Source organism: Aminobacter ciceronei (assembly GCF_014138625.1).
Taxonomy (GTDB): Bacteria; Pseudomonadota; Alphaproteobacteria; order Rhizobiales; family Rhizobiaceae; genus Aminobacter; species Aminobacter ciceronei.
Genome location: NZ_JACJHY010000038.1, coordinates 1 through 50,835, shown reverse-complemented (window position 1 = coordinate 50,835; position 50,835 = coordinate 1). Strand labels below are relative to the sequence as shown.

General features: G+C 55.8%; 45 protein-coding genes, 1 tRNA gene and 2 pseudogenes. 23 read left to right on the top strand and 25 right to left on the bottom strand.

Going from position 1 to position 50,835, the window contains the following annotated elements; genetic code table 11:
* Window positions 1-31: 31 nt before the first annotated feature.
* The 12 genes from HNQ95_RS28470 to HNQ95_RS28415 form a co-directional block, all read right to left on the bottom strand.
* On the bottom strand, window positions 32-979 hold the full coding sequence (locus HNQ95_RS28470; RefSeq protein ID WP_281381322.1) for an amidohydrolase family protein: 948 nt from the start codon (window positions 977-979) through the stop codon (window positions 32-34).
* 170 nt (window positions 980-1,149) lie between these two features.
* Window positions 1,150-2,007 carry an ABC transporter ATP-binding protein gene (locus HNQ95_RS28465; protein ID WP_182575790.1) on the bottom strand — a complete coding sequence of 286 codons (858 nt, stop codon included), beginning with the start codon at window positions 2,005-2,007 and terminating at the stop codon, window positions 1,150-1,152.
* Window positions 2,007-3,014, bottom strand: coding sequence for an ABC transporter ATP-binding protein (locus tag HNQ95_RS28460; protein WP_182575789.1), 1,008 nt, complete (start codon window positions 3,012-3,014; stop codon window positions 2,007-2,009). The genes HNQ95_RS28465 and HNQ95_RS28460 overlap by 1 nt, the downstream gene beginning before the upstream one ends.
* Complete coding sequence (locus HNQ95_RS28455) at window positions 3,011-3,847, bottom strand: ABC transporter permease (protein ID WP_182575788.1); 837 nt, start codon at window positions 3,845-3,847, stop codon at window positions 3,011-3,013. The genes HNQ95_RS28460 and HNQ95_RS28455 overlap by 4 nt, the downstream gene beginning before the upstream one ends.
* Window positions 3,848-3,855: 8 nt before the next feature.
* Window positions 3,856-4,857, bottom strand: coding sequence for an ABC transporter permease (locus HNQ95_RS28450; RefSeq protein WP_182575787.1), 1,002 nt, complete (start codon window positions 4,855-4,857; stop codon window positions 3,856-3,858).
* Between the two features lie 35 nt (window positions 4,858-4,892).
* Window positions 4,893-6,479, bottom strand: a complete 1,587-nt coding sequence (locus tag HNQ95_RS28445) for an ABC transporter substrate-binding protein (RefSeq protein ID WP_182575786.1) — start codon at window positions 6,477-6,479, stop codon at window positions 4,893-4,895.
* 31 nt (window positions 6,480-6,510) lie between these two features.
* Window positions 6,511-7,482, bottom strand: coding sequence for a flavin reductase (locus HNQ95_RS28440; RefSeq protein ID WP_182575785.1), 972 nt, complete (start codon window positions 7,480-7,482; stop codon window positions 6,511-6,513).
* A gap of 32 nt (window positions 7,483-7,514) precedes the next feature.
* Complete coding sequence (locus HNQ95_RS28435) at window positions 7,515-8,837, bottom strand: LLM class flavin-dependent oxidoreductase (RefSeq protein ID WP_182575784.1); 1,323 nt, start codon at window positions 8,835-8,837, stop codon at window positions 7,515-7,517.
* Window positions 8,838-9,443: 606 nt separating this feature from the next.
* Window positions 9,444-10,610, bottom strand: a complete 1,167-nt coding sequence (locus HNQ95_RS28430) for a CaiB/BaiF CoA transferase family protein (RefSeq protein ID WP_182575783.1) — start codon at window positions 10,608-10,610, stop codon at window positions 9,444-9,446.
* Between the two features lie 264 nt (window positions 10,611-10,874).
* On the bottom strand, window positions 10,875-11,897 hold the full coding sequence (locus tag HNQ95_RS28425) for an adenosine deaminase (protein WP_182575782.1): 1,023 nt from the start codon (window positions 11,895-11,897) through the stop codon (window positions 10,875-10,877).
* Window positions 11,898-12,050: 153 nt separating this feature from the next.
* On the bottom strand, window positions 12,051-12,449 hold the full coding sequence (locus tag HNQ95_RS28420) for a GFA family protein (protein WP_182575781.1): 399 nt from the start codon (window positions 12,447-12,449) through the stop codon (window positions 12,051-12,053).
* Between the two features lie 167 nt (window positions 12,450-12,616).
* Window positions 12,617-13,465: a transporter substrate-binding domain-containing protein gene (locus HNQ95_RS28415; RefSeq protein WP_182575780.1), complete on the bottom strand. Its 849-nt coding sequence runs from the start codon at window positions 13,463-13,465 to the stop codon at window positions 12,617-12,619.
* Window positions 13,466-14,068: 603 nt separating this feature from the next.
* On the opposite strand from HNQ95_RS28415, the gene HNQ95_RS28410 reads away from it, so the two are divergent.
* The 10 genes and pseudogenes from HNQ95_RS28410 to HNQ95_RS28365 form a co-directional block, all read left to right on the top strand.
* Window positions 14,069-14,962, top strand: coding sequence for an amino acid ABC transporter permease (locus HNQ95_RS28410; protein ID WP_210283873.1), 894 nt, complete (start codon window positions 14,069-14,071; stop codon window positions 14,960-14,962).
* Window positions 14,946-15,710, top strand: a complete 765-nt coding sequence (locus tag HNQ95_RS28405) for an amino acid ABC transporter ATP-binding protein (RefSeq protein WP_281381320.1) — start codon at window positions 14,946-14,948, stop codon at window positions 15,708-15,710. The genes HNQ95_RS28410 and HNQ95_RS28405 overlap by 17 nt, the downstream gene beginning before the upstream one ends.
* Before the next feature lie 240 nt (window positions 15,711-15,950).
* Entirely contained in the window at window positions 15,951-16,685 is a 735-nt protein-coding gene (locus HNQ95_RS28400) for an antitoxin Xre/MbcA/ParS-like domain-containing protein (protein WP_182575778.1), read from the top strand.
* 324 nt (window positions 16,686-17,009) lie between these two features.
* On the top strand, window positions 17,010-18,212 hold the full coding sequence (locus tag HNQ95_RS28395) for a cytochrome P450 (protein ID WP_182575777.1): 1,203 nt from the start codon (window positions 17,010-17,012) through the stop codon (window positions 18,210-18,212).
* A 23-nt stretch (window positions 18,213-18,235) separates the two neighbouring features.
* Window positions 18,236-18,556, top strand: coding sequence for a 2Fe-2S iron-sulfur cluster-binding protein (locus HNQ95_RS28390; protein ID WP_182575776.1), 321 nt, complete (start codon window positions 18,236-18,238; stop codon window positions 18,554-18,556).
* Window positions 18,557-18,937: 381 nt separating this feature from the next.
* A complete protein-coding gene (locus HNQ95_RS28385; protein ID WP_312871039.1) occupies window positions 18,938-20,158 on the top strand; it encodes an NAD(P)/FAD-dependent oxidoreductase in 1,221 nt (406 codons plus the stop codon).
* A gap of 5 nt (window positions 20,159-20,163) precedes the next feature.
* The gene (locus HNQ95_RS28380; protein WP_182575774.1) at window positions 20,164-21,555 is read left to right on the top strand and encodes an aldehyde dehydrogenase family protein; all 1,392 of its coding nucleotides are present in this window, start codon (window positions 20,164-20,166) and stop codon (window positions 21,553-21,555) included.
* Window positions 21,556-21,658: 103 nt separating this feature from the next.
* Window positions 21,659-23,179: a fumarate hydratase gene (locus HNQ95_RS28375; protein WP_182575773.1), complete on the top strand. Its 1,521-nt coding sequence runs from the start codon at window positions 21,659-21,661 to the stop codon at window positions 23,177-23,179.
* Between the two features lie 138 nt (window positions 23,180-23,317).
* On the top strand, window positions 23,318-24,118 hold the full coding sequence (locus HNQ95_RS28370) for an HpcH/HpaI aldolase/citrate lyase family protein (protein ID WP_182575772.1): 801 nt from the start codon (window positions 23,318-23,320) through the stop codon (window positions 24,116-24,118).
* A 13-nt stretch (window positions 24,119-24,131) separates the two neighbouring features.
* Window positions 24,132-24,455, top strand: a pseudogene (locus HNQ95_RS28365) (IS630 family transposase); the annotation flags it as partial.
* 73 nt (window positions 24,456-24,528) lie between these two features.
* Here HNQ95_RS28365 and HNQ95_RS28360 read toward each other — a convergent pair.
* From HNQ95_RS28360 to HNQ95_RS28345, 4 genes are all read right to left on the bottom strand, one after another.
* Window positions 24,529-25,470 carry a LysR family transcriptional regulator gene (locus tag HNQ95_RS28360; protein ID WP_182575770.1) on the bottom strand — a complete coding sequence of 314 codons (942 nt, stop codon included), beginning with the start codon at window positions 25,468-25,470 and terminating at the stop codon, window positions 24,529-24,531.
* Between the two features lie 438 nt (window positions 25,471-25,908).
* Complete coding sequence (locus HNQ95_RS34310) at window positions 25,909-26,598, bottom strand: HTD2 family dehydratase (RefSeq protein ID WP_512747409.1); 690 nt, start codon at window positions 26,596-26,598, stop codon at window positions 25,909-25,911.
* A gap of 73 nt (window positions 26,599-26,671) precedes the next feature.
* The gene (locus tag HNQ95_RS28350; protein ID WP_182575769.1) at window positions 26,672-27,844 is read right to left on the bottom strand and encodes an acyl-CoA dehydrogenase family protein; all 1,173 of its coding nucleotides are present in this window, start codon (window positions 27,842-27,844) and stop codon (window positions 26,672-26,674) included.
* A 38-nt stretch (window positions 27,845-27,882) separates the two neighbouring features.
* Complete coding sequence (locus HNQ95_RS28345; protein WP_312871038.1) at window positions 27,883-29,304, bottom strand: MmgE/PrpD family protein; 1,422 nt, start codon at window positions 29,302-29,304, stop codon at window positions 27,883-27,885.
* Window positions 29,305-29,424: 120 nt separating this feature from the next.
* On the opposite strand from HNQ95_RS28345, the gene HNQ95_RS28340 reads away from it, so the two are divergent.
* The 6 genes from HNQ95_RS28340 (at window position 29,425) to HNQ95_RS28325 (ending at window position 33,135) form a co-directional block, all read left to right on the top strand.
* Window positions 29,425-30,360 (top strand): LysR family transcriptional regulator, encoded by a 936-nt coding sequence (locus HNQ95_RS28340; protein ID WP_182575767.1) that lies wholly within the window; start codon window positions 29,425-29,427, stop codon window positions 30,358-30,360.
* Between the two features lie 343 nt (window positions 30,361-30,703).
* Window positions 30,704-30,886 carry an IS66 family insertion sequence element accessory protein TnpA gene (gene tnpA, locus HNQ95_RS34295; protein WP_417281678.1) on the top strand — a complete coding sequence of 61 codons (183 nt, stop codon included), beginning with the start codon at window positions 30,704-30,706 and terminating at the stop codon, window positions 30,884-30,886.
* On the top strand, window positions 30,886-31,230 hold the full coding sequence (locus HNQ95_RS33830) for a hypothetical protein (RefSeq protein WP_246341020.1): 345 nt from the start codon (window positions 30,886-30,888) through the stop codon (window positions 31,228-31,230). The genes tnpA and HNQ95_RS33830 overlap by 1 nt, the downstream gene beginning before the upstream one ends.
* A gap of 82 nt (window positions 31,231-31,312) precedes the next feature.
* A complete protein-coding gene (locus tag HNQ95_RS33825) occupies window positions 31,313-31,423 on the top strand; it encodes a transposase (RefSeq protein ID WP_312874169.1) in 111 nt (36 codons plus the stop codon).
* A complete protein-coding gene (tnpB, locus tag HNQ95_RS33820) occupies window positions 31,420-31,806 on the top strand; it encodes an IS66 family insertion sequence element accessory protein TnpB (protein WP_312874170.1) in 387 nt (128 codons plus the stop codon). Before HNQ95_RS33825 ends, tnpB begins: the two co-directional genes overlap by 4 nt.
* Window positions 31,807-32,574: 768 nt before the next feature.
* A complete protein-coding gene (locus HNQ95_RS28325) occupies window positions 32,575-33,135 on the top strand; it encodes a hypothetical protein (RefSeq protein WP_182575766.1) in 561 nt (186 codons plus the stop codon).
* Window positions 33,136-33,343: 208 nt separating this feature from the next.
* Here HNQ95_RS28325 and HNQ95_RS34255 read toward each other — a convergent pair.
* Window positions 33,344-33,664: pseudogene (locus tag HNQ95_RS34255) on the bottom strand (GNAT family N-acetyltransferase); the annotation flags it as partial.
* 112 nt (window positions 33,665-33,776) lie between these two features.
* A complete protein-coding gene (locus HNQ95_RS28315; RefSeq protein ID WP_246341022.1) occupies window positions 33,777-36,434 on the bottom strand; it encodes a TrlF family AAA-like ATPase in 2,658 nt (885 codons plus the stop codon).
* 226 nt (window positions 36,435-36,660) lie between these two features.
* On the opposite strand from HNQ95_RS28315, the gene HNQ95_RS34305 reads away from it, so the two are divergent.
* Window positions 36,661-36,906 carry a hypothetical protein gene (locus HNQ95_RS34305; RefSeq protein WP_512747408.1) on the top strand — a complete coding sequence of 82 codons (246 nt, stop codon included), beginning with the start codon at window positions 36,661-36,663 and terminating at the stop codon, window positions 36,904-36,906.
* Between the two features lie 527 nt (window positions 36,907-37,433).
* On the opposite strand, the gene HNQ95_RS28310 is transcribed toward HNQ95_RS34305, so the two are convergent.
* The 3 genes from HNQ95_RS28310 to HNQ95_RS28300 are packed head-to-tail and all read right to left on the bottom strand — an operon-like array spanning window position 37,434 to window position 39,699.
* The gene (locus HNQ95_RS28310) at window positions 37,434-38,615 is read right to left on the bottom strand and encodes a hypothetical protein (protein ID WP_182585844.1); all 1,182 of its coding nucleotides are present in this window, start codon (window positions 38,613-38,615) and stop codon (window positions 37,434-37,436) included.
* A 17-nt stretch (window positions 38,616-38,632) separates the two neighbouring features.
* Window positions 38,633-39,244: a mobile mystery protein B gene (locus HNQ95_RS28305; protein ID WP_182575763.1), complete on the bottom strand. Its 612-nt coding sequence runs from the start codon at window positions 39,242-39,244 to the stop codon at window positions 38,633-38,635.
* Window positions 39,241-39,699 carry a mobile mystery protein A gene (locus HNQ95_RS28300; protein WP_182575762.1) on the bottom strand — a complete coding sequence of 153 codons (459 nt, stop codon included), beginning with the start codon at window positions 39,697-39,699 and terminating at the stop codon, window positions 39,241-39,243. Before HNQ95_RS28300 ends, HNQ95_RS28305 begins: the two co-directional genes overlap by 4 nt.
* Window positions 39,700-39,887: 188 nt before the next feature.
* Between HNQ95_RS28300 and HNQ95_RS28295 the strand changes: the two genes are divergently transcribed.
* On the top strand, window positions 39,888-41,381 hold the full coding sequence (locus HNQ95_RS28295; protein ID WP_210289175.1) for a DUF6035 family protein: 1,494 nt from the start codon (window positions 39,888-39,890) through the stop codon (window positions 41,379-41,381).
* The gene (locus HNQ95_RS28290; RefSeq protein WP_182575760.1) at window positions 41,378-41,734 is read left to right on the top strand and encodes a hypothetical protein; all 357 of its coding nucleotides are present in this window, start codon (window positions 41,378-41,380) and stop codon (window positions 41,732-41,734) included. Before HNQ95_RS28295 ends, HNQ95_RS28290 begins: the two co-directional genes overlap by 4 nt.
* A 35-nt stretch (window positions 41,735-41,769) precedes the next feature.
* On the opposite strand, the gene HNQ95_RS28285 is transcribed toward HNQ95_RS28290, so the two are convergent.
* Window positions 41,770-42,630: a hypothetical protein gene (locus HNQ95_RS28285; RefSeq protein ID WP_182575759.1), complete on the bottom strand. Its 861-nt coding sequence runs from the start codon at window positions 42,628-42,630 to the stop codon at window positions 41,770-41,772.
* 19 nt (window positions 42,631-42,649) lie between these two features.
* The gene (locus HNQ95_RS28280; RefSeq protein ID WP_182575758.1) at window positions 42,650-46,090 is read right to left on the bottom strand and encodes a nuclease-related domain-containing protein; all 3,441 of its coding nucleotides are present in this window, start codon (window positions 46,088-46,090) and stop codon (window positions 42,650-42,652) included.
* Window positions 46,091-46,381: 291 nt separating this feature from the next.
* On the opposite strand from HNQ95_RS28280, the gene HNQ95_RS28275 reads away from it, so the two are divergent.
* Window positions 46,382-46,735, top strand: a complete 354-nt coding sequence (locus HNQ95_RS28275; protein WP_182575757.1) for a hypothetical protein — start codon at window positions 46,382-46,384, stop codon at window positions 46,733-46,735.
* 759 nt (window positions 46,736-47,494) lie between these two features.
* Here HNQ95_RS28275 and HNQ95_RS33815 read toward each other — a convergent pair.
* The gene (locus tag HNQ95_RS33815; protein WP_246341021.1) at window positions 47,495-47,737 is read right to left on the bottom strand and encodes a helix-turn-helix domain-containing protein; all 243 of its coding nucleotides are present in this window, start codon (window positions 47,735-47,737) and stop codon (window positions 47,495-47,497) included.
* Window positions 47,738-47,948: 211 nt separating this feature from the next.
* Here HNQ95_RS33815 and HNQ95_RS28270 point away from each other — a divergent pair, with 211 nt between their 5' ends.
* The 3 genes from HNQ95_RS28270 (at window position 47,949) to HNQ95_RS28260 (ending at window position 50,784) form a co-directional block, all read left to right on the top strand.
* Window positions 47,949-48,557, top strand: coding sequence for a hypothetical protein (locus HNQ95_RS28270; RefSeq protein WP_182575756.1), 609 nt, complete (start codon window positions 47,949-47,951; stop codon window positions 48,555-48,557).
* A 280-nt stretch (window positions 48,558-48,837) separates the two neighbouring features.
* On the top strand, window positions 48,838-49,068 hold the full coding sequence (locus tag HNQ95_RS28265; protein ID WP_182575755.1) for a hypothetical protein: 231 nt from the start codon (window positions 48,838-48,840) through the stop codon (window positions 49,066-49,068).
* Between the two features lie 18 nt (window positions 49,069-49,086).
* Entirely contained in the window at window positions 49,087-50,784 is a 1,698-nt protein-coding gene (locus HNQ95_RS28260) for a recombinase family protein (RefSeq protein ID WP_182575792.1), read from the top strand.
* On the opposite strand, the gene HNQ95_RS28255 is transcribed toward HNQ95_RS28260, so the two are convergent.
* Window positions 50,741-50,817, bottom strand: a tRNA-Met gene (locus HNQ95_RS28255). The two genes, HNQ95_RS28260 and HNQ95_RS28255, sit on opposite strands and share 44 nt — an antisense overlap.
* Window positions 50,818-50,835: the final 18 nt, after the last annotated feature.

Sequence of the window (50,835 nt, the reverse complement as noted above, 5' to 3'; positions counted from 1 at the left end):
CCGCGCCTCCGCCGGTTGCTTTCACCGCGCCTCAGGGCGTAACAAAAACGGCCGAGGCTCTAATCGCCAATGGATGACAGTTCAGTGGCAGGTCACCACCTCTCGCTGCACTACCTGTGCCGAGCCCCACTGGCACCCGCTGGCGAATACAGCCTCCAGCAACAGCAGCTTGCTCGCCCATCTGGGCATTTGATGGGATATGCGCCACTCCGAGGCCAGTTGCTCGAAGGCGGTTTAGGTCTTCAACGTCAAGACTGGCAGGATTTGCCAGAACGTCTCCATGTGGTGCAAACCCTCCGCCGACCAACTGCGCGAAGGGGTCGCCATATGCCTGCCGTTGAGAATGATCAAAATCGGTGAAGTGTATTGGCACCCCGGCAGCCCGCGCGAAAGCAACTACGCCCTCCAACGATCCACACAGATCGCGACCTCTGATTGAAACTCCGATCGCTGACGAGATTCCACACTTGGCGTATTGCCCGATAGCGCTCAGGTCGTTTTGGATCTGAGCCAAATCGTCACCGACAAGGGGCGCGACGGTAGCCCGTATCCCAACCCGAGCGACAGCCTCGGCCGTAGCATCGGCGTAGTGAAATACGTCCGCAAAGGTGGTAATTCCTCCGCGGACAAACTCAATGCAAGTGAGTTGCGCAGCAACAAAAGTCGACCAGCTGTCGATCACCTCGACATACCGCTTGGCAATAGAGCTGACCCGATGAAATGGCTTGTCTACCGCATACGCTCTAATCAGGTTCATGCCTGCTTGAGCATGGACATTGACCAACCCTGGTAGAATGACCTGTCCGCCGCAATCCAAGACTCGTTGAGCGCTGAACCTGCGGTCTATCTCACTGCTAGCCCCAACTCCGACAATACTTCCACCTCGCACTGCAACCGAGCCTGGAAAAATCAATGTCCTAGGTGGCGCGATAGGCAGTACTGCGCCCTGGCTCAGAATGAGATCGCATGGCTCCTTCATTGCGTTACCTTCCGCAGACCAAGCGTCCGTTCTGGAGATAATTCGCCTCAGCCTCTGCATCGGCGGATACGCTGCCACTTTTCCAGGAACGGGGCTAACTTTGCCCCCCACCAGGCGGGCCATCCCCGCTGGCAACGCCGCCCAAATGAGCGCCGGCGCGTCACCGCGCGCTAGCTCACAGCGCTCATGACAGTAGTTTTGTTTGGCAACCGTTCGGTTCTAAGACCCAGATATTCTAGAGAGGGGCTCAGCGGCGGGGCTGCCGCAAGCAACGATCGCGTATATTCGTGCTGCGGATTACTAAAGATTTGCCTCGTTTCGCCAGCCTCGACAATCTTCCCACGATACATAATTGCTATTCGATCCGAAATGCGCCTAACTAGTGACAAGTCATGGGTAATAAATATATAAGACAACCCGTATTCCTGTTTTATTTCCTCGAAAAGGCGCACAACGGTTGCCTGAACAGACAAGTCTAGACCTGACGTTGGTTCATCCAGTATCAAAATACGGGGATTCAATATCAAACTTCTTGCAAGTCCAATTCGCCTTTGCTGTCCGCCCGAAAGTTCGTGCGGGTACCGGATCTTAAAAGCCTTATCCAAACCAACTGCCGACAGCATCCGATCGATGATTGCTTCGCGATCTTCGCTTGAAAGCGCTGGCTGGTGAATTATCAATGACTCGTGCAGCGAACGCCCCACACTCCACCAAGGATCCAGAGCCGCTCCAGGATCTTGGTGCACATACTGGATGTCCGCACGGATTCTTCTGGCTTGCCGTTTGTCCACCCCGGAAACCGTCGTGCCATCCAGACGAATTTGTCCCGCCGATTCACGTATGATCCCCAAAACGGTTTTAGCGAGCGTACTTTTTCCGCTCCCGGACTCTCCGACGATGCCAAGCACTTCCCCTTGCGCGAGACTAAAGCTGACATCGTCTACGGCACGCGTTCCAGGAGTTGTCTTGAACAGGCTCTTTCCCCCAGCAAACTCTGTTACAAGATGCTCTACCTCAAGAATTGCCATTACACCCTCACTCCTTGATCGAGCAAAACACAAGCCACATCACGCTGCCCGCCAACTGGCTTCATCAGCGGCGGCCTCTGTTCACTGCACGCTGGACGACATGAGGTACATCTCGGCCCGAAGCGGCATCCCGGGGGAGCGAAGATCGGTGAGGGGACAGTTCCAGGAATCCCAACTATCTCATCGCTGAGTTCAGGATGGCAGGCCAGAAGACGTTTCGTGTAGGGGTGGATGGGGGTGTGGATAATGTCTTTGGCAGTGCCATTTTCCATGGTTTGCCCGGCGTACATTACGGACACGCTGTCACACATTTGAGCTACTACACCGAAGTCATGAGTTACCAGAAGCATCGAGGTTTTGTCGTCTTCGATGAGTTCTCTAAGTAGAATTAGGATCTCGCGCTGTGTCGTGACATCGAGGGCAGTTGTAGGTTCGTCAGCAACGATCAACTTGGGACGTGAAGACAAGGCCGAAGCAATCAGTATTCGCTGTCGCTGGCCGCCTGAAAACTGATGGGGGTAACGCTCGAACGCGTCCTCGGGATCGGGAATCTGCACTGCTTTGAGCATTTTTATCAAATGTTCACGGTGGCGCTGCCTGGTATTTCCACCAATGTATCCTGGCGGTTCGCCGGGCAGGCCACTCCAACGCAGAATTTCCATCATTTGGACCCCAACCTTGAAAACAGGATTGAGAGCGGTAAAGGGATCCTGCGGAATGAAACCTATATCTTTGGCGGCATGCCACGTGCGACGCGTCGCGGACCCGAGGAGGTCCAGGCCGCCGAACTTGATTTCTCCACTCACTATTTCAGCTTGGTTGGGTAGGATGCCTAGTATCGCCTTAATAAGCGTCGATTTCCCACAGCCCGACTCCCCCACAAGCCCAACCACTTCACCTTCTGCTACCTCAAAAGTGACGCGATCCAGGATTTTTGCGGTTCCTTCATCTGTCGGAATAACCAACTGGAGGTTTCGAACGCTCAGGAGAGGAAGAGTATCTTTCATCGCGATCGCCTCAACTTAGGATCTAATATGTCGCGCAAACCGTCACCGAGTAAGTTGAAACCCAACACCGTAATGAAGATCGCTAAACCCGGGAAAAGCGCCAGCCACCAGCTTTCTGGGAGGAATTGACGGCTCTCTGCAATTGCGAGCCCCCAGTCTGGGCTTGGCGGTGTCGCACCAATACCAAGGAAGCCCAAGGTCGCTGCCGTGAGGATTGCAAATCCTACCCCGATGGTGGCGCGAATAATGATCGCGGGCGCCACGTTCGGCAGAAGATGAAGCACAGCGATACGAAACGGACTTGCACCGAGCCCCTCTAGGGCCTCGACATAAAGAGAAGTCTTCTGGTGTCGCACCTCACCATAAACGGTTCTAGCAAATGCTGGCCAATATGTGAGCGCGAGGGCAAGCATCGCACTCTCCAATCCTCGCGACAGAATTTGCGCGATCGCAAGAGCCAACACTAACTGCGGCACCGCAAGAAAAATGTCGGTAATCCGCATGACTACTTCGGAACCAATTGTTCGCGTGTAGCCCGCATAGAGGCCAATCGGAACTCCGATCAACATAGACGCGGCGACGACCCCAACTCCGACCAGGAGCGCGGAACGCGCTCCGATGATCACACGAGAATAAACGTCGCGCCCCAAATCATCGGTCCCGAACGGATTTTGCGCGGATGGGGGTGAAAGCCTTGCCAGCAGATTCGAGTCATAGACATCGGATGGGCCGGACACCAGCCACCAGCCGAATACTGCGACTGTCAAGATCGACATCACAACTATCAGGCCGAATGTAGCGGGCAAATCACGGGAGAACTTCTTCACAACCATAATTTCCCCTACCTCAAACGCGGATCGATCATCGCGTGGATAACATCAACAATGATGTTGACCAGCGCATAAATAACTCCAACTACTATCGTTACCGCCAATATCACCTTGTAGTCGGACGTGAATATTGCGTTCACCAAGTACGACCCGATGCCTGGCCAATCAAATATCATCTCGACGACAACAGCTCCGGATATTAGAGAGCCGAAAAGAAGTCCAAGCTGCGTTACCGCTGTAATTACCGAATTTCGTAGTACATAAGGAACAATAATTCGCCTGAACGGAACGCCCGTTGCATGCTGGTACGACACATATTCCTTGGTCAGATTCTCCAACATCGAGGACCTGGTGAAGCGAGCCACGGTGGCGAGCCCACCAAACGCAAGGGTAATTGCTGGAAGGGTAATGTGACGGACAGCATCTCGGAACGCTGAGAAGTTAAGCGTCAGAATCGAGTCAAGCAGGTAGAGACCTGTAATCTGAACCGGCGGCACCATTTCAGGCGGAATCCGCCCCCGTACTGGAAACCACCCAAGCACCATCGCAAAGACCAACTGAAGCATGATCGCGAGCCAAAACGTGGCAATCGCAAGGCCCGCGACGGAAATCATCCGGGTTACGTGGTCGATCGGCGAGTTGTGCCAAACCGCTCCCATGGTGCCAAGTGTAATGCCACCGATAGCCATAAGCACCAACGACACCAAGGCCAGCTCGATAGTGGCGGGTAACCTCTGAGCGATATCCTCCAAAACAGGCCTGTTGGAATACATAGACACACCAAGATTTCCAACCGAAACCTGCTTCAGATACATTCCGAATTGAACGTACACGGGCCGATCAAGGCCATATTCTTTCCGAACCGCTTGTATGTCTTCGACACTTGCATTTTCACCTGCAAGAATGGTGGCCGGATCGGATGGCGCAAGATAAAGCAATGCATACGTTAGAACTAGAAGTCCTAGTATAACCGGAAACAACGAAAGAATTCTACGACATATGAATTCAAGCATTTTGGCACTCGCTTGTTCCTAACTTCTTTCATCCCTCACTGCCCAAGCGACATCCATCGCAACTCGCCACCCGCGCCGACTGGCGTGAAATGGAAATTGTTAACCCGCTTATTAATTCCTCGCAGTTGAATAGTGTTGTACACCCAGATATCTGCAGCATCTTTTACTATGATACGCGATGCCTCTTCATATAGGCTCCGACGATCTTCTTGAGAGAGCGCGGAACGCGCCTTTCCAAGGATTTCATCCACCTGAGCATTCTCATACCAGGAGGATGCCTTCCACGTTCCATGATAGCGGCTGTCGTACATTTGACCGATCCAGTTTTCCGGATCTGCAAAGTATGTTGATACCCAATGAACCCACATGTCCGGCGTAGACTCGGGAGTTCCCATGCTACCAGCCAGCGACGGAAAGGTCGCAGGGATGATTTCAATGTCGAGGCCAAGCTTGCGAGTTTCCGCCTGCAGAACTTGCCCCGTTTGTGCCATTTGCACATGTTCGGATGGGGCAAAGAGTTTCAATTTGCGGTCGATTGGTGCCCCTTCTGCCTTCGCTCGATCACAAAACTCCTTCGCCTTAGACATGTCGAATGTGTATCCCTCGAGATCCTTGGGGGCCCCCCACAGATTTTGAGGAATTGGCCCCGGGTTCCGTACTGCGTATCCCTGCAAGATGGCCGCGATGTAACCATCATAGTTGAATGCGTAGCTTAGACACTTTCTGAAGTTGACGTTGTCAAATGGAGGCTTCTTGTTATTCATTCTGATAACAAGTATCCGCATCGATTCGTCTTTCGACACGCGTAGGCCTTCATCCGCTTCTACCCTCTTCACCTGGTCCGGCGGAAGAAAGGAGTCCGTCGCGTCAATTGCGCCCTTTAACAGCACTAAAACGCTAGTTGATGTCTCTTTGGATGGGCGAACTCTCACCGTCTCGATCGGGCGCGGATTGTCGCTCCAACCGTGAAAGTGTTCGGCGAAGCGGTGAACGTCCATAGCCTCCAGAGGCCGATAGGTCTTGGTGTCGAGTGCATATGCACCTGATCCTGCCTCATTTGATGAAAGCCATGCTGCACCCCAATCGTTGCCCACTTGGTGACTCGACAAGAGTCCTTCATTTACAATCGAGACCAGAGGCAACGCCGACAAGAACGGTGCATACCGCTCATTGAGCACGAACCGGACGGTTTCGTTGTCTGGCGCCGAGATATTCTCCGGCTTGAGATAGGAGCTGAAGGCGCTAGCTGGGCCACGGCCCATAGCTAGCAGGCGCCGAAAACTGTAGACGACGTCTGACGAGTCAAGGACGGTACCGTCATGGAACTGAACATCCTTCCTTAACTTGAATGTCCACGTTTTCCCATCTTGAGATACCTCATGGGCAGTCGCAAGCCAGGGGACTACCTGCGGCGGATTTCCCTCATAACGGTAGAGGCCGTCATACGTGTTGAGCATGTAAAATTGCATCTGGGAATGAGATGCCAAGTGCGGGTCTAGCGTTTCAGGAAGTAATTCTCCCCACACCATTTCATTTTTTTGCTCTGCGTTGGCGAATTGGACCGACGAAACAGCGATGGCTAGTGCCAAGGCCAGTGAACGATAAACTCCTACGTGTTTCATTATTTCCTCCCATTTAACTAAGCATTTGTTTTTATTTCTGGTATTGAACGCGGAACTCCCCCGAGACGATTGCGTCGAGAACGCCTCTTGCTACATCGAGATCATGCTTTGGAACGTGCTTGACGCGCGTCCTCTCGTATTCGACTTCTCTCACCGCCAGTATCTTGCGAAGCGCAACGCCTGCTTCAGAAAGCGCCAGAAGCCTTCCTTGCCCTCTGCTCACGTGCCCAGATGCCAGAAGCTGCTCAACAGCGGCCGTCGTCGCACTTCGCGATAGATAGCAAAGTCCGCAAAGCGCTTCGTCGCTGATGTTTGGATTGTTAAAAAGCTGGATAAGCACCCGTGTTTTCGGAATGTCGAGGCCGAGTTCTTGTCTATGACTTTCGAATTTTAGCGACATCGAATTAAATGCCCAATATAGACTGGGGAATAACTCGGCAGATTGCTTCTGCGCACCGTTTGTACTCGATCTGGGTAGCAGCGCTGGGTCTGCGGCCATCGCTGGATGATCTTGAGCGACGACATACCGTCCCTGGGAAAAGATCAGTGCCTCACCTGGGCTGGTTTCGAAATGCTCGACTCGCCCGACTACGATCATATGATCACCGCCCGGAAACATCGTATCGGTACTGCACTCGATAACTGCCAAAGAACCTTCGATCACTGGCGAACCGAACTTGCCATCCGTCACCTTCACCGAACTGAATTTGTCCTCACCAGATTTACTGAAGTGCTGAGACACATCAATTTGCTCTGACGACATAACGTTAATCGCGAAGTACTGCGCGCTCTTAAACGCTTGAAAGTTGGTCGACTGCTTACGGATTGACCACAAGATTAGGGGCGGATCGAGCGACACTGATGCAAATGAGTTCATCGTGATGCCAATCCGCACTCCGTCGACGCATGCGGTGACGACCGAGACCCCCGTCGAATATTGGCTTAGACAGCGCCGGAGGCTCTTTAGAAGATCCTCTGATTTGCTGGGAGATTGAAGAACCATCCTCTTTTTCCATTCACCAGAATTGTTTGACATTAGATCTGTGTGCCGAGCGGTAGCGCATTATTTCTCTTAGCGCGCTCCAATCCAAAATGATCTCTCAACGTTCTTCCAGTGTATTCTTTTCTGAAAACGCCTTTTTCTTGTAGAATTGGCACAACTTGGTCTGCAAATTCCGTCAGTTGATCTATAAAATAGGCAGGCATTACATTGAACCCGTCCGCAGCACCATTTTCAAACCAATCGATGAGCGTCGTGGCTATCGTTTCGGGCGATCCGCATAGCACCCAATGCCCACGCGATGCCGCTACGAGATTGTAAACGTCGCGCAAGGACATGTTTTCGCGCCGAGCTTTGGACAAAATTGCCCGCGCAAAAGCGTGACTGGTATCCGTAGATCCAGCCTCAGGTATTGGACCGTCTAGATTGTAGTCAGTTAGGTCGATGCCCAGTCTGTCGGAAAGAATGTGGATCCCGTTTTTGTTGTCCACGAAGCTCTGGAGCATGTTCAGCTTTTCTAGGGCCTCCTTGTCCGACTTGGCGACCACTGGCATCACCCCTGGCATCACGGTAACTGCATCGCGCGGCCTTCCTGAAGCCTCCACCAGACTTTTGAGGGCTGCGTAGTCCTTTTGTGCCTCGCCAAAGTCTTGGACTACGGAGAAGACGACATCGGCTACTCGTGCGGCCAGAGCTCTTCCCGCCTCCGAACCGCCCGCCTGAATTACAATAGGACGGCCTTGCGGCGAGCGGCCAATGTTCAGCGGACCTTTGACTTTGAAATACTGCCCCTCATGCCCAAGGGGACGTACCTTTTCGGGATCGATGTAAGTTCCAGTTTGTCGATCAGCGACAATTGCATCGTCTTCCCAGCAGTCCCAAAGACCTTTGACGATATCGATAAACTCCCCGGCGATTTGGTATCGCTGGGCGTGATTTGGGTGCTCGACACCATAATTTGCGGCGGCCGCTGCATCCGTCGTAGTAACTGCGTTCCATGCAGCCCGACCTCCGCTAATGTGATCCAAGGACGCGAATGCACGGGCAATGGTGTACGGAGCGCAATAAGTAGTTGATGCAGTCGCCGCCAATCCGATGAACTTCGTCCCGCTGGCTGCCAGGGCAGCCAGGAGCGTCAGAGGCTCGAGCCGTGCAGCATAAGACGGATGTGCATACGGGTCTGAGCTCAACGAGTCTCCAACAAACACCATGTCAAATTTGGCGCGCTCAGCTTCAAGAACAATCGCTTTCAACGCCTCGAAATCTTGGTTGCTGGCTATAGCACCCGTAGGCCTCCAGCCCGCGATGTGACTTCCTGTTCCATGAAGGAACAGGCCTAGGTGCATCTTCCTCTTCATATGTCCCGCCTCTGTTTCAGAATACGCGCATATTGTTGCGCGCTTTTCTGCTCTAGCATCAAGGATCAATTTCGCTTCACTGCGCTGCCTCAAAAGCAGCGCGAACGCTCGAAGGCGGACCAGGCCTAGGCATCGGTCGTCAGGTTCGCACAAGAAGATGCCACGCTAGCGGGGCGACACGGCTTGCGCGTTTCGCGTCGCATTGTGGGACAGCAATCGAAGCGCGGTAGAAGATAGATCGATTGGGGGGCCACTATCCCGGCCTGTGGAGCCATCGCTCAACAGCAAGCGGACGCAGGCGATCTCACCAAGGTGCAAGTTTGGAAACATGGGTATGCTTCGCAAACTCGTTCCGCCCTGGCCGGGAGAGGAGCCAGGGCGGAACGGTACGTCAACTCCCCTCGACCCGCGGTGACCCAGATCCAGACGAAGAGTTGACCGCTTAGCCATTAGGTTGACCAAGCGCGGCACAATGCCATCTCAGCACTGCCAGCGCGCTAGGAAGCCTGGCTTGCGAACAGTATGGAGACGACGATGGCTTGTTCGCGAACGCCGTCTCAACGTTTCTTCTATCGAGGACGCACCCGCATCCTATCGGCAGCCTTTTCAAGCAACCTTCGAGGGATTGTCGGCGTAAGCTGCTGCATTCAGCGCAGAAAACTCACGTCGAAGCCGTTCTGTATCTGCGCCTAGTGCTGGCACCGAACCAAGTGTGGGGGCATTGCCGTTTACCACCGCTCCTGGCGCTAGCATCTGAACGGGCCCCGTCGGAGTATCGACGGACACATAGCGATTCTGCGGGTGCACGACGACCTCATCAAGCGTACTGACTCGCCCGAAGGCAATGCTTGCCTTCTGAAGTTTGGCCTCAAATTGATCTCGGTCCAAGGTCGAGATGATTGCCACGATCTCGCTGTCCAGCTTCTCACGGTTCTGCACGCGACGACTGTTGGAAGAGTATAGTTCGTCAGTGGCCAGTTCCGGCCGCCCGAGCCCCTCGCCGCAGAAGTTGACCCATTCACGCTCATTCTGAATTGAGAACAGCAGCGCCTTGCCGTCGGCGCATGTGTAAGCCCCATATGGCGCGATGGTAGGATGGTTCAAGCCGCTTCGAACGGGTGTCTTCCCGCCGTAAACGAACTGTAGATAGGGGACGTTCATCCAATCGGATAACGCGTGATAGAGCGACACGGCCACGTGGCGCCCCTCTCCTGTCTCCCTTCGAGCGTAAAGAGCTTGCAGCACCGCCTGCGTCGCTGTCATGCCAGCGGCAATATCGCAAACTGAGACACCCACCCGTGCCAAACCGTGCTCGTTACCCGTGATTGCGGAGAGACCACTCTCAGCCTGCACCAACAGGTCGTATGCCTTTGCCTCGCGCCGAGGACCCTCGTCACCGTACCCAGAGATCGAGCAGGTAATAAGCCGCGGGAACCTTTGACGCAGCAGATCCACACCAAAACCCATTCGATCGATTGCGCCAGGGGCGAGGTTCTGGATGAATACGTCGGCTCGGCTAACCATGTTCATAAGTACGGCTCTATCCGACTCTTGCTTCAGGTCGAGACAGATGGATTCCTTGCCGCGGTTCAGCCAGACGAAATACGCGCTTTCCCCATGCACCAAATGGTCATATTGCCGAGCAAAATCTCCTTCCGGCCTTTCAATTTTCAATACTCTGGCCCCCGCATCTGCCAACTTGCAGGACAAGTACGGTGCTGCAACCGCTTGCTCAATGGAAACAACCAGGATTCCTTCAAGATCTGTTTTCATCGCCCATGCCAATTATACAAGTGTTATTTTTGAAAGGAGCGTTTTGCCCGCTTTAATCACATTGCTGACATTCAGCAGAACAGCAAATAGTTAGGCCATAGGGCCGTCATACAGTATTGCTATCGCTTGGCACCCGAAGCGAGTTTTGCCTCAGAAGCCTGCTGCTCGGCCGGCTCTCGCAACGACGAGCTGTCCCGTCGGTTCCATAGCCCGTTGACGGGTCGGTCATTGTTGAGAAAATGCACGTATGACCCTGTCGTCGGATCAAACAGCAGTGCCTCCGGCGACATATCCGTCCAAAATGCCCAAATATCTGTGCTTTTCTGCCTCTGACAAAAAAGACGCTGTGAAACTGTTCCGAGCAATCTCCACGACTTGATCTTTAGATAGTTCAAGCTCATCGCAACACGCCTTGAAATTTTCGTTGATGTATCCGCCAAACAGAGATGGATCGTCGGAATTAATAGTTACTTTTACACCATGATTCATCAATCTCTTCAAAGGATGATCCCGAAGCGAATTGACAACATTCAGTTTTAGATTTGAGAACGGACAAAGAGTTAATGGAATTTGCTTAAGTGCAATTTCCTGAACAAGTTCCATGTCATCGATACAGGCGTTCCCGTGGTCGACACGATCTGCATTCAGCAGCGAGACCGTTTCTCGCACATATGACGAGGGCCCTTCCTCGCCCGCATGAGCGACGACTCGAAATCCGCTTTCTCGACAGGCACCGAAAAACCGGGCAAAGCGAGACGGAGGATTGCCCATCTCTGGTCCGGCAAGTCCGAATGCAGCGATCTGATCCCACCAAGGAGCAACCTGGCTCAAAAGATCGAAGGCCGCAGATTCCGGACGATGACGGTGAATGTTGACCATCAATCTTGAAGTTATCCCAACTTCCTTTTCGGCGTCGATACGAGCTCGCGTAATGCCGTCCAGTATAGACGCCATTTCCACACCTAATGGGATGAAACTCTGAAGACCGATGAATACTTCAGCATGAAGTACGTTCTGCTGTCGAGCACGCTTGAAGTACGCCATGGCCATTTCATAGAAATCTTGCTCATGACGCAGCACGCGACAGCCACCCCAAAATACAGCGAGAAAGGAATCTAGATCAGTGTAGCTGTACGCTGACCTAAGTTCATCAGCAGATGCCCAGGGCACATCTACCGAATTGCGCCTCGCAAGCTCCATCACCATTTCGGGCTCCAGGCTACCCTCCAGGTGCATGTGAAGCTCTGCCTTTGGCAAGCCATCAATGAAAGCGTAGAGGCCTTCCATGTGTTCTTCTCTTTCTGATCGGAAACGCTGGCCATCGCCGCGCAGTTCCTACTAGGATCAAAGCATGCGACAGCAATGTCGCTCGAACGCCAAAGCTCGCGGGTGCCTGAGTCGCGAACACCTAGCGCGTCGCGTCAATTGCCCCCAAAGGAACTATGGCCATTCCGGATACGTCGGCTTGCTTGCGTCGTATGACAACCAAGGCCTGGCATGAGACATCCACACGCTATGCGTTGGCACAACACCAGGGTCAGAATCAAAGGTGCCTGCGCGAACTACAACAACCTCAGGTTTTTGCGGACGCTCAGCATAAATATGTGTCCCGCAGGAAGAGCAGAACCATCGCAGCTTGCCGGGAGTAGATTCGTAGCTATTCAATGCGTCACCTCCACTCACAACTTGGAAGTCACTCCTTGCGACTGGTGCCGCAGTATTATGGTCTGATGCATGCGACTTACGGCAACTTTGGCAAAAGCAATGGAACATTGGTCCGTTCAGCTGCTTGACTTCATAGCGAACGCGTTGGCATTGGCATGAACCGTGAATTGGCAAGGTTGCCCTCCATCCTCAGATGTTGACGTCGTGAAAAGGTTCTCCGCCAGAACCATGAGGGCATTTAGCCCCATGGCCTGGCGGCTGCCGTCTATCGAGAGCAGCAGGGAATCCACGGGATCACGGACTAGACCGGACACCCCAGACTCAGCTCGTCGGCTTGGAACCTAGAGTTCGCCTGCGTCGATAGAAGTGGTCGCAAGTGCTGAGTCGGCAATGCCGTACTTTGCAAGCACCTTCGAATAGGTACCATCTGCGATCAGGGCGTTCATCGCGGCCTGAACCGCGTCACGAAGCTCAGCCGAGTTTTTGGAGAAAACCATCCCAGCACGCCACTCTCGGACAACCCCACCCAAGTTCCGGAACTTGTTCGGCTCAAGCTTCTTGGCATAAACGAGAGCCTCGGTAGTCACGATTGCCGCATCATACCTCTTCTGCAACAGACCAAGCTGCACAGGCAGATCCTCGGTAATCTCCTTGATTGGTTCTTTGCCTTTGTCCACGCATTCCGATTTGCTGACCTGCTTGATGACATCGCTGAAAACAGAGAGATAGCGGGCGTTCCCCACCGATCGGCCACACAAATCTGCCAGCGCCTGGATGTCTTTGGAATCCGCATCACGCACAAAGAACTGAGGTCCCGACTTGAAGAAATCGAGGAACGACAAGTTATCGCGCCTAAACGGAAAATCGTTCAGGGACCCGCCATGAAAATCCAGTCGACCCGTAGTCAGTCCAGGTACAATCTGGGCGAAACTAACATTGACATACTCGAATTTCGTTCCGAGCTTCGCCTCCAATGCGTGCAGCAGCTCAATATTCACACCGGTTGGCTTCTTGGTTTCCGGATCCGAATAACCCATCGGCGGATAGGTCAATTCAATCCCGACATTAACTACGCCTGCATCCTTAAATTTTTGAGGCAACTGGACTTCCTGAGCAAACGCGCCTCCAGAAAGCATAGCGCCCATAAATCCACTGATCAGTCCCAAGGTAATCCCGGCACGATTCTTCATATCATTCTCCTCCAAAAAATTGCCAACCACGCCGAGAGTTGCTGTCTAGGCGCAAGCGTCGTTGGCTCCGAGAACCTGATAGGCAAGGCCTGCTCCAGCAGTTCTCATGCGAGAGGCTGGGATAACTGATCAGTGCGCAATCCGGTCGTGCAGCCATCTATGCACTCTCCGCCGCATTGGATGTCCCAAACGGCCCACAGTCCAATAGATAGTCGCTATGGGGGACATGTGATAAAACTAGGCTACGACGAGCCAGTGGCCGCTGGCGCCGGCGGACCGCAGGGGTCGGGAGGCACCCTACGCTCCAGAGACATCTTGTGTCGTCACGATTGAATCGCGAGCGGCATCGAACCCAGGCAAACGGCCTGCAGACCGGTCTTTACGCCCTGCCTGGAAAGACGATCAGGTGGCATGCGCGCCATGATCCAGCTAACCCTCTAAGCCCTCCCAGGATCGCGCTCGCCGCCAGGATCACCGTTCGTCCTTGAGGATTCCTATGGCGGCCATGTGATCTTGTTATTTGACTCAGCGCGCAACGGTGGTGTGTTGGCGTACGGAAATTCGAATTGGGGCAGATGCTCCACAGTACGCATGGGAGGTTCTATGAACACGATATCAGCCACCAAACCAACGGGGGCGCCCATCAGCGCGTCACCCTATGTGGTTGCCAAGCACATACCGTACGCTCGCTATGTAATATCGGCGGCTCTCATCGTCGCCCTAGCTTTGATTGCACACGCGTTTGCGGTTGGTCAAATACAATGGCTTGTGGTGAGGCAATATCTATTTGATAGCGCCATCATGAATGGAATGATCAATACGATCATCCTCACGTTCTTTTCGATGGTTGCTGGTATTGCGCTTGGACTTGCAAGTGCACTAATGACGGACTCGCAAAATCCTTTGATGCGCTCCGTCTCCAGCGGCTATCGTTTCTTCTTCAGATCGATACCAATACTATTGCAGCTACTTATTTGGTATAATCTCGCGTTGGTCTTTCCTCGGATAGTGGTTCCTGGAATCGCATCATTCGAAACAACGCAAGTGATTACACCCTTTGTAGCAGCGCTTCTTGCTTTTGGTATCTCACAAGGCGCGTACACCAGTGAAGTGATCAGGAGTGGACTGCTCTCCGTTGGTCGCGGACAGGTTGAGGCCGCCAAATCGATCGGAATGACTAGAGGGGCGACCCTACGCCGGATCGTATTGCCACAGGCGATGAGGGTAATCGTACCTCCGCTTGGCAATGAAACCATCGGCATGCTCAAGTACACGTCCCTCGCCAGCATTATTCAGTACCAAGACATCGTCTACAGTACGCAAACCATTTATTACGCGAACGGCCTCGTTATTGAAATGCTGATTGTGTGCGCATTCTGGTATCTGCTCGTAGTTGCAACTCTGAGCTATTTCCAATCCAAAATCGAGAAACATTACAACAAGTCTAATCAAACTCATTCGAGCAGGGTGGAGAACTCCGTTGAAAAAGCTGGTTGAAATTAACAACGTCGTAAAGGCATTCGGTTCGTTCCAGGCGCTTCGCGGTGTTTCATTGGACATCAACGAAGGGGAAGTCGTCTGCATTATCGGACCATCGGGATCCGGCAAAAGCACCTTGCTTCGTTGCATCAATCACCTCGAGACGGTGGATGGTGGATTGATCAAAGTGGCCGATAACGTGATCGGTTATCGACTGACGGGTTCTGTATTGCACGAACTGCCTGACCGGGAAATCGCACAGCAGCGCGCCCAAATTGGCATGGTGTTTCAGCAATACAATTTGTTCCCACACAAGACGGTCACCGAGAACATAGTCGAAGGGCCGATTATAGTGAGGCGCAAGGACCCGGCCGAAAGCCGCGCAAAGGCCAAGGAGCTGCTGCAGCAGGTTGGCCTAGCAGAAAAAGCTGATTACTATCCAGGTCAGCTCTCGGGAGGTCAGCAGCAGCGCGTTGCAATTGCACGCGCCCTGGCAATGGAGCCCCGCCTGATCCTTTTCGATGAGCCCACATCAGCACTGGATCCAGAACTGGTCGGCGAGGTGTTACAAGTCATGCGTCGCTTGGCGGCCTCCGGGATGACGATGATAGTCGTGACGCACGAAATAAGTTTCGCACGTGAAGCCGCGGATCGTGTCGTATTCATGGATGGCGGCCAAATCGTCGAAGAGGGAACCGCTGACGAGCTGATATCAAACCCGCGCAATGAACGTACGCGCGAGTTTCTCTCCGCAGTACGGGCCTAGTACGGAAAACCCGGCGCCATCCGCCAGACACAAAGGCGTTGGTGCCAAATTGCGAAACAGCAAACTGGCCTGCGAACAGCTATCAGGTATCCCTTCGGCGAGGGGCCGCCTGGACGACGGCTCGCGCATGCATTGGGCTCATAGACACGCCGCCACGGCAACAGGCTTGTCGACATTGGGAAATGGTGAACAGGAGGCGTTGGGCAATCTCGACGTCAAGAGACATATCGAGGTTGCAAAATGAGCATAGAAACTGAACATGTGTCCGAAAACAGCAAACGCGAATTCGCAAGATTTATTAGCGATGAGATAGATCGAGCCTTAGTGCATTTGGGCAATGTTTTTGGCCCAAACGAGCTAAGCTCAGCGGGAAGTCTTGATTGGCGGGAGGCAGCATCGATCTCCGTTCTACCGCCAATCAATGACCTTTCCCCCAGCACCACTCAAAACCACCTGGCCGATTTAGCAACAAAAGTCGTCCATGCGATCGCGACCGAAGCAGTCCGTCGTTTTACGTTGAATGAAGGCCAGCTAGTTGGCGCCACGTTGAAGGCGCCTGACTCGTCCGTGTCCGCATCTAGAAACGCCCGTGGCCCGAGTGGGGAGCTCGATTCCATGTTGATGGAAGATTGGGCAGGACAGGTTGTTGGGCAGACGTATCTGGAAGAATATCTTCGTATTCCACGATCGACATTGCATTCGTGGAAGCGACTTAACGAAGTGATTGCACTGCGCACAGGGCGGCGCAAACACGTATTCCCTCTGGCTCAATTCATCGATGGACGGCCCGTCTCCGGAATACGGGATGTGCTTTCGATAATCTCTGATCCACGTGTCAGTTGGTATTGGCTAAGCCGCCCTTCTTCAGATCTCGATGGTTGCGTGCCTATCGACATGCTCAGGCGTGATCGTGTTGCGGAAGTCATCGCGGCCGCGCGCGCCTTTTCGCAGGAAGGCCGCACTACGTCTCCGTGAATGTTGGATAGACCCATATAGCGGGGCTTTACGCGGTCGAGCATGAGACGCGCTCCCCCAAAAGGCATTTGTTCAAAGGCTTCGCCATATCGGCACATAAGCAAATTAGCCCGCTAACGCCGCCAATAGGCGCATGACACCACTGCCAATCCCACTCACAGCTAGCCACGCGCGCCCATGCAGCGGCCGGCTCACAAAATCTCCAATGCATTGATTTCACTTTATTATCGGCATTCTTAATGCCCGTGATCATAAATCCATATGAACCGTTGGCTGCCCTTGCATGCTAGGCTCTCGGTCAACAATTAGAGGACTAGCAAGCGAATGATTGCGTTTTCAGAACTGCCGATCTTGAATCTCCGAGGCAAGGAGTTTCGAGAAAACCCCAATGAGTTGCACGATCGAGCGCTCTCAACCGGACGCATCCACCGCGGCAAACATGGCGCAGAGGTAGTATCCTACAAGCTTGCCCAAGAGTTGATGCGCGACAAACGGCTGCGCACCAACCAGGTGTCGTTCATGAACGACATGGGAATCCAAGGCACACTAACATACGAATTTCGCTGCCGGATGCTGGTTGGGCAAGGCTTCACTCAAGACAGAACTACGATACGTCAGGTCTTTGTTCGCCACCTTGGCCCCTCGAGGGCAGAGGAGATGCGCCAGACTATCCGCGTGATTTGCAACGACATCCTTGATGGCCTCGTAGCTGAGGGGAAAACCAGGGGAATCGAATTTTACGACGACCTCGCGGTCCTGATTCCGTCGAGACTGTATTGCCATTGGGTTGGAGCGCCAAAAGAAGACGCGCCTTTTGTCGCTCGTATCTCAGACCAGGTGTTGCGCGTGTTCACACGCGACACATCGTTCATGCCCTCGATCGAGTCCGGCTATCATGAGCTGTTTGACTACATTGACGCTCAAATCGCGGACGCACGTCGAAATCCGCAGGACAACCTTTTGGGTGCCCTGATTGCGGAAACCGACAAGGATGTATGGACCGAGGGTCATTTAAGGGACTTCGCGGCCATGATCTTGGAAGCATCCACAGACAACACGGCCAACCAGATCGCCATGGTTGCAGCGATGGTTCTCTCCCGGCCTCATGTTTGGGAGGCGGTGAAAGCAGACCCGGAATTGGTACCCGCCGCCGTGAAGGAATCTATCCGCCTGCATTCTCGGTCGGTCCGGGCGACCCGCGAAACACTCGAGCCGATCGAAGTAGACGGGATCTCTATTCCTGCAGGAACGCCAGTCTCAATGGTCATCTGGGCGGCCCACAGAGACCCTACAGTGTTTCCGAACCCGGACGAGTTTGATCTCCACCGAGAGCGCGCTCCAAACATCCAAACATATGGAGGTGGCGTATTCAGCTGCCTGGGCCAGTTTGTTGCTGAGATCGAGATGGAAGAAATGTTGCGGGCGCTGGTTGAGCGCTTCCCAAACACGCAAATGGAGACTCTCGAAACTGAACACGATCCCTTTGTTTCTCGCGTTGCCACGATGAAGGTCAACCTGCTTCCGTAATCATAAAAAGAAAGTCGTAGGTTATGTCTACTATCACTTATATTAGCAATAACGACTCACCTCGCGAAGTCCGCACTGACGTCGGAATGAGTGTAATGGAAGCTGCCATTGCCCATAACATCCCAGGAATTATTGGCGAATGTGGAGGCGCGTGTGCATGCGCTACTTGTCATATCTATTTGAGTAGCGAAGCATTTGAAAAATACGGTTCACCAAATGTATTCGAGAAGGACATGTTGGAATTCGCAACGGCTGAAGCCCGGAGCACAAGCAGGCTCGGTTGCCAGGTAAAGGTACATCCTGACGACCCGCCTCTTACGGTTACTATTCCAGATAGCCAGTAATCTTAGACACCCAGTGCTCCTTGCGGGCCGCATGACTATCGCGGCCCGCAATTTTTTTGTGAAGCCTCGAAACGATCGGCAAGCTGCGCCTTTGGCTGGTTACAAGTGCATTCCGCCATACCAGTTGCATGCGAACGTCGGCCAGGCCCGCAATTCACGCGGATTCCAGCGGCTGACCTTCATGTTCAGTCGCCGTTGTTATGGCCCGTATGCGCAAACCCTATTGGACCACATCGACTATCGGGTGTTTCGTTCCAAACGTCATTCGCCCTTTTCCCAAGTGTGGGCTCTGAGACAGTGATGGAAACTGCGGCACGGCGAACCGCGGATCTGAACGTTAAGAGACTTAGACACAATCGGGTCAAGAACTGGGAGTTAGTTGTGCGCATCGTTATCATTGGCGCTGGCCAAGCGGGTATGCAGGTAGCCTCGTCGTTGCGGCAGAATGGTTTTGGCGGCGACCTGGTCTTAATCGGCGACGAACAGCAACTGCCGTATCAACGTCCCCCATTGTCCAAGGCGTTTATCAAAAGGCAAGTCGAGCCCGCGGGGCTGCTCCTGCGCTCGGCAGCGGCGCTCGCAGAGCAACGAATTGACCTCTTGATAGACTCCCGAGTCACTCGGATTGACCGTGACGCACAGCTCGTCCAAACCAACGATCGCACAGTGGGATACGACTATCTTGTGATGGCCACTGGAGCACGCGCCCGTAACCTCCAAGTACCCGGCAGCAACCTCGCAGGGGTTATGTCGCTTAGAAGCATCTCAGATGCCTTAACCTTTCGCTCAGCCTTGGAGTGCGCGCACCAGGTTGCGATCGTAGGAGGCGGCTTTATTGGCCTCGAAGTAGCTGCGACGGCAGCAGCGATGGGAAAGTCGGTCACCGTAATCGAGGGCGCAGACCGTGTCATGGCGCGAGCCGTCGCGCCATTAGTTTCGTCATGGCTCGAGGCGATGCACAGCAGCATGGGAACTCGCATTCTAAAGGGGCACGCCGTAGCTTCCCTGGGCGGCTGTTCGCGCGTTCAAAGTGTGCGCCTAACGAACGGCGACGAGGTCCGTGCGGACTTGGTGTTAGTTGGTGTGGGTGGCGTTCCCAATGTCGAGATCGCCAAGGACGCGGGCCTTGAGTGCCCAAATGGCATAACTGTCAACGAGTTTGGTCAAACCTCCGATCCACGGATACTTGCGGCGGGCGACTGCACCCTGCACCCCAATAGATTTGCGGGTGGTGAGTTTCGACTTGAAAGCGTGCAGAATGCAATCGACCAGGCCAAGACAGTTGCTGGCGCCTTGCTGGGTGATCCCAAACCCTACGATTCTGTCCCTTGGTTCTGGTCAGATCAAGGTAGCGTCAAACTTCAAACTACGGGTCTGCCGATAGGTACAGAGAGCTACGTGACGCGCGGAGATCCTGAAAGTGGCCGTTTTACCGTGTTTCATCTTAAGGGCGGCAGGGTGATCGCGGCCGACAGCATTAACAGCCCTGCCGACCATATGTGCGCTCGGCGCCTCGTCGCAGCAAACCATGCGGTTACAGCCGAGACCTTGCGTGACCCGAATACCGACTTGAAATCCCTCCTTTTGCAGAAAGCCGCGTGATTACAATGACCACAACTCTCGAAGTCCGCGCCCCCTACGATGGGGCCCTGCTAGACACCATGAATGTCTCAACGGCCACGGAAATCGAGGCGGCCCTTGAGCTCGCTTATCGGCTCTATCGTGACCGGAAAGCATGGATCCCAAAGCCCGAGAGAATAGCCATTTTGCGTCGGGCAGCGGGGCTGACGCGAGCGCGCCGCGAGGAGCTCGCACTCCAGGTTGCCTTGGAATCCGGAAAGCCCCTGCGCGATGCCCTTATCGAGGTCGATCGCGGCATCGACGGCATCGAACTGTCGGCTGAGTGTCTAAGGCACGAAGCAGGCCACGTCGTACCAATGGACACCAACATCACATCGGCGGGTCGTGTTGCATTCACGCAGATGGAGCCGATTGGCGTAGTCCTCGCAATCTCGGCGTTCAACCACCCCTTTAACCTAGTCATCCATCAGGTAGCCCCTGCCGTTGCCGCGGGTGCCCCCGTGATCGTCAAGCCGTCGCCGAAAACCCCACTTAGCTGCCGTTCCATCATAGAGATATTTCGCGAAGCCGGACTCCTTGAAGGGTGGGCTCAGATGCTCCTGCCGCTCGACCTTGACGTGGTACAAACCATGGTCTCCGATCCACGGGTCGCGTTTTTGACATTCATTGGCTCGGCGTCTGTCGGTTGGAAACTGCGGTCGCACTTGGCGCCAGGCGCGCGGTGCGCCCTCGAACATGGTGGTTCCGCCCCGGTGATTGTGGCGGCGGACGCTGACCTTGGGCAGGCTGTCACTCGCCTCGGCAGAGCAGGTTTCTGGCATGCGGGACAGGCATGCGTGTCCGTGCAACGGGTCTTTTGCGACAATTCAGTTCTAGATGACGTAGTTCACGGATTGTCACGCGTCGCCGACACGATGATCACGGGAGATCCGTCAAAGATCGAGACGGAAGTAGGCCCTCTTATCACCCACGCTGAAGTGGCACGTGTCGCGGACTGGGTGTCCCGCTCTGGTGCGCAGGTGGCAACGGGTGGCAAGCGTTTGGGAGACAGCACGTACTCAAACACCGTACTTCTCAATGCTGATCCCGAAGCGGATGTCTCTCGCCTCGAGGTATTCGGACCAGTGATATGCGTGTACGGCTATGACGACATCGACAGTGCGTTGGCGCGAGCTAACTCCCTGCCTTTCTCATTCCAAGCGTCCGTTTTTACAAGCCACCTCGATACCGCCATGAAGTGCTATCGTCATCTCGACGGCACAGCAATCATGGTCAACGAGCACCCGCTTTTCAGGGTGGATTGGATGCCATTCGCCGGGGCACGATATTCCGGCCTAGGTACGGGCGGCATTCCGCATACACTGCGCGAAATGCAGGTCGAAAAGATGCTGGTCTGGCGGTCTGAGGCGTTGAACTAACGCGATCGTGGCCATGGTCTAGGACGAGCGTCCGCTGCCCCTGCAGGCATATCGGACGCGATGCAGGGCGTGGTGGACCAGGAGGAGTACAGGGAGCGAGTGAATGGACACGGCGACAGTGATCTCAGAAAACGATCTGCGCCAGAGCATTTCTGAAGCGCTTCAGTTCGTCAGCTATTACCATCCGCAGGATTTCATCGAGCATCTCTTCAGTGCCTATGAGCGTGAGGAGGCTCCAGCTGCCAAGAATGCAATCGCCCAGATTCTTCAAAACTCGAGGATGAGCGCCCTAGGCCATCGGCCGATGTGCCAGGACACCGGTACTGCAAATGTCTTCCTCAAGGTCGGAATTGGCGTTCGCATCAACAGTATGCGTAGCCTGCAAGAGATAGTCGACGATGCCGTGCGGGATGCCTACCAAGCCGCAGACAATCCATTGCGCGCATCAATGGTCCGCGATCCGCTCTTTGATCGAAGCAATACCGGGGACAACACTCCCGGAATTGTGCACGTGGAGCTGGTAGCTGGCAACGCGATCGAGGTCGATGTCTCCGCCAAAGGGGGCGGCTCAGAAAACAAAGCCAAATTTGCTGTGCTCGACCCGGGCGAGTCTGTGAGCGATTGGGTGGTAAAGACTGTCGAGACACTCGGAGCAGGTTGGTGCCCTCCAGGTATTCTTGGAATTGGAGTCGGTGGCAGCGTCGAAAAATCGATGCTGCTCGCCAAGGAGGCGTTGAACGAACCTTTGGACATGACTGAACTCCGTGCGAAAGGTCCATCGACGGAGGCCGAAAAACTTCGGGTCGAAATCTATGACCGTGTCAACGCCCTTGGCATTGGCGCACAGGGCCTAGGCGGCCTGACATCCCTTCTCGACGTGAAACTGCGCAGTTTCCCATGTCATGCCGCGTCTCTGCCCGTTTCCCTGATACCCAATTGCGCCGCCACGAGGCACGTCCACTTCCGGTTAGACGGCACCGGTCCGGCACACTTCCCTGCTCCGAGCCTAGCCCACTGGCCGCAGATAGGGCAGATGTCCTCCGAGCCCTTCCGGCGAATTAATTTGGATGACTTAAGCCGGGAGATGATTTCAGGTTGGGCACCTGGAGAAACACTTCTGTTATCAGGTACTCTTTACACAGGTCGTGATGCTGCTCACCGACGCATGTCGAATGCGATCGCTCGAAACGAAGCCCTACCTGTCAACCTGCTGAACAAGGCGATCTACTATGTTGGTCCCGTAGATCCAGTGCGCGATGAAATCATCGGTCCAGCTGGCCCAACTACGGCCACCCGCATGGACCGCTACTTGGAAACCGTTCTTCCCAACACGGGCCTTCTCGTGATGATCGGCAAGGCAGAACGCAGTCCGGCTGCATTGGAAACCATTGCGAAGAATAGGGTTGCGTATCTCGTTGCGGTAGGCGGCGCGGCATATTTGGTAGCTCAGGCTATCAAATCCGCCCGTGTCGCAGCGTGGCCTGACCTCGGGATGGAAGCAATTTACGAGCTCAAGGTCGAGGACATGCCAGTAATGGTGGCCGTCGATACTCTGGGAAACTCTATCCACCAGAGTGGACCCATGCTCTGGCGAGGGCGCCACAAGGCACTTGCGCTCACTTAATCGGCATTCCCTGGAGCGTACTCCGCACTGAGCCTTTGGCAAAGTGGTCGGAACGGGGCCATCTCAAAACTACTCTTGTATCGGGCACGATCAGGAGGGGTGGACTATTTTTGCACTTTCAACGGCTCAGGAGGCCAGATGACTTCGAACCTAAATTTCGTGGCGCCAATTTTCGTGCCCGGGCATCGCCCTGAATTGTTCGGAAAGGCAGCTGCGTCCGGTGCGGACGCCATCATCATCGACCTAGAAGATGCGGTCCCGGCCGATGCCAAGGAGACAGCTAGATCGAACTTGCGGGCGGACTTCACTACACTGCCAGTCCTAGTTCGTATCAACGCAGCGGGAACAGTGTGGCATTGGGATGATGTTGCTGCAGCCGTTGACAAGCCTTTGTCCGGACTTGTCGTCCCAAAGGCTGAGCTGGGACGGACTCTGGAAAAGATCTGCGCTTACCCGTTCGCGCGGACATTCGGCGTTGTCGCGTTAATCGAAACGGCGAGAGGACTTGCCGACGCCAGGCAGATCGCAGCGCTGTCCGGCATAGGCCGTCTTGCGTTCGGCTCAGTGGACTTTTGTGCCGACGTCGGATGCTCACACACACGAGATTCGTTGCTGTTGGCGCGCTCAGAACTAGTCCTTGCATCCTGTCTGGCAGGAAAACTGGCACCTATTGACGGTGTCACGACATCAATCGCTGACATTGCCATGGTTATCGACGATGCCCGGTACGCGTCGAACTTGGGCTTCGGTGGAAAGCTGTGCATTCACCCCAACCAAATTGAGCCTGTGAAGAACGCCTTTCACCCCGACGCAGCAGAAATTGCGTGGGCCCACAAGGTTATCGCTAGCGGGGAAGGAGCTACTGCTGTTGACGGAGCGATGGTCGATGAGCCCGTCCGTATTCGTGCGCGCTCGATCCTTGCTAGAAGCCATGCTTGAGACCTGATCCAGGATGACGCGACCACTGCCGAAAGACCTGCGCGAACGACTCGTCAACGCGACCGAAGCCGGAGAAAGCCGCCGAGCTGTCGCCGCCCGACTTGGCATAGCCATATCGTCGGTAGCGAAGTGGTCGCAACGCTATCGTATGTGCGGTTCATTCGATCACGGAAAAATCGGAGGGCACCGCAAGCGACTGCTAGAGCCATACAGCGCATTCATTCTGGAGAGAGTTAGCCAGACCCCGCGCCCGTCAGTACATGCGCTTCAGACCGAGCTCGCAGCGCGCGGAGTAAAAGTGTCACAGGACACAGTGTGGCGTTTTATACGACGCGAATACATGAATGCGGATAGTTCCGACTAGAGTATTCTAGGAGCAACAATCTGAGGGCTAGATAAGCCCGAGGGAGCTACCTTTCAATTCTCTTACCGCCATACCATAAATCCCGCGCCAGCAGATCCTCTACGACGCTTATCGCATTGCGCTCCACAAGATCACAGGCACGCGTCATTGTTTTTTCTGGGTTGCGCGCCAAGTATACTTTTCGCTCGATCAATGGATCACAAATTGGCGAACAAACCAAATTTCCAGCTGCCAGTGCTTCATGCGCTGCTGCGGGCATCAAGATCGAATATCCACTTGCGCGAGATACAAGCGCTTTGATATTTGCCAGTGAATCGATTTCAAGAACGGGCGAAATCGTCACACCGTTTGATCTCGCAACACTGTCGATTAGCTTACGCAAGCCATGCGCGCGCGACGGTAAAAACAGGTCCAGACGTGCGATTTCTTTCAAAGATACAGGCACGCCGGGCTCTGATTTCAGAGGCCAACTATCTGGCGCTGAGAAGAAGTGCGCAATTTCAGTTAGCATAGGCCGAAGCGAAAGCTGACGGATGCCCGCTACGTCGTACAAAACTGCTAGATCCAGTTCCCCAGTAGTGACCCAATCAAGAATTGACCCACTCATGGCCTCTGCAATTCGCAGGTTCACTCCAGGGGCAGCGAGCCGAACAGTCTCTGCCAAGGGCACGCCCATGACAAGCGCTGCAGAGCTAGGCATGCCGAACGCAACGCTCCCCGTCACATTCCCATAGGATGCGCGGACATCCTCTTCGGTTCTCTCGATCATCTGAAGGATGTCCCGAGCTCGGGCCAACAGTATTTGCCCCTGCTCAGTCAAAACGACTCCCTTCGCTGACCGAGTGACCAGCTTCGCCCCCAGTGATTCCTCCAATTGACGCACATGCAAGGACAGCGACGGCTGCGCGATGTGGAGCCGCTCTCCCGCGGCGGTCATCGACCCTTCTTCCGCGATTGCAACAAAATAGCGTAGCTGCCGAATATCCAAACTGTTCTCCCGCCGTCGCCGCACCTCCCGCAGGGCAGTCAACTCAAAAGCTGAGCCGTGCTCTGAACCAGAGCACGGCCCCTCCTAGCGCCAACCTATTAACTTCAGCTTGAATAGCAAGGCGTTCTACTGCGGAGCTCTAGCGTTTTGCAAGTCGGCTCATTACCTTGCGTAAAGGAAAACCACCCTTGCGCGCATTTGGCGCATCTTGGACAACCGGGTGACGTTGCAGATCGGAGAAGCCCACGTTGGATTTGCCCACGTGGCTTCCCAGGATTATCAACAGTTAGCCGTTCAGTTCGGCTACTGCCTTCATGGTAATCCCTCCCTGGCCATCCGCACACCAAAGCATCAACGTCTCCGGTGAGGTATGAGTGGCATTCAATGTAAACTTTTGGCCGTCGAAGAGCGGCGCTAATCCCCGACATGTGAATGTCTTCAGACTGCCCCTTTTTCTATCCGCGCAGCCAGGTTCATCAGTAAAGTGGCTTGGAGAGGGCCATGTACGAGGAGGCCTGGATAGCCTTCAACCTCACACGCATAGTCACGATCATAGTGGATTCTATGCCCGTTGAAAGTCAACGCCGAGTACCGGAACAAGAGAGTTGTCGTCGCATCGACACAAAGGTTGTGCTCAGCTACGGGCATATCAACTCGCAGCTCATTCGACGTAGCGTTGCTCAGTCTCTTTTCCGCAAAAACTATGTCTTGGCGCTCACTGATCGCAATTCCGCGATCTGTCGTGATCTCATGCTGGACGGTCACAAAGACTAGTCGCCCCCTCCGTCCGTTCTTCTCCAAGATGTCCGTTATTCGCGATGTACGCCTTACACGATCACCAATCTGCAAAGGCTCCACGAACCTCAGCGTAGATCCTGCCCACAAACGTTGAGACAACTTTAGCGGGGGGAGAAAGTGGCCATCGCTAGGATGCCCGTCCGGACCGATCTCACTTGCAGCCGCCGCCGAGATAGCCAGACACCAGTGCACTCCAGGCGGCACGCTTTCCGTCTCGTTTGGCGCTAGGTGCCCGATCGTTGCACGAAAGCGCTCAACCAAGCCGCCAGTCAGTTCCTCGGTTCTCTGTTCGGATTTGCCTATCCACCCCTGCAGTTCAGCTATGTCCATCATTGTGCTTCCGCAATCGCTTCACTGGCCCGTTCCTGACTTACTTATTCCGGCAAGCCGACGGCCAGATTCCTCAATATGAACGCGGCATGCCGAGCACATGTTCGGCAATGTAGGAAAGGATCAAGTTGGTGGAGATGGGGGCGACCTGATACAGCCGAGTTTCCCTGAACTTGCGCTCGATGTCATATTCCTCAGCGAAGCCAAAGCCACCGTGTGTCTGAACACAAGCTTCGGCCGCAGCCCATGATGCGTCTGCAGCCAGCATTTTTGCGATATTGGCTTGCTCGCCACAGTCCTGGCCACTCTCAAAAAGAATAGTTGCCTGGCGAACCATTAGTTCGGCAGCTCGCATTTGCGCGTATGCGCGGGCGATAGGAAACTGTACCCCTTGGTTCTGGCCGATAGGCCGATCGAACACCACACGATTGCTCGCATATTCCGACGCTTTTTCGATGAACCATTTTGCGTCCCCTACGCATTCGGCAGCAATCAGAATGCGTTCGGCATTCATTCCGGAGAGGACGTAGCGGAAACCCTTCCCCTCTTCGCCAACTAGATTCTCAGCCGGGATTCGCACGTCATCGAAAAATACCTCTGTCGTCGCATGGTTCATCAAGGTCCGGATCGGCTTGATGGTCATGCCACCCTTGAGCGCCTCCCGCATGTCGACGATAAAGACGGAAATGCCGTCGGTCCGCTTGGCTACTGCCTCCTTTGGGGTGGTCCGGGCAAGCAGCAACATCAAGTCTGAGTGCTCTGCTCGTGAGGTCCAGACTTTTTGCCCTCTGACGATGTAATGATCTTTTTCGCGCCGAGCGAAGGTCTTGATCGAAGTCGTGTCAGTCCCGCTCGTCGGCTCTGTTACGCCAAAGGCCTGCAATCGAAGCTCGCCGCTCGCGATGGCTGGCAAGTATCTTAGCTTCTGCGCCTCGCTGCCGTGCCTGAGCAGGGCGCCCATGATATACATCTGGGCATGGCACGCGCCTCCATTTCCGCCAGCGCGCTGGATTTCTTCCAAGATTGCCGCAGCTGCCGCAAGAGACAGGCCAGAACCTCCGTACGCCTCCGGAATGAGCACCGCCAAATAGCCAGCATCCGAGAGGGATCTCACGAATTCAGTTGGATACGAGCTTTCCCGGTCCAGCCTCCGCCAATATTCATTTGTAAAGCTCTCGCACAGTTTCCGAATCCCATGTCGAATTTGGGTTATATCCTCGCCTTGATCGATGTCTTTGATTGCCATGGTAATTGAACCTCCTTCGACGACTGATGATCGATTTCTCAAGCCTGTGGCTTGGGTCCGTTGGGGGATCGTCTTCGAGAAGGATTCCGCGGAATCAAAAGACTGACCTGCCTGGCGCGATCGACCTGCCAAAGGCGAGACAGCAAGGTATTCGTCTCACTTGTGTCAGTTGCTTGGCTGAAGGCCGCAAGTCTGCGGAACTTGTCCTCAATCTCACTGCGGGAGAGCGCGTTGACAGGGTCTCCCCTTGGCGCGTCCACTCTCACTTCGATTATGCGCCCGTCGCGAGTGCGCAAGCGGACCTTTCCTATCCATCGCACTGGGTAAGCTTGATCAACTTCGGCATCCAGGGCCATCCGCACGCATTGCTGAAATTCAGCAACTTCCTGGTTACGAAAGCCGTGCTCGAATTCGGACAACCCGGCTTGCCCGTAGACCGCGATGAGGCCAAGAGTAGTGCCCATGGAAAATTTGGCTTGGTGCACGTTTGCAGGGCTGACCACGGCACTCAAGACGTCGATCGCACCCTGATGGACCAGGGCAGTTACTTCGGCAATGTCCCCTGCACTCAGATCGTTTTCACGCATTGCTTTTAGCAAAGCGTCTGCGGCCGGATGCGTGTGACGACACGAAGCATGTATTTTGAACGACGTTTCTGCCAACGCCCATCGAGAGCCTAGTCCATCCACAAGCTTGTCTGGATTGGCGTCCGTCGACATCCCCTTCGCCATTCCCTGGGGGCCCTCGAGAATCCGTTTTGCCCCAGTGAATCCGCTCTTGGCCAAGTAGGCTGAGGTTAGTCCACTCCCGGCTGCTTTCGCGACATGGAGTGGTTTGGAGTCTGCCGCATCACGCAGAAACTCCCACAAGCCCGCCGCTTGAGTTCCTGCTGACCCAAACGCGTCCAGCATTTGGTCCGGGGATAATTTTAGAAGGCGCCCAGTTGCAGCGGCTGCGGCGATCGTACCTGCAGTACCAGTAGTGTGGAACACCTTGTAGTGCGATCGGCCGAGGTATTCACCGACACGGATACCAACTTCGTAGCCAGCTACGCAGGCGGTAAGAAAATCGTGCCCCGAAGAGCCGATCTCCTGCGAGATGGCTAGAGCCGCAGGAAACACCACAGCACCGGGATGCAACACCGAGCCGCTGTGTACGTCATCCTGTTCGACATAGTGCGATGCTGCACCGTTCACCATGGCGGCAAACAGAGCACTGGTGCCTCTCCGTTCGATCAATATCTCACACGGCCCGTCTGCCGGGCCCATCGATCGACAGAAATTGGCGATGATCTCGACTGGTCGGCCTCCCTTTCCAGCAAGGGCCGACCCTACCCAGTCGACGAACAAATCTTGCGCTCGATCGATGACGGCCGCCGGAACAGCGGCGAAAGTCAATTCGGAAGCAAATCCAGCCAGAAGTGCACTGAAAGAATGCGTTTGCTGCTTTGGCTGTGACACGACCGTCCCTCCTAAAGTCAAAATGCCTTTCGCACCTAGAAGCAACATGTGGCGTGATCTGGTGCAATTCGTTATTCGGGAACTGCGCTTTTGGCGTAGCTGAACAGAGTAGGATTGTGCATGGCGAGCATCCGCTACGACCTATTGGATCTGCGGCTCTTTATGAACGTCGCAGAGGTCGGCAATCTCACGCGAGGCGCCACCAATACGTGCCTGTCCATCGGCGCCGCATCAATGCGCATCAAGAATCTTGAGGAAGTATTGGGTGCACGTTTGTTCTTGCGTCACAGCCAAGGCGTAACGCTCACTCCAGCAGGAGAGGCGCTGCTATTAAATGCCCGCCGCGTCTTTCAAGACCTAGAGCGGCTTCACGGAGACCTCCAGGCATTCTCTCGCGGTCTGAAAGGACAAGTCCGAATTTTTGCGAATACGACCGCAATTACCGAAATCTTGCCTGCCGCGCTTGGGACCTTCTTGGCATCTCACCCAATGGTGGACATCGATCTTGAAGAGCGGCTCAGTCCCGAGATCGCTCGAGCGGTTGCTGACGGCACCGTGGACATCGGCATACTCGCAGGCGACACTGAGACGGAAGGTGTTGAGCTCATCCCATATAGGAGCGATCGGCTCGCTCTGGCGGTGCCGCTCGGGCACCGTTTGTCTAAGGAAGCGAGTGTCGATTTTGCAGACGTAGTCCGTGAGAGCTTCGTGTCCCTGCAGAGAGGGAGCGCGATCCATGCTTTCATCGAAAACGTTGCAGGCAGTGTGGGCCTAACTCCCCACATCCGCATACGGGTATCGAGCTTCGAGTCGCTCTGCCGAATGGTTGAATCGGGCGTGGGTGTTGGACTTCTGCCGGAATCTGCCGCATCGCGACTTAGGTCAAGTCATTCCATATCCATCGTCCCATTGAACAATTCCTGGGCTGTTCGTGAACTTAAGATCTGCACGCAGAGGCTCGATAGCCTGCCTATGTTTGCACGCAACCTTGTGGATCATCTCGTGACGCACGCGGCCTCAGCTTTGAAGCCGCAGACTTCTATGAGCGAGCATTGACCGCAAACCTCGATTTTGACGATGGATTCGAAAGGAGGCCATAGCTCCTCCTCGACGATTTTGACTCCCCGCTTTGCGGGCCGAACTGCAGCTCAAGCGCTATTTCCCGGATCTTCCAACCTTACGCGAGGCTGCCAGCTGCCAATTACCAAGTGCATGCTAAGATACTGAAATCACCCACATAAACTGTGCTACATGCACACGACCGACCGACGTGCACCGGAAAACGCAAGCCATGCCAATGGCTTAACGCGTTTCGGGCATGCGCTTTTATCTCGCCGTCCTCTGTCGTTTCGTAAGCGTCCGGTCCTGACACCTCGTTGGCGTAGTGCAAAATCGCTGTATGTGGAGTTCCTTCGTAGCGTGGAGGGTCTCCGGTGAATTTGAGACATTCGAGAACACGGCGCCTAAGTCCTTCTGGGTGGTTCACGTCGAAGCGTGGCGTCAGAGCGGGCTGGCGCGCACAACCTATTGCCGCCATCACCTTCTCAACCGGCGTCGTTCGAGCGCTGGCTTGACCACCTGATGGGCAAGGAAGCAGCGCGCGAACATGCGGAATCGCAGGCACAATTGCTCCGAGAAGCGTGTCCGCAACAACGCCAGAAAGGGCCGCGCCGGCGCCAACGCCAACGTTTTGGCGTGAGCACGGATGTGCGCAATCGTGCGCTCAGGGCGTTCTGGGCAATGCATGTCGAGGCGATGAACTGGAGCGGCATGGGCGTTCGCGAATACGCCGCGGCACTGCATCTTTCGCCCTACGCGCTGCGGCGTTGGCGTGACCACTTGGAGGCTAGCGCGCGCATCTTCATCCCGCCGCCCGCCGGACCGTTAGTGATATCACTAACGGCGCGACGTCCGAAAACGGCTTGACAGCGCGTCCAGATGACACTTCCGCCGGTTCTTCACGGACGCGCAGAAGCTTGCCATCGCACCGGAAAGCGACCAGCCAGGCGTGAGTGTCTCAGCCGTCGCGCGCAAGCATGGCATCGTCACTGGGATGCTATTCCGTTGGCGCGTGCAGTTCGGCTTGCACAGAAGAAGCGGGCTAACTTGGCATCGGTGACGCTGGTAACGGACACGGCAACAGCACTCGCGTTGCAAAACCTTGGGCAGCCGCCTGACGGGATGATGGCAATCGAACTGCCGGATGGGTGGCGTGTCTTTGCACCTGCAGGCAATGATCCTGTTTGCGGCACGAGTGTTCGTCGCGAGCGGAGGGACTGCATCATGATGATCGTTGCGGCGGGAGTGAAGGTGCACCTGGTGTTGGGTCACACCGACATGACGAAAGGCCTCGACGGGCTCGCCATGCTGGTCCAGGCAATGCTGAAGCAGGACCCGTTCTCGGGTCATCTGTTTGCCTTCCGGGGAAAGAAAGCGTGGTTGCTCAAGATCCTGTTCTGGGACGGAAACGGGTTGTGTGTGGCCTCGTATGACAGGCTATGACGGCTCGATCACACTGACGCCTGCGCATCTCGCAATGCTGATCGAGGGCATCGACTGGCGCGCACCCGATCGCGCGCGATCATCCCCACCTAGCGGCGCTGGCGATCGAGCTAGGGCTAGCCGACGAGACCGTCGAGTGGCTCTTCATCGCGGCGTGCAAGATCACTTAGCCCGCCAGCCAGAAGATGCCGCTAGCCGCACCAAACGCCATGGCAATGTAGAACAGGTCCGTCCAAAGCGGTCCCGGAACGTCGCTCAAATGGTCGATAGGTGCCATGTGATCGACACGAGAGCCCCCAGAACCACGGAGATATACAGCGCGTCTTCGAAGGTCATTGTCGCTGCGAGACGACTTCAGATCGGTCGCCATTTTCGCCTCCCTAAACAGCCCGATTAACTCTCAATATCGAGCAAACGTTCCATGCTCTCCCAGCCTTTTCAGCCGTGGCACCTGACAGAGACCCGCCGGGCGCGGCACCGCCGAGCGCTTCGCTGAGTTGCCGAGTGACGCGGGAATTTCTGTCCAAGCTGGACGAGGAAGGCATCGAAACCAGGACGCACGTATTGGGCTTCATGCTCAGCACTCTTTTGAAAAGCAAAGGGGTGCCCGGCCGCCTGACAACCGTCCATCACCAGATTTGGCGATTGACCGCCGCTCGTTACGCCTGTGCATGACTGTGAACAGCGAGGACAACGCTTTGTTTCTTTTTTGTTCACCCCAAACGCAAGATAGAGTCTTCAGCATGTTTTCGATTCGAGGACACTCCGATGAAGAACAGGCATGCAGACTGGCTTAATCTCACGGCCAATGTTCAGAGTTCCACCGCCACATCCCAGCAACCTCCTATCCGCCTGAGGGATCTTCCCGGTTTTCAGGAGATTGAGGACAAGATCTTGCTCTATTCATCGATCAGAGGCGAGCTGAACCCAGAGCTTGAATTTCTGATCAACGAACTTTCGGTCAAGACATTTGGCATTGCCGCGAGCGAGACCTTCTGGCAGGACCCGCCCGGCTATGAAGACTGGCCCCTTTGGTCCGACGAACGGCAAGAGGCGGACTCTCGGTTCTTCGAACATGAAGAGAGCTTCGATACCGGACGAGCGTGTGACGACGAGGCGGTGACGATATTGTTGAAACTTGGCGTGGATTTCCGCGACGCCAAAGGAAGCCCCCTTCTATGTACCAAGTTTTTCTGCCGCCAGGCCGAGGCTGCAGCCAAAGGGGTTCTCGGGCAAATGCCTGACCGTTTAGATGTAGGATTGCAATCGTGGGCTAACGCGCTCGAGCGCGATGCACGGCAGCATATGACTAAGAAGCGGACAGGTTAGCGTCTGAGGCAACCCAAGTGAACAATGTGCAACAAATGCGTGTATCGTTGGGACCGCAATCGGTTGGGGTCGGGGCGTGCAAAATCTCTTGCGATTAGCCGCGGCATGGCCGCATTAATAGTGATGATGAATGCGACTCTCGCGGACACTAGCTACAAGCAATGCAAGGCCATCAGTAACAGTGCCGAGGTTAATTTCGATGGCACGCTTACCGTGAGCTCAAGGATGGTAGAGCGCTTTGCTCCAGACCGTCACATTGTTTCCGGTCTGAGGATTCCCAAACGTCGGGCCACGCTGGAATCCGGCCTTTGCGAACATGCCCTCGCTCGGGCCGTTTCCAGTCCGTACCGTGCATTGAAGCAACCGCGCCCCATCTTCGCGCGCGTTGCTCTGCTGCCCCCATTAACCGTGCGCCTCGGCCTTGGCGAACAAAGTCCACATGCGTGGTCACATGGGAAATCTCGGCCTGGTACCACTGCACGCGCTTGAGTTGAGCACAGCACACGACGCGATCGTCTTCCGAAAGATCGACTAGATACTCTTTTGCAGATCAAGAACGCGCCGGGTGTCGTATTTTATCGCGAGTTGGTTCTGCTCATTGAGCAGCTCGGCAATCTGGGAAGCGTGTGTCAACTCCATCGCTATCGCCCTGCTTTCCAATGTTCGTAGATTGTTTTGCGGCGGGCAAACGCCTCGGGGCCGCCTTCCATGATCCTGATGATTAGCTTCTGGGTGTCGGCGGCGTCGATGCTGGCAGAGGAAACGGCAATCCTGTCATCGGATGCGCTGAACGCGGAGACGGACTCTGAGTCTCCCAGTACCGGGAAATTTGCGTTGTGGGTCGCGAAGATGAACTGCCTGTTGGATTTGATCTTGCGGATGCGCTTCACAACTTCTTCGTAAACCGTTTGGCTGTCGAGGTCGTCTTCAGGCTGGTCGATCAGAACGAGGTCGTGTTCCTGCTGGCTCAGCAAAAAGAGCATCATCGCGGAGGCACGCTGACCGAGGGAATGCGAACGTAGAGGGCGTCCGTGATAGTTGATTTCGTAGGTGTTGGGCACCTGGAAGGTCAGGAGCGTGGGTAGCGCTCTCAAGAAGTATTCACGAAAGGCATCTGCACGTCCTTTCGCCAAGGCTGCTGCCTCGTCGAGGTTGGCGTAGATAGCCGCGAAATCCACGTACTTTCCACAGATGGCTTCGATGCTCTCACTTCGTACGCTGCTACCCTTGAGGGCGGCCTCTAGCCGCATCGTGAAGGCTTTCTTGTCGCCCTTGAACGTCGAGGTGATCTTTAGCTCAGATTGGACATTATTGATCTTGTCGAGGGCGGCGGCTGTCACCCGATACTCTTCGAGCCACTTTTCGTTGAGCGCACTGCTCGTGTTGGCGACGAGTTCTCTACGATCCGCAGCCTTAGAGGTTGCAGTCACGAGCTCAGCGATCTTCCCTTCGATCCCCCTTTTTCGGTCAGTGCTCTTGAGATAGTCGTCGGGCTGAAGCGCGGTAACACCTTTGTCGGCGAGGGTTTCGAGGAGCTCGCGCTCAACAGAGGCAAATTCTTCCTTGAGACCACCGATCGTGCCGTTCAGAGCGGCGTGCTTTTCGCCAAGCTTGTCGCGGACGATGTCGATGGCTGTTTGAACAGCCTTGATCGAGGCTACAGACGCTTTCAGTTCGGCAAGAGCTAGCGCGTAGTCGGCGAAGAAAGCGGCGTTGTATTTTGAGCCCGGGACAGCGAGAGCATCGAGCAGCTCGATGCCTTCGTCGGCTAAATCACCGACGGCTTCACTCCAACTTTCCGCCTTCTCATCGACCGAGGTCACGAACGAGGCGTCTTGATTATAGGCAAGCTGCTTTTCCAGCTTGTCCTTCACACCATGCTTGTCAAACTGTTCGATCTGATATTCGAGGGCAGCAAGCTCTTGGCGAAAACCGGTAAGCTTTTCGGTGTCGGTTTGGATCGCCTGCAGTAGCGTAACCGCTGACTTAAGCTCACCAGCCTCAGTCGCAATCGACTCACGGATAGACCGCAGAGATTCACCGACTAGCTTCTCGACCAGGTCCTTTCCAAAATCTTGGCCTGCGGCCGAGAGGTCTTTCTGCCCGAAGTAGAGCGGGTTTCGGATCACACTTTGTCTGACGGCGACGCCTCTGCGTAGGACGCCGTTCAAGTAGACTTCCGGATCGTGTCCCAAGATCCTGCGAACCTCATATTTTGATCCGAGGTGGTCAACCGCCTCGACGGTAACGCGACCGCCACTCTTCAGTACGAACGGGACGAGGTCTTCTTTGTACTTTCGATCTTGAGGTCTATCGCCGAATGGAATGTCGAGCGCCCATCGAAGGCATTCGAGCGCGGATGACTTACCACTGCCTTGGATGCCAATCAGACAGTTGAGGTGCGGCGAGAGCGGAATGCGGACACCATCCAGCAGCCCGCCTTCAAAGCGTACGGCCTCGATATAGCCGTGTGTCAGTTTGAGTGCAGCGCCCGCTGCGCGGAACTCGAAATCGCGCAGAGCGAACTTCACGGCCTCGTAGGTGAGGTCACCGAGCTTAAGAAAGGTATGCTCGCCTTTGCCAATCTGCTCGATACTCTTCGGGTCGCTACCTTCGACTTCCGCCGGGTACTGCGGCCACCATTGTTTGACCTTCGTCCGGCCGACGCGATCCGGCACATCGTGCGTGCGGACCTTCTGAAAGCCGAGGCAGTATTTCTGCACGAGCGGATTGGCGGCCAGCTCCTGCATGCGCCCGCCTTTTACTTCGTTCCAGAGCCCGCTAGACGCCTCAACATGAGCGAAGACAACGAGGAAATCGCGGTTGAACTGCTCAAGGGTCTTTAGAGTTGAAACGATGTCTTCGTTCGAGCGGGCATTCTCGTTTTCGTACTGCGTTGGCGTGCGGCCGCTGAAGGTGTTTCCGAGAAACGCGTTGATGAAGTCATGGCCGTTTTCGAGCCATTCGTCGGAAAACATAATGAGGGCATGGACACCATTTGCCCCGTCGTTGACAGAGAGTTCGACACCCGGGAGCAGGCCGATGCCTTCTTGCCTCGCAGCTCTTCTGAGAGCTCTGAATTCCTGGAGGTCGAACTTGTTGTGGTTGGTGACCACGCCGAGGCGGATTCCGGCGGCTTTAAGGGCAGCGATGTATGCGCTGACGAAATCGTTGTCTTGCCCTGTATAGGCGAACTCTTTGTCGGCCCTGGTATGCAGATGGAAGTCTACCCGGACCCAGGCGGAACCGTTAGGGAAGAATGTTTCGAAGCTATTTGCCTTTTGTTGATCGGGGAGCATTTCGCACAAGTATCACACCCACAAGCGCCGCGCGATATGGATCGTTATTTTCACAACGCCAGTATGTTGGGCGTGGCTGCCCTGCCCGCAGAAGATTGCCCCGCGTTGTGGGAGCGTCTTCTTCCCGACCAGTAATTGCACCAGCCTTCGGGCTCGGACGCGAACCATGCGCAAGGTCCCAGGCAGGGGTTGACGGTCCTCTTGAATGGCGATCCGTGTATGCTAGGTGAGCCAGGGCCTCAGCGACGCCGGCCGTGCGCTCTTTGAAGCTTCCCGCCTCGACAAAGCCAAATCTAACGATGCGGATCAACCGCCAAACGGGATCCTCGATGCCTGGACAGAGAATCGAGAAGCTTTCGTTGCAGGTATCAGGAACTCGGCTCAAGACCAACGATCCGTTGCCAACAACAACGAGGCATCCTTCGAGCCGTACCTCTCCGCCCGGGCCAAACATCGGCAGTGCCACTTCTAGGCGTCCGCTTGTGGGAGGAGGCAGCGACTGCTTCCACGGCCAGATGGAGGCGCATTCCCGCCATACCAGGCCGCAACGTATTCTTGTGGCAATCAGTCGACCGAAAGCGATTCAAACTTTTCCGCCCCTGAACGCCGCCGTTTCTACGCTCTTCTGCGCGCGGGCCGGCCTCTACCAGATGCAAGGGCGTACGTTCGGCGGCTATAGTGTATTGCGGAGGGCAATCGGCGGTATTTGGCGCACCCGACAGGATTCGAACCTGTGACCTCTGCCTTCGGAGGAAATTTTTCGGACTTTCCGTCGCGTTTCTCTTTGTACGCCATAGCTCTCTATCCATTTGATTTCACATATTTATTTTTACACCACCGCCGAATTTTGTAGGCTATGACAGGTCGAGATTTATAGCATTCGTCGCAGCAGGCTATTTGGGAAGAAAAGAACGACTCCAAGTCCCGATAAAAATGGTCCTGAAAAATGAGGACTCGTTCTTCCTCAGTGCTATTCTCGTAATACCTGCTTCTTATTCCCTACCAGTCCATGTCAGTTGCTTGGTCAAATCGGCCTGCGAGATAGTGCGCAAACTGTTCCATTTCTTCCGGTGACGCCATTGCTTGTGCATAGCTGCCATCCGCAACCATCGTGAGGATCAGAGGCAACTGATACCGTTGAATGTAAATTTCGGCGGGGGCTCGTGGGCCGCTCCACAAATGCCCAATGAATTCTTCGATGGTCCGGATCGGACCCGCGACATCGAATGAGAGGTGCTGGCCAAACGAGAACTTGCGGCTGCCGATAGGATCGGGGAGCAAGACGGGTACGGCCCCCGCGGAGGAATGGAAACTGAAAGCCTCGCCCTGCTTCCCGAATGAGCCGTGCGCCAGGAAATTGCGAAGTTCCTTACGGACAACAAGCAGCCTGTCATAGAAATCCTTTGATGCAGGGTCTGCGAGATCGAGTGCGCTCTTGTATTTGGTCGCCCAATCCGCTTCCGCAAGTTTGGCAACATCACCCGCGGTTCGCATGCCGCCGGACAGAATGCCGATATGGATGAGGACGTGCTCGGTCCAACTGAAGAATGCTTCAATTGCAGCAAGGCCAAGCCACCGGGCTTCGGTGCGCAAGCGCATTGCAGGATAGGTGATGCTCTCCCAACTGTGCCCTTCTGTCCCACCTTTTTTGACGACGCGCTCGCCCTTGCGGTCATCAGCCTCCTTCGCCTTGTTGCGGTGTGCTTCAACAAAGTACTCGAAGCGATCGAACAAGGCGGTGCTGTTGTTGTTGACGTTGACCGAAGAATCTTCAACCGCTTTTCCGGCGAGCCAGTCGAAGAACGGTCGGGCCACCTTCACGGCCTTATGGATGTGATTAACAATTTTCTCGGCGTCAGCTTCCTCGGTCGCTGGATCGTGCGCAAAGACGCCGACGCCAAATTTCCTGTGTTCAATCAGGAAGGCGCGTCCGTTAAAATCAACGGGGATAGACCAAGCGACTTTCTCAAATTTCCCAAGATTTTTGAACCCGAGAAGATCGGCCAAAACGAAATAGACTAGGTGCTGTGCGGGCAACTTTCGTCCCGCTTCCGTTCTCTTTGCCTTGAACAAGAAGTCTTTGTCCGCTTTGGTATTGTCGGTAGTAGGCGTCACCGGGCCGAGCGCGCGCCTGGCCACGTTTCGAACCGCTTCTAGCTCAGGGGGCAAATCTGTTCGCATAACACTTGCCGTCATAGTCACCGTGCTTGGTCAGCAGCTAGATTGGTAAAGGCCAGAAGCGGCCCCATGTCGTGACCGTCAGCAGCCTTCAGGGCCGCGATATACGCGGCACGCCTTTCGTCTATCTTTTGCAGATCAGAGCCGGCAGTCCAATCTATGGGTTCTGTCCCGTATATCTTGTCCAGCACGGTGTCCGCCATAATGCGCGCATGACGCCCGTTTCCGTTAGAAAACGGATGAATGAAGACAAGGCGGTGATGAAACCTGACTGCGGCCTCTTTAGGGGGATACGTCTTGTGCTCCGCCCAATAGCGCGCGTCATCCATCAGGCCACGTAGCTGAATGCCGATCTGAATTGGGTCGACGCCGATATTCTTCCCGGTCTTACGAAACGCTCCAGCCCAACCCCACACTTCGCCGAAGAGCTGACGATGAAGCTCGATCGCAAAGTCATCCGTAAGGACGTCCTTGCGTCGCGTGCGGGAAAGCCAGCGCAGCCCGGAAGCGATGTTGGCCTGCTCAAGCTCGTCCAGTTCGCCCTGCGTGGTGATGTGCTTGTGCTTCAGCCCGTCAAGTTCATTCGGGTCAAGAGGTGTCGCGCCTTCGGGATATTCGAGTTTAATGGTCACTTGTCCTCCCAGAAGTCAGGAGGCATTTCGTAGATCAGCTCGTGCATCAGCCTGGAAACTTCGTGTTGGGTCCGGCTGTCGGATACGGCTTGATCCTCAAGCGCCATATGCTTGCCCGCAGTGTTGACAATCGCCCGGGCCTTTTTCCGTGCCTGGCCGATAATTACATTCTCGATGGTGTCGGGTGGAACGAAGGCGTAGGCGAACCGGCAGCCCATTGCTTCTGCGGCAGCCTGCATGGATTTCAGGGTTACGCCGCCTTCGAGCTCGGCTTTCTCCGCCTGAGCGATGCGTGCTCGCGTGACGCCCATCCGTTTTGCAAGCTGCGCGCCGGACATGCCGAGCGCCTTGCGCACGGTTCGAATCCAGCCTTCGGTCGGTGTCTCGATATTGCTGCCCTGAGACGTATCGACAATTGCTTGGTACTGTTCTCGGACTGCCTGCTTGACACTCATTGTAAACTCATATGTTGACGAATAATTATATTACGTCAATATATTTATTGACACTTCACGCCGATTTGTCAATATATTTATTGACATTTCAGAGCCTCAAAGGGCCACTCAAGGGCTAAACGCGAAATCCGTTTCCTTTCGTTCCTAGGCCGAATCTCACTAATCTGCATTTCTTCGAACGCCCGGCAATGGACAGGGGTATGAATCAAGGTAGTTGGTTCACGCGCGGGAATGTCACGGTCGATCCTTTGTCTGCAGCATTGGCGGTGGACGACCCGGCGATCATCGAATTGCTCGACTGCGATAGCGGCGAATTTGTTGACGCAAAAAGCTGGATCGGCGGCTGGCGCTACGAACAACTGATCCGCGAACGTCTGGAGATCAAGGAGAGGCAGCTGGAGCAGCCCCGCTTCCGATGCTCTCTATGTTCCGTTCCCGTCTATCTCGTCTCAAACCAGTTCAAGCGTTTCTTCTTCCGGCATGCCATGGAAGACGGATCGTGCCCGGGTGAGACCCGCAGCCCTCTCACTCGCGAAGAAATTCTCGCGCGCAAGTATGATGGCGTGCGAGAAAGCGCGCCGCATCGGCGCATCAAAGCGCTGATTGTTCGCAGCCTGCTGACAGACCCGGCGTTCTCGGGCGTTCTGAGCGAACGCCAGTGGCGATCATCTCACGATCCCCGCAGCCGCCGTCAGCCGGACGTGCAGGCGATTGGCCCCCTGGGCCGAGTAGCTTTCGAGGTACAGCTCTCAACCACCTTTCTCGATGTTGTCGCCGCTCGCCGAAATTTCTACCGGCAGGAGGACGCTCTCCTTGTGTGGATCATGGGCGGCTTTGATCCGGACTATCGGCGACTGACGACTGACGATCTCTTCTTTTCGAACAATTCGAATTTTCTTGTGATCGACGAAGAAACGACAGCCTTGTCTGAAAACTCGGGCAAGTTTCATGTGCGCTGCCATTTTCGGCGGCCTGCCCGGAACGGAAATCAGCTTGTTGACAGCTGGGAGTCGTCACTAATCCCGTTTGACGAACTGACTTACGAAACCGCATCCCAGCGCTGCTGGCACTTCGACTATGACGGACAGGCCGAAGCGGTTCGCGCAGAGATCGAAAGAGACCGCCTCCAATGCGAGGAAGCTGCTAGCCAGGCTCTACGCGAGGGATTGTTCTCCTTCTGGCTAGAGCGAGCGCCAAACAGCCGTCCCGATCGCGACTCCATACTCGCATGGTCCGCTCTGCGTCGTGCAAGCGCGGCGCATCATGGCCTTGCGCTGCCGCCGTCGCCCGACGACGACAGCAGTCTGGTCGCTCTCATGAACGGGTTAGCGAGCGCGAAGGAAGGCCATCCGGTAGGGTGGAGTTTCAAGCACCTGATCGAAGTGGGGCATCGTATCGCTGAGGCCTACCCACATCACGTGGTGGCCTTCGGCCACGCGATCCGGCATTTCGGCATGGAGAATCTTCTGGATGCTCAAGATCGCACTGGAAAATGGAAGGCACGCAAAGTCGCGATCCGGCGTTCCTTGGAAAAGCGTGAGCCGAAATTCATGCCCGATGCCGCAAGCCTCCCCCTTCTCGTGTTGTTGATCCCGGAGGTGGGTGAAAAGTTGCAAAGCCTGATAGCGAAGGCGAACTCCATTAACGCAGCGGCGTCCTCAGAAGGAGAGACCATTAAATGACGAATTATACGCTGGCGGACTTGGAGCAGGCGAAAGCCGGACTAGCGGCTTGGAATAAGCGCTTTGACGATTACAGCGGCAACAATCCGGACAAATATCAGGCTGACATAAAGTCCGCACGTGCAAGGGTTCGCGAGATTGAATTCGCACTCAAGGCGGACGGCGCTATTCCGAAAAGCGAGCACGAGACGCTCGAAAACATGCTCGACCGGATATTTCCAAACGCGCGCAGCAAGGAGATCGTGGAGTACGAAGGTCAGAAGTATCAGCGCCGCTTCACGCCGCTTGAACGATCCCGGTCGAGGAAATCTGTGACCGTCTGGGATAAGTCATGGGTAAAGTTGCAGGACTGAAGTCCGCCGTCCGCCGGAGGCTGCCAAATTGTCGACTATGCCAAAAAGCGAGTGGTCTCGGCTGTGGACAATCGCTCATGCTCGGCGATCAGGAAGGTCACGTACGTCCGGATCAAGTTGCAATAGAGCCGTCCCTCAGACGGTCCAATCTCAATGCCTTCCTTCAGATCCCGGCCGTGGCGAATGCCACCGCCTGTGGGTGAGGAGAGGTATCCATGCAGCGTAGTGAGCCAATTCAAGACCTGCTCGAAGGTCGTACCCTTGTGGTGCTTTCTCAGTGCGTCAGCGATCTTGTTGAAATATTTCCCTTCGATTGTCGTGTCTCCGGCGCTTAAGCCTCGAAACGCGGTCGCCACCGACTCCATCAGCCAAAGGATTTCTTGCACAGCCTGCCTCGGCCTGCCTTCTGCGAGAAGCTGTTCGGAGTTCTTGAACGACTCGCGGATTGTCTCCTGCGCCCTTTCATCCAATGACACATATCGCTCGGGAACCGGAATCGGCTGGTGAAGACCGATTACCACAAGGTCCGGCGGTCGGATTTCATATCCCGCGTTGTTCTCGGCGAGAATGCGGTTCATCCGTCCAACATCGGGCACGACGAATCCGGAATGCGCCAGACCTTCGCAGCCATCGAAAAAAGCTTCGATAAAGAGCGGCGCATTGTCAGCGGCGTGGGACATGTATCTATCAAGGTCAGACTCTGCCCAGCTCTCGCTGGAACTGGTTGACGAGGTTGCACCGATTACACCCGCAAAATAGCGCTTGAAGTGCTCGAGGATGGCCTGCCGGCTGTTGCCCTGGCTCGCGATCTTGCCAACGAGTGTATTGAACTCGCGGTTCACTCCGTCCGGAATCTTACCCGGTGAGTCAAATCGCCACTGTCCGTTGAAATTCACTTCTTATGCTCCGCAGTCATTATTTATGAACCGCACGCCGTTCGGTTGATGCCACCACATCGGGAACTGGCGACTCAATCCTGCGCGCCGCGTTTAGCGCGGCGCTTCCGTGGGCCGGGTCATTTAGAAGCGGCACAATCCTCGGCAGGTCCGAACGATCGCCATATGCTCCGACAACCCGCAGGCAAAAACCAATCTGCTCAGGCCGAGTCCCCACACCGAAAGGACCGTCCGGAAACAGGGAAACTGGATCATCGTCGCTGTCCAGCACCAGCCTGCAAATACTCAGGATAGAACCAGCCGACCATTCCAGAAGCTTGGCTTCATCGGCGTCTTGGCTGTTCCAGCGGTCCCTGCTGATCCGAATGACGACATCGAGCGAAGCCGGATGGAGCCTGCTCAAATTTTGCCAGTCGCCTAATGTTCGCTGAATGTACTCTTCCTTCGATATGTCGGGTTCATAGAACGCGCGCAGAATGGATGCGGCGAGGTGCCAGGCCTGTTCCACGGCACTCTTCGCTTCTGAAGTCGAACTCCCTGACGCGCGGAGCGCCGCCAGTGCCTTTACGGCAACTGTGAAACAACCGACAGAATCCTGTACGGAATGCGTCGGTACACGCGGCAGCCTGGCGAGCTCCTGGAGCCGGGGGGCTGCCTCGATGAATGGGTGCTGCGCTATCTCCGCGATCAGGAATGAGAAGAACATTGATTCGCTGTTCGACGTGTGAAGAGCGAACAGCAGGAGCTTGTCCCTGTCGGCTGGGTTCATTTCGTTGAACGCTTCCGCGTATAGACCATCGAACGGATGGTCATAAATGCAGCCGTAGAAGGCGTACGCGAGATCGTTCGTATACTCATGCGGTTCGCCGAAAACGATGAGATCTCGTTCGCGGCGAACATCGTCGATCGTGAGCCCGTCCCCCAAGGCGTCCAGTGCTTTCATGATCTCGATGACCATGCTGTTAAGGATAACATCGCGGTCTGTCAGCCACGTCTCTGCTTCCTGGGCTAATGCGGTGCGTGCCTCGTCGCTCATATGATCCGCGTGGGTGTGAACGAACATTTCTGTGGCAAGCCTGATATGATAGATGCCGCTTCTCCAGGCATGGATGGTGATTGCCACGGCATCGTAAGGCGGTTCACCCTGCTGCCTCCAAGGGTGGCAATTTTCAATCAGGAAATAGAGTTGCCCGTAGCTTAGCTTCGCAACACCCGTCAGCGCCGCGGCGACGTGTTTGTAAGAAAGATCGTGATCGGCTTTAATCTGCGCCATCCGGCAGTTCTGAAGAAGGTTCGAGAGTTCGCCCAGCTCCGAATTGTAGGGCGTCACGTAGACCGATGCGAAGATTGCGCTTCGCCAGCCAATCCTTTTGTCAGGATGCTTTCTTCTCAATTCGGCAACCGTGCGCCCGATCGCGGCATCCACCACGGCGAGCATTGAAAGCATGGCCTCGAACAGCTCGCTGTCCTGTGCTGCGAAGACGGCAAATCGAAGATAGGATCGATCCTCTTGGGAAAGCGTGGCGGCGCCACCGGCATGTATCGTCACCGGCGAATATCTGCCACGCTCCTCCTTCTGCTCGTCATAACGGGCATCCATTTCCCCGTATCGTCGGCCCAACACGATAAGTGCTGCCTTCGTTCGGTCGATGATGGTGCGGCGAACCGGGCTTCCGCAGCGTCCCATCAGCGCGTCCGCCAGAAGCTCAAGGGACTTTACTGACGCAAGCGCAGCATCAATCTCGCGCGCCGCCGAAAGTGAGCCCAGCACATATTCGGCAAGCTCCTCGTTGATAGGGTCGGCCAGCAATTTTCCGATAGAGGCCGAGTTCACCGCATGAAGAAGCAGATGTTCGGCGGCAAAGAACAGCTGTAGCATTTCATGCCTGAAAGAAACGCGCATACCTTTGATTTCGAGCAAGCCGGAGCGCACGGCTATCTCATGCACGTTTCCCTCGTGAGCAAGATCCCCGCACGCGGTGGCCAACACGCGCCGGAACTCTGCGGTTGATACGCTGTACGTAAATCTCTCGCGCATCAAGACGGCGAGCTGGCGCAGCGCCCGAAAGGCAACCGCACTGTCCCGGTCAGAGCCGAGCTTTGCCCTGGAGTATGACTGGTAGAGCGCGAAGCGGCTCGAAGTTGCCTCATCATCGCCGAGCACGTTGGCCAGGACCATCGCATCATGAGCCGTCGAGACAATGTCCGCAGCGGGAAACGCGAGCTGAACCACAAGCTGGGCAGAGTGCGCGGTGACAAGCGCGTCTTTCAGCTCCGCGGTCAGAGGCGGCATTTGTACCTCGCTACCCGCAAGGATCGGTGGAAGTGGCAGAGGTTGCTGGCTCGAGAGGATGACTGGACAAAGGTGGCGCAGTCGTAACGCCTGCAGCGACCGGATCAGCTTGTCTCGAAGATCGGCCGGGCATTCATTGATAGCGTCTACAATCAAGACCGGCACCTTGCCGGTCTTCGCGCAAGTGCCCAGCAGCTGCACCGGACTCAACAGCGTCGAGGCCGCCGTCGTCTCGGCGAGCAGCAGACCGAGCTTGCCTTGAAACTCAGCGGCACGAAGTGGAATGGGCACGTATGCGGATTCATCCAGAAGCAGGCTAAGATGAGCAAGAAGGTGGGATTTGCCGCTGCCTGACGGACCTGAGACCAGCAGGTTGCGGCCATCGCGTAGCGAACCCGCGAGGTCGGAAAGCGTCATGGAGCCGTCGGTCGACTGGAGCGGAAGCTGCACATAGGGGCCAAGGTCACGTCGTACGAGTTCGCGGAGGCGCTTGATGTATGCGGCGATCTCCGCGTGTTCCTCGGGAGCAATGACATGGGCCTCAGACTGGAGGCCAAGTCTGGATGCCAGGTCGCGCCAAGCATCAAGGGGATATGGCGTCCCTGGTGTCGGCATACTCAGCTTCGTTAAGGCAAGGTCGTATCCGCCAATTGCTACCTTCTGGTCGCCCGACGGAACAGCCGAACCGGCTGGCAGTTGCGGGTAGCCGCAGAGTACACCATGTAGCGCAAGATACGGCTGGCTTCCGTTTGCGGGCGCCAGTCCTGCTTCCTTCAGCGCGTCGCTCACAGCAAATCGGGCATTGACTGCCTGCCTATACGGGTTTTCGCCGCGCAATGGCGTCCAGTTCTCGGGAGCGTCACCCCTTTCCTCCCATGCTCCGTTTTCGCCGCCCCGGACCGCCCTTGCAAAACCCTTCACTTCGACTACAGCAGCAGCGTGCTCGGTCGCCACGATGAAATCGATCTGCCGCGATACGCCCCCGGTCTTTAAAACGACGTTGGCGAGAATGATTGCCGACCTACCGGCTTTTTCCAGATCGGCGACGAGACGGCTGAGAAAGCGCCGCTCCGAAAGCTGTGTGACAGGTTCCCCGAAATAGATTTCGATCTGGCTAGGCTTTGCTGCCAGCGCATGAGGCCAGTTCGCTGTTTGCGTTTCGGTCATGTTCTTCTCAAGACTCCTGGACGCCCCAGCAGTGTTCCTCGCTTTGCTTCGCATCCCGGCGTTTCTGCTTTGCTTCGCGCAGCCGCCAAAACACCGCCGCCTCGGGAACGAGTCTTCCCTAAGGGTGACTAGACCTTCTCTACCCTTTAGTCGGATTTGTTGTCTCTATTGACATTGATCGTACATGCAAACTCGCCCAGCCTAAAAGCGTTTTCGGGAGCTTCCTTCGTTGACGAAAATACAGTCCTCTCAGTAGGCTGACCCTGATTCACTTATTCGAGAGCGTTCAAGATGGCAGAACTGCTTCGAAGCGAAAGCGACACCGATCACCGCTACCGTGTCACGCGTATACCACGCGGATATCTCGTTTCATGTGCCCAGAAAGGGGAAACAGGTCTTATGCTGGGTCCTTCCGAGTGGCTGTACCGAACTCAGGAGGCGGCGGAGAGAGGGTTGGATTTGGTGATGCTGATGAACGGGTGGTGGACGGCCATGACGCGCGGATACCCGGTTGGCGATTTGCCCGCGAGATGCGAAATCGCTGCCGCAGAGCATAAGCGGGCGGTCGAACGTCTTAGTGACCAGCCGCTGATTGGCCGCGAAGTCGCGGAGTTGCGCGAGAACGAGGAGAACGACGACCGCTAAGATGGCAAGGGTGAGCGCCACGACTTGTTGATTGTTCCTCATCCTTCCCGTGTATGACGATAAAGGAAGAACGGCCCATAAACCGTAGCGCTGCGCGCGGCCGGCAATAGCGGGCGGTTGTCGCGCGTAGGACGGAGGACATTGGCCCCCGCCGCGGGCGGTGAACGGGACAGCCATAGGACCGTCAGCATAGGGTCGGCCGGAGGGGGATTTCGCTGGCCACTGCGATTGACGCCGAACATGGTTCTTTTTCTCAAGATCAAGCTGAAACAAGATGTCGCGCGGTCTCTGAAACCTATTGGGCGCTACGCTCGGCAACGAAGTGCAAAACGCGGCGAGGGTGGGTAGTGGGAAAGGCGGTGGCGTTCTAGCGCTACCATAATCAACCAAACCAATTTCATGAGCCGATGCATCCTATTCGCCCCGAAATGGGCCGCCATCGTGCACCGCGTCATCGTCGAGCAGACTTCGATGGCATTTTTTTCCACAGGAGAGTGCGTCGAAATTGGTACGTTCTCTTGTGCTTCCGTAGTGCTTCCGCGCAAAAAGCGCGAGAACACCTGTCAAAGTCATCCTCAACCAACTATCTGATATTTATGTCGAAAATGGCGCACCCGACAAGATTCGAAGCTGTGACCTCTGCCTTCGGAGGGCAGAGCCAGACATTCGCTGCCCACCGTTATGAATGACAGCTGGGTTGAGAAAATGGTCGCAGTGTTGGCGCGGAGCAATGCCCAAATAGGAACCCTCTCCGGGGCTTTAGGGCCCCTTCGGTTCTGAGTTTCGAGCCAGCCGTACGCCTGGGCCGCCACCATTTGCCGGAATGAACTCGATGCCGGCGGTCTCGAACGCTAGCCGAATTGCGTCGATCGTCGAACTCTTTAGCTGTTCGCCCCGTTCAAGACGGGCGATCGTATCAGGCGATACCTCCGCGTTTCGAGCAAGGTCTCGCGTTCCCCACCCCAGCGCGACGCGCGCCATTTTGCATTGAATTGCATTCATTTCGTAACGCAGATACGATTTGTGTTGATCTTCAGGCCAATTGCCATTATCGTAACCCTGATACGATTTAATCGTCCTAGCGGCCGCCAAGGGTGTTCAACCGCCGTTAGCGACCTAACCATAATCTAAGCTGTTTGGAGCTCGGATCATGACTGATTCCGACCATAGCATGAGTTTTCGGCGCGTCACGCGGCGGCTAGCGCTTGGCGGGTTGTTTGTCGTCAGCGGTGGGTGGACTTTTGGCGGGAATGCGCAGGCCCGGGCGACAGACGGTGTGCCGGCTCCAGCACTAGACCCAGCGGTGGCGGTGTGGCGCGATTGGAATGCTGCATATGAGCAAGCTATGTGGCGCTGTGACCGGCTGCAGGAACTCGAGGCAGCAGTTGCCGAACGAGTCGATGCACTGTGGACGGTTGTGAGCATCCCTGGCGGCGAGGAGACCATCGTTTGCTCGAAGGCAGCGCTAGACAGGATTGTCGGCGAGCGAACGGACATGGCGGCTATCCGCGCCAAGGCCGAAGCTGAACTCGACGCGCGACAAGCACATTTCGAGGTGGTTGCGACGGAGATCGGCTATTTCGAGGGACTGAGGGCTGAGCAGGCAGGCTTTGCACGGGTCGCGGCGCTGCTGGAGGCGCTTTCCGGGACGCCCGCCGTCTCGCTTTCAGGCGTTGTCGGCAAGCTCGATGCGGTGTTGCGCAACGGCGCGGACTGGGAAGATCGTTCTGCCTTTCCCTGGCCACAAATCCGCTCGGCGCGCGAGGATCTGATGCGGATCGGGCGCCAGCTGACACCGCATGCGTTTTTCCCGGGCGGGTAGACGGTGAGGCTTGTCTCTCCCCTGCCCTACCGGACAATTCGCCGGGTGGCTTCATTGCATTTGGCTTCACGGCGGAGCCGGTCAAGGTCAAGGCGGGTTGGCGCCAAGGCCTTGACCGGCGTTTCCAGCGTCGCGACAGTCGGCATCCTGCGTCTGCTTAGGAGAGGGCGCCGAATGCAGGTCTTTGCGCGCCACGTTGCTACGACCGCATTTTCCCCCTTCCCGGCCAGCATATCTGGCAGCTTCATCCCCGCTTCGACACAACGAAGCGAGGAAGCCTATGGCAGAAGACAACATGACGGCCGCCGACGCGCGGCACTCTCCGAACGAGCGCGCCGACAGGCCCAAAACCCATCCGGCGATCCTTGCTCTCGCCTGGCTGATCGGCCGCAGCATCGCAAGAGAGCGCTTCGCAAACGCAACGGACAGCAAAGACGTCCCCAAATCTCACGCTCCCAAGGCAGAACCACCGGGCGAAAGAGCCGGCGACGGCAATTCCGACACCAGCTAGACCGAGAGAGAACCGCTCATGACCATGCGCGTAGCACTTTATGCCCGCTACTCTTCAGACCAGCAGCGGGCAGCCTCGATCGAGGACCAGTTCCGGCTCTGCCGCGAACATGCGGCGCGCGAAGACTGGGAGATCGCCGGCACCTACCAGGATGCCGGCATCTCCGGCGCAAGCCAGATCCTGCGGCCCGGCATCCAGAAGCTGGTCCGCGACGCCCAATGCGGGTTGTTCCAGCTGGTGCTGGCCGAGGCCCTTGACCGCATTTCCCGCGACCAGGCCGACATCGCAACACTCTACAAACATTTGAAGTTCGCCGGCGTGCCGATCGTCACCCTCGCAGAGGGTGCGATCTCCGAACTGCATGTCGGCCTCAAGGGCACGATGAACGCCTTGTTTCTCGGGGACCTCGCCATGAGGACCCGGCGCGGATTGCGCGGCCGCGTCGAACTCGGCAAGTCCGGCGGCGGGCTGTGTTACGGCTATCGTGTCGTCAGGCGTGTCGACGAGCGCGGCGAACAGATCAAGGGCGACCGCGAGATCGACGCTGCTCAGGCCGACGTCGTCCGCCGCATCTTCCGGGAGTTTGCCACCGGCATCAGTCCGCGCGCGATCGCCAAGAACCTCAACGACCAGGGTATATCAGGACCTGCCGGCAAGCTGTGGAACGACACCACGATCCGCGGTCACGTCAGGCGCTGCACGGGCATCATCAACAACGAACTCTATGTCGGTCGACTGGTGTGGAACCGCCAGCGCTATGTGAAGGATCCCGCAACCGGCAAGCGTGTCTCCCGCCTCAATCCGGAGAGCGAATGGATCGTCACCGATGTGCCGGAGTTGCGCATCGTAAGCGACGAACTCTGGCAAGCGGTCAAGGCGCGCCAGATCGATATCGCCGACAGGTCCGTCAACCAGACCACGGCGGTCCGCGCTCACCACATGCGCAACCGGCTGAACAGCGCCCGCCGGCCGAAGTCGCTGCTGTCGGGACTTGTGTTTTGCGGGTGCTGCGAGGGGCCCTATTCCTTGCGCAGCGTCGACCGCTTCGCCTGCTCCAGCCACACCAGCAATGGCTCATGCCCGAACAAGCGCACCATAGCGCGGAGCGAACTGGAACAGCGGGTGCTCGCCGGCCTGAAGAACAGGATGATGGCACCGGAGGCAGCCGCGGTTGCGATAAGGGCCTACGCCGAGGAGACGAACCGCCTCAACCGCGAGCGCCGCGCCAATGCCGATGGCTGGAACGCAGAACTGGTGAAGGTCGAGAAGCAGATCCGCAGCATCATCGAGGCGATCAAGGCCGGCATGTTTCAGGTGAGCATGAAGGCCGAGATGGACGCGCTCGAGATACGCAAGGCCGATCTCATGAACCAGCTGACCGCCGCTCCCCAGGACAAGCCAGACCTGCTGCCGAGCATATCGTCACTCTATGCGCGGAAGGTGGCGCATCTGACCGAGGCGCTCAACTATCCGGACGACCGGCCGCAGGCCGCAACCGCGCTGCGATCGTTGATCGAGAAGATCGTTCTGACCCCTGGCGCGAAGCGCGGCGAGATCGAAGCTACGCTGTATGGGGAACTGGGCAAGATCCTGAACTGGACCGAGCGGCAGGCTGCTGGGTCTGCAAACAAAAACACTCCCGGAGCAGGGCTCACGGGAGTGTCGTTATCAATGGTTGCGGGGACAGGATTTGAACCTGTGACCTTCAGGTTATGAGCCTGACGAGCTACCGGGCTGCTCCACCCCGCGCCACCGGACATTTTTGCG

What these genes read in the sequence shown, in the direction of transcription:
- HNQ95_RS28470 (WP_281381322.1), bottom strand. Translation starts at nt 979, where the DNA reads ATGAAGGAGCCATGCGATCTCATTCTGAGCCAGGGCGCAGTACTGCCT.
- HNQ95_RS28465 (WP_182575790.1), bottom strand. Translation starts at nt 2,007, where the DNA reads ATGGCAATTCTTGAGGTAGAGCATCTTGTAACAGAGTTTGCTGGGGGA.
- HNQ95_RS28460 (WP_182575789.1), bottom strand. Translation starts at nt 3,014, where the DNA reads ATGAAAGATACTCTTCCTCTCCTGAGCGTTCGAAACCTCCAGTTGGTT.
- HNQ95_RS28455 (WP_182575788.1), bottom strand. Translation starts at nt 3,847, where the DNA reads ATGGTTGTGAAGAAGTTCTCCCGTGATTTGCCCGCTACATTCGGCCTG.
- HNQ95_RS28450 (WP_182575787.1), bottom strand. Translation starts at nt 4,857, where the DNA reads ATGCTTGAATTCATATGTCGTAGAATTCTTTCGTTGTTTCCGGTTATA.
- HNQ95_RS28445 (WP_182575786.1), bottom strand. Translation starts at nt 6,479, where the DNA reads ATGAAACACGTAGGAGTTTATCGTTCACTGGCCTTGGCACTAGCCATC.
- HNQ95_RS28440 (WP_182575785.1), bottom strand. Translation starts at nt 7,482, where the DNA reads ATGGTTCTTCAATCTCCCAGCAAATCAGAGGATCTTCTAAAGAGCCTC.
- HNQ95_RS28435 (WP_182575784.1), bottom strand. Translation starts at nt 8,837, where the DNA reads ATGAAGAGGAAGATGCACCTAGGCCTGTTCCTTCATGGAACAGGAAGT.
- HNQ95_RS28430 (WP_182575783.1), bottom strand. Translation starts at nt 10,610, where the DNA reads ATGAAAACAGATCTTGAAGGAATCCTGGTTGTTTCCATTGAGCAAGCG.
- HNQ95_RS28425 (WP_182575782.1), bottom strand. Translation starts at nt 11,897, where the DNA reads ATGGAAGGCCTCTACGCTTTCATTGATGGCTTGCCAAAGGCAGAGCTT.
- HNQ95_RS28415 (WP_182575780.1), bottom strand. Translation starts at nt 13,465, where the DNA reads ATGAAGAATCGTGCCGGGATTACCTTGGGACTGATCAGTGGATTTATG.
- HNQ95_RS28410 (WP_210283873.1), top strand. Translation starts at nt 14,069, where the DNA reads ATGAACACGATATCAGCCACCAAACCAACGGGGGCGCCCATCAGCGCG.
- HNQ95_RS28400 (WP_182575778.1), top strand. Translation starts at nt 15,951, where the DNA reads ATGAGCATAGAAACTGAACATGTGTCCGAAAACAGCAAACGCGAATTC.
- HNQ95_RS28395 (WP_182575777.1), top strand. Translation starts at nt 17,010, where the DNA reads ATGATTGCGTTTTCAGAACTGCCGATCTTGAATCTCCGAGGCAAGGAG.
- HNQ95_RS28390 (WP_182575776.1), top strand. Translation starts at nt 18,236, where the DNA reads ATGTCTACTATCACTTATATTAGCAATAACGACTCACCTCGCGAAGTC.
- HNQ95_RS28380 (WP_182575774.1), top strand. Translation starts at nt 20,164, where the DNA reads ATGACCACAACTCTCGAAGTCCGCGCCCCCTACGATGGGGCCCTGCTA.
- HNQ95_RS28375 (WP_182575773.1), top strand. Translation starts at nt 21,659, where the DNA reads ATGGACACGGCGACAGTGATCTCAGAAAACGATCTGCGCCAGAGCATT.
- HNQ95_RS28370 (WP_182575772.1), top strand. Translation starts at nt 23,318, where the DNA reads ATGACTTCGAACCTAAATTTCGTGGCGCCAATTTTCGTGCCCGGGCAT.
- HNQ95_RS34310 (WP_512747409.1), bottom strand. Translation starts at nt 26,598, where the DNA reads ATGGACATAGCTGAACTGCAGGGGTGGATAGGCAAATCCGAACAGAGA.
- HNQ95_RS28350 (WP_182575769.1), bottom strand. Translation starts at nt 27,844, where the DNA reads ATGGCAATCAAAGACATCGATCAAGGCGAGGATATAACCCAAATTCGA.
- HNQ95_RS28340 (WP_182575767.1), top strand. Translation starts at nt 29,425, where the DNA reads ATGGCGAGCATCCGCTACGACCTATTGGATCTGCGGCTCTTTATGAAC.
- tnpA (WP_417281678.1), top strand. Translation starts at nt 30,704, where the DNA reads ATGTGGAGTTCCTTCGTAGCGTGGAGGGTCTCCGGTGAATTTGAGACA.
- HNQ95_RS33830 (WP_246341020.1), top strand. Translation starts at nt 30,886, where the DNA reads ATGGGCAAGGAAGCAGCGCGCGAACATGCGGAATCGCAGGCACAATTG.
- HNQ95_RS28325 (WP_182575766.1), top strand. Translation starts at nt 32,575, where the DNA reads ATGAAGAACAGGCATGCAGACTGGCTTAATCTCACGGCCAATGTTCAG.
- HNQ95_RS28315 (WP_246341022.1), bottom strand. Translation starts at nt 36,434, where the DNA reads ATGCTCCCCGATCAACAAAAGGCAAATAGCTTCGAAACATTCTTCCCT.
- HNQ95_RS28310 (WP_182585844.1), bottom strand. Translation starts at nt 38,615, where the DNA reads ATGCGAACAGATTTGCCCCCTGAGCTAGAAGCGGTTCGAAACGTGGCC.
- HNQ95_RS28300 (WP_182575762.1), bottom strand. Translation starts at nt 39,699, where the DNA reads ATGAGTGTCAAGCAGGCAGTCCGAGAACAGTACCAAGCAATTGTCGAT.
- HNQ95_RS28295 (WP_210289175.1), top strand. Translation starts at nt 39,888, where the DNA reads ATGGACAGGGGTATGAATCAAGGTAGTTGGTTCACGCGCGGGAATGTC.
- HNQ95_RS28290 (WP_182575760.1), top strand. Translation starts at nt 41,378, where the DNA reads ATGACGAATTATACGCTGGCGGACTTGGAGCAGGCGAAAGCCGGACTA.
- HNQ95_RS28280 (WP_182575758.1), bottom strand. Translation starts at nt 46,090, where the DNA reads ATGACCGAAACGCAAACAGCGAACTGGCCTCATGCGCTGGCAGCAAAG.
- HNQ95_RS28275 (WP_182575757.1), top strand. Translation starts at nt 46,382, where the DNA reads ATGGCAGAACTGCTTCGAAGCGAAAGCGACACCGATCACCGCTACCGT.
- HNQ95_RS33815 (WP_246341021.1), bottom strand. Translation starts at nt 47,737, where the DNA reads ATGAATGCAATTCAATGCAAAATGGCGCGCGTCGCGCTGGGGTGGGGA.
- HNQ95_RS28265 (WP_182575755.1), top strand. Translation starts at nt 48,838, where the DNA reads ATGGCAGAAGACAACATGACGGCCGCCGACGCGCGGCACTCTCCGAAC.
- HNQ95_RS28260 (WP_182575792.1), top strand. Translation starts at nt 49,087, where the DNA reads ATGACCATGCGCGTAGCACTTTATGCCCGCTACTCTTCAGACCAGCAG.